Source organism: Coprococcus sp. BIOML-A2 (assembly GCF_009875795.1).
GTDB lineage: Bacteria > Bacillota > Clostridia > Lachnospirales > Lachnospiraceae > Coprococcus > Coprococcus aceti.
This window is the reverse complement of sequence record NZ_WWSI01000007.1, coordinates 57672-115260: the sequence shown is the minus strand read 5'-3', so window position 1 is coordinate 115260 and position 57589 is coordinate 57672. Positions and strand designations below refer to the sequence as shown.

Annotated in this window: 48 protein-coding genes, 1 pseudogene and 1 other annotated feature (1 of these 50 running past the window's edge); of the genes and pseudogenes, 2 read left to right on the top strand and 47 right to left on the bottom strand. The window is 45.3% G+C overall.

Going from position 1 to position 57589, the window contains the following annotated elements; genetic code table 11:
* Nucleotides 1-138: 138 nt before the first annotated feature.
* Nucleotides 139-1068: a cysteine synthase A gene (cysK, locus tag GT575_RS13500; protein ID WP_015534025.1), complete on the bottom strand. Its 930-nt coding sequence runs from the start codon at nt 1066-1068 to the stop codon at nt 139-141.
* Between the two features lie 79 nt (nt 1069-1147).
* Nucleotides 1148-2458: an O-acetylhomoserine aminocarboxypropyltransferase/cysteine synthase family protein gene (locus tag GT575_RS13495; RefSeq protein ID WP_022058096.1), complete on the bottom strand. Its 1311-nt coding sequence runs from the start codon at nt 2456-2458 to the stop codon at nt 1148-1150.
* A 504-nt stretch (nt 2459-2962) separates the two neighbouring features.
* On the opposite strand from GT575_RS13495, the gene GT575_RS13490 reads away from it, so the two are divergent.
* Complete coding sequence (locus tag GT575_RS13490; RefSeq protein WP_015534027.1) at nt 2963-3397, top strand: RrF2 family transcriptional regulator; 435 nt, start codon at nt 2963-2965, stop codon at nt 3395-3397.
* 338 nt (nt 3398-3735) lie between these two features.
* Here the strand turns inward: GT575_RS13490 and thrS are convergent, their stop codons facing one another.
* The 17 genes from thrS to GT575_RS13410 all read right to left on the bottom strand — a co-directional run bounded on the left by thrS (nt 3736) and on the right by GT575_RS13410 (nt 23346).
* Nucleotides 3736-5499 (bottom strand): threonine--tRNA ligase, encoded by a 1764-nt coding sequence (thrS, locus tag GT575_RS13485; protein WP_055147116.1) that lies wholly within the window; start codon nt 5497-5499, stop codon nt 3736-3738.
* Between the two features lie 494 nt (nt 5500-5993).
* A complete protein-coding gene (locus GT575_RS13480) occupies nt 5994-7013 on the bottom strand; it encodes a S66 family peptidase (RefSeq protein WP_055147114.1) in 1020 nt (339 codons plus the stop codon).
* Nucleotides 7014-7103: 90 nt separating this feature from the next.
* Nucleotides 7104-7412: an AzlD domain-containing protein gene (locus tag GT575_RS13475; RefSeq protein ID WP_161172219.1), complete on the bottom strand. Its 309-nt coding sequence runs from the start codon at nt 7410-7412 to the stop codon at nt 7104-7106.
* Nucleotides 7412-8119 (bottom strand): AzlC family ABC transporter permease, encoded by a 708-nt coding sequence (locus GT575_RS13470; protein WP_118649892.1) that lies wholly within the window; start codon nt 8117-8119, stop codon nt 7412-7414. Before GT575_RS13470 ends, GT575_RS13475 begins: the two co-directional genes overlap by 1 nt.
* Nucleotides 8120-8151: 32 nt before the next feature.
* The gene (locus GT575_RS15490; protein ID WP_161172218.1) at nt 8152-10272 is read right to left on the bottom strand and encodes a transglutaminase-like domain-containing protein; all 2121 of its coding nucleotides are present in this window, start codon (nt 10270-10272) and stop codon (nt 8152-8154) included.
* A 39-nt stretch (nt 10273-10311) separates the two neighbouring features.
* Complete coding sequence (locus GT575_RS13460; protein ID WP_055224555.1) at nt 10312-11403, bottom strand: DUF58 domain-containing protein; 1092 nt, start codon at nt 11401-11403, stop codon at nt 10312-10314.
* A 36-nt stretch (nt 11404-11439) separates the two neighbouring features.
* Entirely contained in the window at nt 11440-12399 is a 960-nt protein-coding gene (locus GT575_RS13455; RefSeq protein WP_015534031.1) for an AAA family ATPase, read from the bottom strand.
* A 74-nt stretch (nt 12400-12473) separates the two neighbouring features.
* Entirely contained in the window at nt 12474-13274 is an 801-nt protein-coding gene (locus GT575_RS13450; protein ID WP_015534032.1) for a tetratricopeptide repeat protein, read from the bottom strand.
* A 41-nt stretch (nt 13275-13315) separates the two neighbouring features.
* The gene (locus GT575_RS13445) at nt 13316-14305 is read right to left on the bottom strand and encodes a 2-hydroxyacid dehydrogenase (RefSeq protein ID WP_120123916.1); all 990 of its coding nucleotides are present in this window, start codon (nt 14303-14305) and stop codon (nt 13316-13318) included.
* Nucleotides 14306-14411: 106 nt separating this feature from the next.
* Nucleotides 14412-15947: a HAMP domain-containing sensor histidine kinase gene (locus GT575_RS13440; protein ID WP_161172217.1), complete on the bottom strand. Its 1536-nt coding sequence runs from the start codon at nt 15945-15947 to the stop codon at nt 14412-14414.
* Between the two features lies 1 nt (nt 15948).
* Nucleotides 15949-16659: a response regulator transcription factor gene (locus GT575_RS13435; RefSeq protein ID WP_015534035.1), complete on the bottom strand. Its 711-nt coding sequence runs from the start codon at nt 16657-16659 to the stop codon at nt 15949-15951.
* 255 nt (nt 16660-16914) lie between these two features.
* Nucleotides 16915-18414 carry a TrkH family potassium uptake protein gene (locus tag GT575_RS13430; RefSeq protein ID WP_161172216.1) on the bottom strand — a complete coding sequence of 500 codons (1500 nt, stop codon included), beginning with the start codon at nt 18412-18414 and terminating at the stop codon, nt 16915-16917.
* A gap of 23 nt (nt 18415-18437) precedes the next feature.
* Nucleotides 18438-19841, bottom strand: a complete 1404-nt coding sequence (trkA, locus tag GT575_RS13425; RefSeq protein ID WP_055147099.1) for a Trk system potassium transporter TrkA — start codon at nt 19839-19841, stop codon at nt 18438-18440.
* Between the two features lie 94 nt (nt 19842-19935).
* Nucleotides 19936-20070, bottom strand: a complete 135-nt coding sequence (locus GT575_RS15345) for a hypothetical protein (protein ID WP_015534037.1) — start codon at nt 20068-20070, stop codon at nt 19936-19938.
* A 39-nt stretch (nt 20071-20109) separates the two neighbouring features.
* Entirely contained in the window at nt 20110-20877 is a 768-nt protein-coding gene (locus GT575_RS13420) for a hypothetical protein (protein ID WP_015534038.1), read from the bottom strand.
* Entirely contained in the window at nt 20861-22366 is a 1506-nt protein-coding gene (locus tag GT575_RS13415; RefSeq protein ID WP_015534039.1) for an AAA family ATPase, read from the bottom strand. Before GT575_RS13415 ends, GT575_RS13420 begins: the two co-directional genes overlap by 17 nt.
* A gap of 101 nt (nt 22367-22467) precedes the next feature.
* Nucleotides 22468-23346 carry an AraC family transcriptional regulator gene (locus GT575_RS13410; RefSeq protein ID WP_161172215.1) on the bottom strand — a complete coding sequence of 293 codons (879 nt, stop codon included), beginning with the start codon at nt 23344-23346 and terminating at the stop codon, nt 22468-22470.
* A 195-nt stretch (nt 23347-23541) separates the two neighbouring features.
* Here GT575_RS13410 and GT575_RS13405 point away from each other — a divergent pair, with 195 nt between their 5' ends.
* Nucleotides 23542-24846, top strand: coding sequence for an MATE family efflux transporter (locus GT575_RS13405; RefSeq protein WP_022216937.1), 1305 nt, complete (start codon nt 23542-23544; stop codon nt 24844-24846).
* Nucleotides 24847-24904: 58 nt separating this feature from the next.
* Here GT575_RS13405 and feoB read toward each other — a convergent pair whose 3' ends face one another.
* The 28 genes and pseudogenes from feoB to bsh form a co-directional block, all read right to left on the bottom strand.
* Complete coding sequence (gene feoB, locus GT575_RS13400; RefSeq protein ID WP_117874846.1) at nt 24905-27241, bottom strand: ferrous iron transport protein B; 2337 nt, start codon at nt 27239-27241, stop codon at nt 24905-24907.
* 160 nt (nt 27242-27401) lie between these two features.
* Nucleotides 27402-28817, bottom strand: coding sequence for an MATE family efflux transporter (locus tag GT575_RS13395; RefSeq protein ID WP_118758152.1), 1416 nt, complete (start codon nt 28815-28817; stop codon nt 27402-27404).
* 33 nt (nt 28818-28850) lie between these two features.
* Entirely contained in the window at nt 28851-29477 is a 627-nt protein-coding gene (locus tag GT575_RS13390) for a methylated-DNA--[protein]-cysteine S-methyltransferase (RefSeq protein ID WP_161172214.1), read from the bottom strand.
* A 112-nt stretch (nt 29478-29589) separates the two neighbouring features.
* Nucleotides 29590-30264 carry a DNA alkylation repair protein gene (locus GT575_RS13385; protein ID WP_161172213.1) on the bottom strand — a complete coding sequence of 225 codons (675 nt, stop codon included), beginning with the start codon at nt 30262-30264 and terminating at the stop codon, nt 29590-29592.
* 99 nt (nt 30265-30363) lie between these two features.
* The gene (locus tag GT575_RS13380; protein ID WP_161172212.1) at nt 30364-31221 is read right to left on the bottom strand and encodes an arginase; all 858 of its coding nucleotides are present in this window, start codon (nt 31219-31221) and stop codon (nt 30364-30366) included.
* A gap of 127 nt (nt 31222-31348) precedes the next feature.
* Nucleotides 31349-31543, bottom strand: coding sequence for a hypothetical protein (locus tag GT575_RS13375; protein WP_004851427.1), 195 nt, complete (start codon nt 31541-31543; stop codon nt 31349-31351).
* A gap of 15 nt (nt 31544-31558) precedes the next feature.
* Nucleotides 31559-32746, bottom strand: a complete 1188-nt coding sequence (gene gltS, locus GT575_RS13370) for a sodium/glutamate symporter (RefSeq protein ID WP_161172211.1) — start codon at nt 32744-32746, stop codon at nt 31559-31561.
* A gap of 125 nt (nt 32747-32871) precedes the next feature.
* Complete coding sequence (locus tag GT575_RS13365) at nt 32872-33849, bottom strand: TAXI family TRAP transporter solute-binding subunit (protein ID WP_117874853.1); 978 nt, start codon at nt 33847-33849, stop codon at nt 32872-32874.
* A gap of 233 nt (nt 33850-34082) precedes the next feature.
* Nucleotides 34083-34520, bottom strand: coding sequence for a leucine-rich repeat domain-containing protein (locus tag GT575_RS15245; RefSeq protein WP_117874924.1), 438 nt, complete (start codon nt 34518-34520; stop codon nt 34083-34085).
* 179 nt (nt 34521-34699) lie between these two features.
* The gene (locus GT575_RS13355; RefSeq protein WP_161172210.1) at nt 34700-35401 is read right to left on the bottom strand and encodes a hypothetical protein; all 702 of its coding nucleotides are present in this window, start codon (nt 35399-35401) and stop codon (nt 34700-34702) included.
* Nucleotides 35402-35610: 209 nt separating this feature from the next.
* Nucleotides 35611-36486 (bottom strand): NAD(+) diphosphatase, encoded by an 876-nt coding sequence (gene nudC / locus GT575_RS13350; RefSeq protein WP_055223642.1) that lies wholly within the window; start codon nt 36484-36486, stop codon nt 35611-35613.
* 229 nt (nt 36487-36715) lie between these two features.
* Complete coding sequence (locus tag GT575_RS13345) at nt 36716-38437, bottom strand: carbon starvation CstA family protein (RefSeq protein WP_022216075.1); 1722 nt, start codon at nt 38435-38437, stop codon at nt 36716-36718.
* An 84-nt stretch (nt 38438-38521) separates the two neighbouring features.
* Nucleotides 38522-38810, bottom strand: a binding site (T-box leader).
* 166 nt (nt 38811-38976) lie between these two features.
* Complete coding sequence (locus GT575_RS13340) at nt 38977-39915, bottom strand: DMT family transporter (RefSeq protein ID WP_015534050.1); 939 nt, start codon at nt 39913-39915, stop codon at nt 38977-38979.
* A gap of 59 nt (nt 39916-39974) precedes the next feature.
* A pseudogene (locus GT575_RS13335) lies at nt 39975-40121 on the bottom strand (polar amino acid ABC transporter ATP-binding protein); the annotation flags it as partial.
* 153 nt (nt 40122-40274) lie between these two features.
* The gene (locus GT575_RS13330; RefSeq protein ID WP_161172209.1) at nt 40275-41966 is read right to left on the bottom strand and encodes a putative bifunctional diguanylate cyclase/phosphodiesterase; all 1692 of its coding nucleotides are present in this window, start codon (nt 41964-41966) and stop codon (nt 40275-40277) included.
* 140 nt (nt 41967-42106) lie between these two features.
* A complete protein-coding gene (locus GT575_RS13325; protein WP_161172208.1) occupies nt 42107-42994 on the bottom strand; it encodes a DegV family protein in 888 nt (295 codons plus the stop codon).
* 245 nt (nt 42995-43239) lie between these two features.
* A complete protein-coding gene (locus tag GT575_RS13320) occupies nt 43240-44283 on the bottom strand; it encodes an AAA family ATPase (RefSeq protein ID WP_161172207.1) in 1044 nt (347 codons plus the stop codon).
* A 16-nt stretch (nt 44284-44299) separates the two neighbouring features.
* Nucleotides 44300-45034, bottom strand: coding sequence for a nicotinamide riboside transporter PnuC (gene pnuC, locus GT575_RS13315; protein WP_117874862.1), 735 nt, complete (start codon nt 45032-45034; stop codon nt 44300-44302).
* 46 nt (nt 45035-45080) lie between these two features.
* The gene (locus tag GT575_RS13310; protein WP_117874864.1) at nt 45081-46004 is read right to left on the bottom strand and encodes an NUDIX hydrolase; all 924 of its coding nucleotides are present in this window, start codon (nt 46002-46004) and stop codon (nt 45081-45083) included.
* A gap of 116 nt (nt 46005-46120) precedes the next feature.
* Complete coding sequence (locus GT575_RS13305) at nt 46121-46636, bottom strand: cysteine hydrolase family protein (protein ID WP_161172206.1); 516 nt, start codon at nt 46634-46636, stop codon at nt 46121-46123.
* Between the two features lie 223 nt (nt 46637-46859).
* On the bottom strand, nt 46860-48038 hold the full coding sequence (locus GT575_RS13300; RefSeq protein WP_055272485.1) for a sugar transporter: 1179 nt from the start codon (nt 48036-48038) through the stop codon (nt 46860-46862).
* A gap of 200 nt (nt 48039-48238) precedes the next feature.
* Nucleotides 48239-49204, bottom strand: coding sequence for a carbohydrate kinase family protein (locus GT575_RS13295; protein ID WP_055223625.1), 966 nt, complete (start codon nt 49202-49204; stop codon nt 48239-48241).
* Nucleotides 49205-49225: 21 nt separating this feature from the next.
* On the bottom strand, nt 49226-50704 hold the full coding sequence (locus GT575_RS13290) for a glycoside hydrolase family 32 protein (protein WP_008402272.1): 1479 nt from the start codon (nt 50702-50704) through the stop codon (nt 49226-49228).
* Nucleotides 50705-50725: 21 nt separating this feature from the next.
* On the bottom strand, nt 50726-51745 hold the full coding sequence (locus GT575_RS13285; protein ID WP_022215843.1) for an ABC transporter permease: 1020 nt from the start codon (nt 51743-51745) through the stop codon (nt 50726-50728).
* A 1-nt stretch (nt 51746) separates the two neighbouring features.
* The gene (locus GT575_RS13280) at nt 51747-53246 is read right to left on the bottom strand and encodes a sugar ABC transporter ATP-binding protein (RefSeq protein WP_015534061.1); all 1500 of its coding nucleotides are present in this window, start codon (nt 53244-53246) and stop codon (nt 51747-51749) included.
* Between the two features lie 173 nt (nt 53247-53419).
* Nucleotides 53420-54427 carry a sugar ABC transporter substrate-binding protein gene (locus GT575_RS13275; RefSeq protein WP_416810465.1) on the bottom strand — a complete coding sequence of 336 codons (1008 nt, stop codon included), beginning with the start codon at nt 54425-54427 and terminating at the stop codon, nt 53420-53422.
* Between the two features lie 516 nt (nt 54428-54943).
* Nucleotides 54944-56941, bottom strand: coding sequence for a LacI family DNA-binding transcriptional regulator (locus tag GT575_RS13270; RefSeq protein WP_161172205.1), 1998 nt, complete (start codon nt 56939-56941; stop codon nt 54944-54946).
* Nucleotides 56942-56974: 33 nt separating this feature from the next.
* Nucleotides 56975-57589, bottom strand: partial view of a choloylglycine hydrolase gene (gene bsh, locus GT575_RS13265; protein WP_161172204.1) — the 3' portion only. 366 nt of this gene lie beyond the right edge of the window; only the last 615 of its 981 coding nucleotides appear in the window; its start codon lies beyond the right edge, outside the window — the gene reads right to left on this strand; the stop codon is at nt 56975-56977.

Genomic DNA, 57589 nt, shown 5'->3' with positions numbered 1-57589 from the left:
TATGATGATTTAGACATAAAAAACCTCCTAAGTAGATTTTGGTTATTTGCCTTGTCTACTTAAGAGGTATCATATCAAAACACGATGTGGTGGCTTTTTCATATAAATTCTATATCACAGCAATTACTATATATCCATTTAGCCGAATAACGGAGTTGAGTAATATCTGTCTCCACTGTCTGGAAGAAGTACTACGATATTCTTGCCTGCATACTCAGGGCGCTCTGCGATCTGCTTTGCTGCAAAGTAAGCTGCACCTGATGAGATTCCTACGAGGATTCCCTCTGCTGATGCGATCTCCTTTGCTGCTACAAATGCGTCATCATTCTCAACGGCGATGATCTCGTCATATACCTTTGTGTTAAGTGTGTCAGGAACAAATCCTGCACCGATTCCCTGTATCTTGTGTGCTCCTGAAACACCCTTTGAGAGGACTGGTGATGTGGCAGGCTCAACGGCGATGACCTTTACATCTGGATTCTTCTCCTTCAGATACTCGCCAACGCCTGTGATAGTTCCACCTGTTCCGATACCGGCTACAAATACATCTACCTTGCCGTCTGTATCCTCCCAGATTTCAGGACCAGTTGTGAGTCTGTGTGCCTTTGGATTGGATGGATTTACGAACTGTCCAGCTACAAAGCTGCCAGGGATCTCCTTTGAAAGCTCATCAGCCTTTGCGATGGCTCCCTTCATTCCCTTTGTTCCGTCTGTGAGAACTATCTCAGCACCGTATGCCTTGATGATGTTACGTCTCTCAACGCTCATGGTCTCAGGCATAACGATGATCGCCTTGTAACCCTTGGCTGTTGCTATGGATGCAAGACCGATACCTGTGTTACCTGATGTAGGCTCGATGATAGTTGCACCCGGCTTGAGTGTTCCATCCTTCTCCGCATCCTCGATCATCTGGAATGCGATCCTGTCCTTAACACTTCCTGCTGGGTTAAAGTACTCCAGCTTCGCAAGGATATTTGCCTTGAGATCGTTCTTCTTCTCTATGTTTGAAAGCTCCAGAAGTGGAGTCTTACCTATAAGTTCTGCTGCGCTCTTATATATATTACTCATATTATTTTACCATTGCCTTTCCTGATATTTATTATGTCCACTATTTGTAGTCTTCTCTTATATTCATTATTTATATCGATTACTCCTGGATTGCCTTGAATGCCTCGTCAAGATCCTCGATGATATCGTCTATGTTCTCAGTACCGATTGAAAGTCTGATCGTGTTCTGCTTGATTCCCTGATCGATAAGCTCCGCCTCGTTCAGTTCTGAGTGAGTTGTTGATGCCGGGTGGATAGCCAGTGACTTTACATCAGCGACATTTGCAAGAAGTGAGAATATCTCCAGATTGTCAATGAACTTCTTGGCTGTCTCTGCGTCACCCTTGATCTCAAATGTGAAGATTGAACCACCACCGTTAGGGAAGTACTTCTTGTACAGTCTCTGCTGCTCAGGATCTGTTGAAACCGAAGGATGGTTTACCTTCTCAACAAGTGGATGATTGTTCAGGTACTCAACTACCTTGAGTGCATTTGATACATGTCTCTCAACACGGAGTGACAGTGTCTCAAGTCCCTGAAGGAATATCCATGAGTGTATTGGTGAGATCGTAGCACCTGTGTCACGGAGGAGGATAGCTCTGATCCTTGTGACAAATGCTGCAGGACCTGCTGCGTCTACAAAGCTTACACCGTGGTAGCTCTCATTTGGCTCAGTGAGCTGTGGGAACTTGCCTGATGCCTTCCAGTCGAAGTTACCGCTGTCGATGATGACACCACCGATAGTTGTTCCGTGTCCACCAATGAACTTTGTCGCTGAGTGAACTACGATGTCCGCACCGTACTCGATAGGTCTTACAAGGTATGGTGTTGCAAATGTGCTGTCGATAACAAGCGGAATCTTGTGTGCGTGAGCGATCTTTGCTATTGTCTCGATATCTGAAACCTCTGAGTTAGGATTTCCAAGGACCTCAATGTAGAGGGCCTTTGTGTTCTCCTGGATAGCATCCTCAAATGCCTGTGGATCAAGTGGATCAACGAATGTTGTATCTACATTGTAATCCTTGAGTGTATGTGCAAGGAGATTGTATGTTCCGCCGTAGATATTCTTTGCTGCTACGATGTGGTCTCCTGCAAGTGCAAGGTTCTGAATTGTATATGTAACTGCTGCTGCGCCTGAGCCAACTGCCAGTGCTGCAACGCCACCCTCGAGGGCCGCGATTCTTCTCTCAAATACATCCTCTGTTGGATTTGTAAGTCTTCCGTAGATGTTGCCGGCATCCTTGAGTGCGAATCTGTCAGCTGCATGCTGTGAGTTGTGGAATACGAATGATGATGTCTGGTAGATTGGTACCGCTCTTGCATCCGTAACCGGGTCTGCTGTCTCCTGTCCTACGTGTAACTGTAATGTCTCAAACTTTAAATTTCTCTCTGCTCTTGTCTTCTTTGCCATGATCTTATTCTCCTTAAATTCAAATAGTTTATCTGTCATGCGCACCTGCCCATTCATCTTGTCATGTATATGAGCTCATGTGGCATTATACTCTTCTTTATTATCTTCTGTCTATTATGTATGATCTGTTATTTATATCTGTGTCATGATTATTTGTTCTGTGTTCGCTTTAACAGCAGCAACACATGACTTCTATGAAACACATTCGTCTGTCTTCGTTAAGGTACTGTGGTTTAAATGTACTTTCCAGCATATCAACACCTCTTTCTCGATTTTCGTCTTTGAAATTTGACTTGATCGCATCATTTCTGTGATTATTTTTACTTTTCACATAATTCCTACTCGGAAACTATGAATTAAGCATAGCTGTATATTACAGCCTAATTCCCACTTTGTCAATAGGTTTTTTATGAATTATCTTGATTGTTTTTTTTCAGATGTTATAATAGACGTGTAAATGATGTGAAATCATCAGTAAATACAGGCATTTGGGAGGTTTATATTATGAAAGTATCCACAAAAGGGCGTTACGCTCTGCGTTTTCTTATAAATATAGCATCGAGGACAGACGGCAAGCCAGTGAGCATCAAGGATGTTGCCGCACAGGAGGAAATATCCGAGAAATATCTTGAGCAGATCACTTCTGTGCTGAACTCCGGCGGGCTGGTGAAGAGCACCAGAGGTCCACAGGGAGGTTATCTTCTCCGAAAAGCCCCTGAAGACATAACAGTTGGAATGGTTTTAAGGCTCACTGAGGGCGGCATATCTCCTGTTGCGTGCCTTGATGCAGATGAATTCCAGTGCGAACGCGAGGCAAGATGCTCCACCATAGGTCTCTGGCGCAGACTGGACAAAGCGATCCGGGACGTGGTAGACACCACCACCATCGCTGACCTTGTGGCAGAAAGACCTGAGGCGGCAGATAACTATTGCATTTAAATCATATTTGCCCTATCAAAGCATAAAAGCATGTATATATGATTTCCAGCAGGGCAGCTGGGATTCATATATACATGCTTTTGTTATATTTTTATATTTTTGACTTCAAAATCCGTACAACTTTCTCAACATACGGCTTTACACCATTCCCAGGGAACACATCTTCCGGCATCTCAAATCCGTGTTCCTCACGGTACATATAATACCTGTTATCTATGTATTCACCATATTTTTCACAGAGATCATATACCTCCCTCAAATTATGCATTTATTTACAAAAAATAATACCCTGTCCTTGCGGACAGGGTAAGTGAACCTGTGGTGTAAAATTTTCGCTCTTACTTGTGAGCCATTGTCTTGATCTCTGTGTCGATCTTCTGTACGAACTCGTCAAGTGGAAGAACTGTTGTGTCAGCCTCACCGTGAAGTCTGTATGATACTGTTCCGTTCTCAGCCTCATTGAATCCGATTACGAGAAGGTATGGAACCTTCTGAACCTGACCCTCACGCATACGATAACCAAGCTTCTCTGCTCTGTCGTCGAGCTCTACACGAACGTCGATGGCATCAAGGGCATCAACAACCTTATGAGCATAAGCCATGAGATCCTCGTTGTCTGTCTTGACAGGCATAACTCTTACCTGTACAGGTGCAAGCCATGTTGGAAGATTGCCCTTTGTCTCCTCAAGGATGTAAGCCATGAATCTGTCGAGAGATCCAAGGATAGCTCTGTGGAGAACTACAGGTGTCTTCTTCTCGCCGTCCTTGTCGATATACTTCAGATCGAACTTGGCTGGCAGACAGAAGTCGAGCTGACATGTCGAGAGCGTATACTCATTTCCTACGGCCGGCTTAACATTTACATCAAGCTTTGGTCCGTAGAATGCAGCCTCACCGATCTCCTCTGTGTAATCGATTCCTATATCATCAAGAACTTTTCTGAGTGCATTCTCTGCTTTGTTCCACATCTCATCGTCATCGTGATACTTTACCTTGTCCTCTGGGTCACGGAGTGACAGTACGCATCTGTAATCTGTGATTCCGAAATCCTTGTATGTGTCAAATATGAGCTTAACAACTCCTGCAAACTCTTCCTCGATCTGGTCTGGTGTCACAAATATATGTGAATCGTTCTGACAGAAGTGTCTTCCTCTCTCAATACCCTTGAGTGTACCACTTGCCTCAAATCTGAAGTCGTGTGCGATCTCAGCGATCCTGATAGGAAGATCCTTATATGAGTGCATCTTGTTTGCATATATCATCATGTGGTGCGGGCAGTTCATTGGACGAAGTACAAATGACTCTCCCTCCATCTCCATTGCCGGGAACATGTTGTCCTTGTAGTGATCCCAGTGACCTGATGTCTTGTAGAGGTTTACTGTACCTACACAAGGTGTCATAACGTGGAGGTAGCCAAGCTTTCTCTCCTTGCGCTTGATGTAGTTCTCAAGCTCCTGCCACACTGTATATCCCTTTGGAAGGAACATTGGAAGTCCACGTCCTACAAGGTCATCGACCATGAAGAGCTGCATGTCCTTGCCGATCTTTCTATGGTCTCTCTCCTTTGCCTCCTCAAGTAACTGAAGATGCTCCTCAAGCTCCTCCTTTGTAGGGAAGCACACACCGTATATTCTCTGGAGAACCTTGTTCTTGCTGTCGCCCTTCCAGTAAGCTCCTGAATGTCTGATGAGCTTGAAGTTACGGCAAAGCTTTACATTGTCTACGTGAGGTCCACGGCAGAGGTCTGTGAAATCACCCTGCTCATAGCATGTGATCGTTCCATCCTCAAGTCCATTTATAAGATCGAGCTTGTACTCGTCATCCTTGAACATCTCAAGAGCTTCTTCCTTGGATATCTCCTTGCGGATGATCTTCTTGCCGCTCTTGGCAATCTTCTTCATCTCTTTCTCGATGGCTGCGAGATCTTCCTCGCCTCTGATAACGTCATCGCCGAGATCTACATCATAGTAGAATCCTTCTGCAACTACCGGTCCTACCCAGAACTTTGCCTGTGGGTACAAATGCTTGATAGCCTGTGCCATAAGATGTGCACAGGAATGATTCAGTGTCTTAAGCTGTTCGTCTTCTTTGAAATTAACCATGTCAGTTCTCCTTCTTACTTCTTATAAAGTGAAAATACGTTGCAGACGCAGCAGACATCAATATATTCTGCCCGGCGTCTGGTTATACATGAGCTTTCTGTAACAACTAAAAAAGCACCCTTAGATATAATCTATCTAAGGGTGCGTATGCACGTTTCCACCTTAACTTTTAACTCAATTATGCCTTTAACGCAGCTACGCGGTGACGCTTATATCGCGCACGGCTCGGGAGTGGTCTTCATGTGATATATCATAAGCTGCTCCCACCATATGTTCTGGCTCACGTCTGATTCATATCTGAGTCCGATTCACATATGCAGCTCTCTCTGGATGCATCCACCACACTACTCTTTCCGTCTATGCCTTTGTCTTATCTGCCACCTAGTGTAGCACGATATATTTTTTTTCACAATAGTATTTTTTATTTTTTTGTCTTTATTTTTTTCAACCATTTCAGCCTTTTTCAGCCAATCAAACAGCCAACAGACTTCTCTCTACCTCATCTCCATGGAAAGACTCATATCCTGGCCGTCCACCACAAGAGTTCCCATGCTGCCGCATACCACAGGCATCATCGGTGACAGATGTCCGAGATCCACATCCATCACGACAGGCACATTGTATTTTCCTATGATCCCCAGCACAGCCTGATACTGGTCAAGGCCCATCATCTCCTGTCCGAACTGCAGCGGTCTGCCGATCATAAAGCCCTTACAGTATCTGAACCATCCGCCGTTGTCCATCTGCCACATGGCTCGTCTTATGGACATGACGTTCAGATCACAGGACTCGAGGAACCAGATAAATCCATCATCCTTATATCTCTCAAGGAATTCGCCAACATGGTCAAACTTTGTTCCTATAAGGTTCACCAGACAGTCCATGCAGCCGCCTATCATTCGCCCGCTCACCTGGAACTTCTCAGGATAGCCCTTTATCACTCTTGGCTCTGTGATGTTGTATGGCAAGAATGGATGTTCCTCATCCCTGAGGGATTCCTTCTCCCATCCGTCATATCCGGCAAATGACAGTTTCTGTCCCTGAAGGACCGCCATAGCATCCGCAACTGATCGGTGCCACGGCTCTTGTCCAAATGCCGCCGCACACGGACCATATATGGACGCCGTATCGCACAATGTCGTGAGCAGGAATGTGAGATTTGTGTTGTCCGAATATCCCATAAACCACTTCGGATCTGCTGCCCTCAGTCTGTCAAAATCAACATAGTTAAGTATCTCGCACATGAGCTCTCCGCCGCCGCAGGATATGAGTGCATCGTTCTTCTCCGATGTGTAATAGTCATTTATCTCCTGACCGCACAGCTCCGGCTTGTTGCTGATTCCTATGCCCTCACCGGTATAACAATTTGGTCCGATCTGTATACCAAAACCCATATTCCTGAAGTTCTCCTGCGCTCTGCCAAATGCAGTCTTATACGGCTCTGTATCACAGCCAAATGATGGCGCAACGAAACCTATCGCATCGCCCTTTTTTATAAATTTCGGAAATCTCATATATCATACACAGGTATTTCCTGCTTACCTCCTTCTTATCGTTTTATCATATTCAGCCATCCGGTCCAAATCCCCAGACATCATAGATTTCTACATCAGTTTTAATATCCACTCAACCACGAACACCGTCACACACGCCGCAGCAGCCACAACTATAAGCCCCTTCTGCTTGATTCCCAGTATGAGTGCTGCCACAAATCCGCACACAGCGCTTACGATACTCTCCGTACTGTATAAAATGGACGGAAGTGTCAGCGCCGTGAGACATGAATACGGCACATAATATAGAAATGAATTGACAAATCTGTTCTCTATCTTCTTGCGGAACGCCACCAGCGGCACCATTCTTATGAGGTAGGTGACGACCGCCATGGTTATTATATATATGTATATATTCATCACTGCACCTCCTTTTTCTCAGCAGTTCCCACTGGGAAGAATATAGCCCCTATCACAGAGGCTGCCACCGTGCTTATGATTATGGCAATTCCAGTCGATATAAACTTGAATATCGGAACGTAATACAACACGCATGATATGGCAGCAGCCACAAGCGCAACTATGGCAACCGGTCTCGATTTCTTAGCGACCGGCATGACTATGGCAACGAACATTCCGTAGAGTGCCAAGCTTAATGCGCTGCTGATGGACTTCGGAAGGATCCCGGATGCCACCGCACCGAACAGCGTTCCGCCCGTCCAGCCGACTATCGGAAGGAGCTGAAGTCCTATCATATACCCAAATGTCAATTCCTTCACATGGCCCATCGCCACCGCAAATATCTCGTCAGTATTTGCAAATGCTATTACGAGTCTCTCCTTGATTCCAACTGCCTCCCCAAGCTTCTGTGAAAGTGACAGGCTCATGAGAGAATATCTCAGATTGATTATGAACTGGGTGAGTATCATCTCAACCAGCGTTCCCCCTGCAAGGATAATCTTGAGTCCTGCAAACTGTCCCGCACTGGTTACATTTGTCAGGCTTATGATGACCGCCTGAAAACTTGTGAGTCCGCCCTTTACCGCCAGCAGACCAAAACTAAAACTTACTGCGAAATACCCCAGTGCTATCGGTATTCCATCCTTTAACCCTTTTCTAAATTCCATCTTAAATACTACTTCTTTCGTGACAAATTATGTTATCTCTTCCTTCTGCGTCCTCCGCAGTCGTAACACTTTACATACTTCCACACAAACCTGTCCTTGAACCCAAGGCCAAGATATGTGTATGCCCTTACCTTTGTATACAGCTTTCTGGCAGCCGCGATCTGCCTGTCATCCGGCTCAACGCGTCCGTATACAGCAGCCTGAACCCATTTTATAAACTCTGTGAACTCATCGCCCTTTATAAAGCTGCACGACTCCGTGACAGTGTCGGCATACTCCGTGTCGTTCTCACTGACGTTCTCTATGGCACCAGAAAACACCATCATATCATACATCGCCGTGGACATCTCGTATATAGCTGATATCCTGTTTCTTCCCACAAGCCTGCGTCTCCTGCGCGCAACTATCGTCCTTCTTCTGAAGATGACTGCGCCCCACAATATCAGTATCACGGCAAGCACAACAACGACTGTTCTGAACACTCTGTTCTGTACAAGCTCCGACAGACCATCCCCGGCATCCCCTGGTGATCCCGACTGCGCATCTCCACTGCCATCATTCGGGACATCGACCTGATTGCCATTTTCTCCTGTGCCATTTGAAGAATCACCATCCGTCTCCGTAGTGACTTCTGTATTCTCTGACATCTGGGTTGTCGAATCAGTTGTCGCCTCCGTTGTTACATCCGGACTTGAAGTCTCCTCAGAAGTCTCCGGCTCCTCTGTATCATCCGATGAATTGTCCGCAGTATTATCACCGCTGTAATCCGGTTCCTTCGGTATCCCCAAAGTATCCGCCCTGTCTCCAAGCGGTGTGGCATCCACGATCACCCAGTCACCGTCATCCTCACTGTACGCTTCAATCCACGCATGACTGTATTTATCCAGAACCACCGCACGGTATGTTCCATCCGACTGCTTTATCCACGCAGACGACGGCACCACATAACCTGTATTATACACGGTGGAGATTCCCAGTATCCTGAAGCCCACCGCCGCCGCAGAAGCAAAGTGAACACAATATCCCTCATGAACGTCATACATCGCACTGTTGACTGGATCCTCACCCTCGGTAAATTTCTTTGGTGCTGTGGTATATGACATATGCTGTCTTATATATGTCACCAATTTGTCCATGACCGCATTGGAAAACTTCTTATCTGGCGCATATCCCTGTATCTCTGATTCGTATCTTGCAAATGTATCCTTATCATAATACACCATGACCTCATCATCAGGGCTGTGTCCATCCGCCCTTCCGTGCCACGACCCATTCTCATATGTAACATAGCTTCTCGACTTGACGTAGAGATTTCCCTGAGGCTTATCCTCCCTGATTATCTCATCCACAACTTCATCACCGGGATTGACCTCAGAATCATCCACCTTATAGTAACCTGAATATCCTTTGTTACTTTCCCCCGACAGAAAATATTCCATGTTGTCCACCATGTCGAGCAGTTTCCCTTGTTCCTTCACACCTCTGTCGTATACGCTGTCATATACAAGAAGGGTGACAACAAGGCACGCAGCAAATACCGTCACAGGAACTGCAATGTTCCACACCACCGACAGCGGCTGTCCCATTCTCATGAGAACATATCTCGCCACGATAAGTGACAATACAGTAAGCACTACTCCGGGTGCACTCACAGGTACACTGAGTGTTGCGCCAGCAAGCATAAACAAAAATGCAAGTCCGATAGCTATCATCAGACTGTTACACCTGTATATCATATAAGTGGCAAAGAACATTGACACCGCCACTATAAAAAGCACAAATTCCGTCACAGCACTCACGCTGACATAGTCAAGATCTATGAGTCCTGTCTTTATCCCATAAACCTTTTTCAGATCATATGCTATGCTGTATACCATGCCCTTTCCTCCGGCATAGAGCAGCTTTCTTCTGGCAAGCCCCCAACCCAGCAACACAGTAACCGGAACCACAATATCCAGTATCCTCTGTTCTTTTCTCAAAATGTACCACAGAGAATAAACCAGTGCTATCACCAGACTTCCTATGATATACGCACCCACAAGATTGGTGGAGTCCATATATTTATTTATATCCGAGCTGCATGCGATATCGCCCACAAGGTATGTCATACCAAGCGACAACGCCCATACAGCCAGTCCCAAAACAACTCTCACTTCCACACCTCTGTAATTCTATGATGATGCCTGGAGAATCTACACCGTGATATAGGATTTTGCAAGATCCTCCTTTATGGTTTCAAATCCCACCTGAAAACTTTCATCTCCACACTCTATATTGCCATTCATGTCTATGTCGATGAAGCTTGTGAAATCCTCACCTCTGTATCTCTCTCTGTACATTCCTATCACATCGTAGCTGTCATTTGTCCTGGCATCCACATACGACAACCTTGCAGCGGCATCGTACACATCCTCCTCACGGACTATGCGGTATCTCGTTATGGACATCTCCTCCGGATCATACCACGCTATAAAGTGAGGGACTTTAACATCTATCAGTGAAAAGCTCACCGATACCATGGATTCCAGCGCAACAGACATTGCCTGTCCATAGTGACGGCAGTTTCTTCCATCGAGATCCATACAGATGATGACCGGACACGACAATGCCTTTGATGTATCCCTGACCATTATCTCATCCTGTCTGGCCGACAACTTCCAGTGGATACGGGTCATCCTGTCTCCAGGTCTGTACTCTCTCACCTGATACACCTCGGTCGAGTCATCGCTTCTCACATCCGAATAATATACATCACTGTCCGTCACAAAATCTCTTGTGTTCTTCGTGACCTCCACCGGAACGAGATAGCACTGAGGCAATACGTAAATGTACGCCGTTCCACCAACCTTTTTCCTGATTGAGAAAATATGGAAAGCATCATATATCCTGACGCCCGATGCCTTTATCTCGTATCTTCCGCTGACATCCAGCTTCATCTTTCCCACGCACTTTCCATACCTGTCATCTATCTGTTCAAATGTACTCTTCTTCTTTTTCTTCATACCCGGAGCAAGAACACTGAACACCGCTGCCACATGGGGTACCTGACCACCGGTGACAGATACCGCAAGTTCCGGACAAAATGTACTGTTCTTCTCAACCACAGGTATATTCATCTGCATCTTAACACTGGTTCTTATGTATCGCACGATCAGCCCGGCTATAAGACTCAGCATGACAGCAGTCATGATCACCGCTGCGAAAAAGTATGATTTTTCTTTATTGATTATTCCTATATATACACATGCCCCTATCAGGACAATATACAATATTCCTCGTCTCATACGACATCCTACCACTACACGCTTCCAAATCTCATGCTACTTTTTCGCCGAACTTCTTCGTCTAACCGACGGTTTGTACACCCTCTCCATTATGTCCTTGAGCACAGCCTCCTGTGTTATGTGGTTCACCCTTGCCTTGGCACTTAAGACTATCCTGTGTCTTATGACGTCCGTCCACACCATCTGCACATCCTCAGGTATGACAAAATCTCTCCCACTTATATATGCCCAGCTCTTCGCCATCTTGGTGAGGGCTATCGTTCCTCTTGGACTCACTCCTAGCTCAAGGCTTGGATTCTCTCTGGTTCCAACAACAAGCTGGCCTATATAAGAATACACGTCATCGCTGACCTTGACATGCTTTACTTCCTCCCTGATAAGCCGCAGCTCAGACGCACCTATTACAGGCTGTACATCCTGAAAGCCATCAGCGGAGGTTCTTCCTTTAACTATATCCAGCTCGCTCTCTATGGATGGATATCCCAGCTTAAGGCACACCATAAATCTGTCGAGCTGGGAATCAGGAAGAAGCTGTGTTCCGGCACTGCCGATAGGGTTCTCCGTGGCAATTACTATAAATGGATCCGGAACCTGATATGTCACTCCATCCACAGTCACATGTCCCTCCTCCATAACCTCGAGAAGTGCCGACTGTGTCTTTGGAGATGTTCTGTTTATCTCATCTGCGAGGAACAGATTGCACATAACAGCACCCGGTCTGTACACAAACTGATTTGTCGCCTTATCGTACATCGTAAATCCCGTTATATCTCCCGGAAGGACATCCGGTGTAAACTGGACTCTCTTGTTCTGGAGCCCCATTGCATTTGCAAATGCAAGAGCCATCGTCGTCTTGCCGACTCCCGGTACATCGTCCATGAGAATGTTACCGCCTGCGATTATCGCCGCCATTATCTTGGCAATACACACGTCCTTGCCTATGACGACCTTCTTCACCTCATCTATAACGTCCATTACCTTGTCATTATAATTCATCTCGTTCTCCCATCCTTCAGATTATCTGTCTACATACGCAACAGGGAGGAAGCTCTTCCACTTCCTCCCTGTTATCATTGCTGCTGAAGCTTCGCCTTTACCGTCTCTATATTATTCATTATAACTCTGTATGTATCATTGTCCCCATAGACACTGTAGAGTTCTTCTGCCGCAAGCTGATAAAATTTGAGTGCCTGCTGGTAGTCCTCCTGTCTGTACCACACCTCTGCAACAGCAGACAGCGCAGCACTGTAGTGATATCCTCTGACACCCTTGAGCTGATATCTGCGCACCGCCTCCGTCAGCTTGTCCTGAGCTTCCTTGAGCCGACCTGCCCTGAGAAGGCTCTCGCCAAGATTGGCATATGTGGCAACAATCTCCGTACCGGCATTCTCATGTCTTTCTATGATGCTGAGCGCGTGCTCCAGTGCATCAACAGCCTTGTCGTAATCGCCAAGCTCCTGATAAATGAGCGCCACGTTGTTATAATAACCCGCCAGCAATATATCATATGGACCGAGCTGCTCCGAATATATGTCATACACCTTCCTGCAATAGGACAGGGCTTCCAACAGGTTACCTGCAGCCCTGTTCTCATTTGCAATATTCATGAGAGCGGTTCCATATGGAACTGTATCTTCAATCCCCATCTTATGAGCGAGCCTCATGACCTGCCTGCAAAAATACAGTGCCTTGTCGTGTTCTCCCGTGGTGCGGTGAAAACCGATAAGCTCATTGTATATCGCAAGCATGGAATCAGTATCCTTTTCATATTCAGCATCGCTGAGTGCCTGGGTAAGGTATCTCTCCACCTCCGGCAGTCTGTTCTCTGCGAACAGCTTATCAAGCCCGCTAAAAACCTCATTTATATTCATATAGTCAACCTCAATTTCTCTCACAATATCCTGTCATCACATCATAACACAATATTCGATTCATTTACAGACCCATTAAGGAAATCCATGGCATTGTCCAGAGTGGTCCTGCTTATCGCCTCCAGTGCCTCCTCTGTAAGGAATCCCTGATGAGACGTCACTATCACATTTGGAAATGACAACAGTCTCGCAGTGATCGAGGACTCCAGTATGTCATCCTCCCTGTTCTCAAATACATTTGGAGTCTCCTCCTCGTATACATCCAGCCCGATTCCGAAGAATTTTCTGCTTCTGATCCCAGCTATGAGATCGTCGGTCTTGATGAGTGCACCTCTGGAGGTATTCACCAGGATCACGTGATCCTTCATCATACCAATGGTCTCTTCATTTATCATATGGTAGGTCTCGTCGGTCAGCGGACAGTGAAGCGATATAAGATCAGATCCCGCCAGAAGCTCAGGGAGCTCCACATATCTGACAAAATCAAGGTCCGGATTCTTATACATATCGTAAGCGATCACATCCATTCCAAATCCATGACATATCCTCGCCATGGCAGCCCCGATCTTACCGGTTCCGACGATACCGGCTGTCTTGCCGTAGAAGTTCATGCCTGTAAGTCCGACCAGACTGAAGTTGTTCTCCCTCACCTTTATATAGCTCTTGTGCAGTCTCCTGTTCACCGCCATGGCAAGTGCCATCGCATGCTCCGCCACAGCCTCAGGCGAATAGCCCGGAACCCTCATCACAGTTATACCGCATTTTTTTGCCGCATCCATATCCACGTTGTTGAAGCCCGCGCATCTCATCAGTATAAGCTTCACGCCCGCATCACTCAGCGCATTCACAACGGGTGCACTCACATCCGAGCTGACAAATGCACATATGGCGTCATACCCCTTTGCAAGTCTTGCGGTCTTCACCGACAGATCTGTGTCTACATAATCTATGGTCAGCTTGTCGTACTGATCTTTCATCGCATCGAACGACTCCATGTCATAACGCTTTGTATCATAAAATAATATATTCATATCTGTTCCTCCTGTTTTTTCCTCTATCGGTATAATGTGTAGCATTGCTTTTTTCTATGTACAAAAACGGAGATTCTCTGAACTGTGTACAGAGGATCTCCGTTTATTATTTGCGTGACAGTATAGCTGTAAGTCCCTGAGTCGGAACATGTGAGTCATCGTTATCCAACATGTTAGGCAGTATGAGTGTCGCCTCATACACCTTGCCCTTTCTGCAGGTCGTAAATGATCCATTCATCTCCTCCGCCATCTTCTGACATGTCAAAGTACCTATATGTGTGCTCTCAGCCTTGCTGCTTTCCGGATTTATATAATTTCTGAAATAAATTCTTACCTTTCTCCGATCTATATATACCCTTATATCTATGCTTTTTGATTTGTCCGAATACTTTCTGATGTTGGTAAATACATTGTCGGTTATCCTCTTCATACCCTGAAGATCAACGTAAATTTCGGCTTCCTTGTCCGAGATATCAATGTCGAACTGATATCCATTCTCGCCCAGGAGCACAACATACTCTCCAAGCATCTGGTCAAGGAACGGCCCCGCCGGGAACATCTCCATGTTGAGATCATCACCGCCCTTTGAATATACATAGAAGTATCTGAACATCTTGTCCGACATCGTCCTGAGCTGCTCCGCCTTCTCAGCACTTATCCTTATGTATTCGTCAAGCTCCTCCTGGGATGAATACTCCTTGTTCTGCATGAGCTCCAGATATCCCGCCATGACTGTGAGCGGAGTTCTTATATCATGGGCCATGGCTGTGACCAGATCACTGTTCGCCTGCCATGCCTCACGCTCCCTGCTGAGCTGCTCAATAATGGTCTGCCTCATGGTGTCTACATTCTCCGCCAGCATACAGATCTCATCCTGACCGTGTATTGTTATCGGCCCATTGATATCCACATCCTTGATATCCATGACCTCATTTGTGAGGCGTCTCATTCTGCCTATCTCTCTTCCGAAATAGACTATTATCACACCGATGAACAGGATACAGCATATGACAAATATCGCTATCTCTCCGACATCCTTGATCGTATCATCCGAATAGTCAACTATGCAGACATTAAACACTCCATCCTTGAATAGCACAGGATAGAAATCGTAGTCAAATTCATTGAGGTCTCCTCGCAGCATGCTGGAATTGCCGTAGTAAGCTCCCTCATCCGCGGTCACCGCATCGGATTTCTTCTGGGATTCGCTGCTCGAGGATGCCTTCCTCTTGATCTTTCTGATATTTCCATAGTTGTCCTGTAACAGAATGATTATCTCACCAGTCTCCGAATTCGTTATGACATATTTGTATGCGCCCTTCTTCTCTATCATCCAGTCAGAGTCGAATACTATATCATTGTTGTTATAAATCAGTATGTACACATTGTCGTGCTGCTCCTGCCATGCCCTGAGTGCCTGCGTATCCGTAGCCTTTATGGAATGGCTGGTCACATATGAAGCAAAGCTCTGGATCTGTCTGGCGGATCTCTTCTGTGTATTCGTGTCACTCATGTATACATTTTTCATGTAGCTGTTCAGTGCAAATGTTCCTGCAAAAAAAGCCGATATGGACAATATTAGCCCAAGCAGTATGATCACAAACAGCTTTACCCTGAGTGTCCGCTTAAATGGCATCTTCATATCAGTCTACCTGATATCCCTTTCCATATATGGTCCTAATGATCTCAGGCTGCGCTGAGTTGTCCTCTATCTTCTGTCTGAGTCTGAGTATGTGTACCATGACCGTATTGGAAGATGAAGGAAGATACTTCTCCTGCCATATATTCTCGTAGAGTGCCTCGAGTGACCATGGCTTTCCTCTGTGCTCCACCAGGAAGAACAGAAGTGCATACTCCTTGTCGGTGAGCTTGATGACCTCACCGTTCTTGATCACAATCCTCTTAAATGAGTCAATATTTATATTGCCGACTGAGATATTCTTTGGATCGGTCTCTGATTTTCCGCGGTACACCTTGTATCTTCTGATAAGAGCATTCACCTTGCGGTTAAACTCGCTCTGGGTGAATGGCTTTGCCAGGAAATCATCGCCACCCACATCGTATGCCTCGTTCTGATCCGGCTCCTTCGTCTTCGCCGTCAAGAAGAGGACTGGGATAGATGAAAACTCTCTGATCTGCTGGCATGCCTCAGTACCTGAAAGCTTTGGCATCATTATGTCCATAACTATGAGATCGATGTCCTTGTCCGCACGCACGGTCTCGACAGCCTCAACTCCATCGGCAGCCTCCACAACATCGTATCCAAGTCTCTTGAGATATATATTGAGCAACGTTCTGATGTCCTGCTCGTCGTCCACTATAAGTACTTTTACAGATTCTTTTTCGTTCTCCATATCGCATTACTCCTTATCCACACCAAATGTATGTACATTATAACAAATACTCATATCTTTATTCCATTCTAAACTTCTTTGTAAGGAAATTTAAGTCATAAAAAAACGGGAACCCTCACTATGTGAGAAGTCCCCGCCTTTTCTTTATAAAATGATTGGAAGAGCTATAGTTAGATGTGTCTAACTGTTTCTGAGTATATCCAAATTGCCAGCATATGTCAATAACCTGCCCGCCATTTGTAATGATAACATTTATCAGTTCGCTCTTCTCTCCTGTCTTCTTCGCTTTATGCCTCTCCATGCCCCCATGATCATGTCCCTGTACACGCCAGGATTGAATATGAGCAGCAATGGGAAGAGCTCCAGTCGTCCCGCAAGCATGTCAAACATCAGAATATACTTGGTAAATCCCGTCAGCCCGCCAAAGTTTCTGGTAGGTCCTACCTCGGAAAGACCCGGTCCTATATTGTTGAGACACGATGCCACCGCAGTGAAGTTGGTCACCAGATCCCTGCCCTCAAGGGACACAAGAAATACAGACAGGGTAAATATTCCCATCAGCGTGATGAAGTATACATTTACCGCCCTGACTACCTCGTGCTCCACCGGTTTGCCATCCATGTTTATCTTCTTGATATTCTTCGGATGGAAATACGAACTCAGCTCCTTGACAACGGTCTTGAACATTATCACGAGTCTCGACACCTTCATACCGCCACCGGTGCTTCCCGCACAAGCTCCGACAAACATCAGGATGACCAGCACCGTCTTACAGGTCTGTGACCACTGGTCAAAATCCGCCGATGCGTAACCCGTCGTGGTGATGATCGATGCCACCTGGAAGGCCGCATGTCGCAGGGCATCCCACATATTTGACATGGTGTTCATCAGACTTACAAACAGTATCGCCACCGATGTCAGGATGATGAGGAAATATGTCCTGACCTCCTCCATGGAAAGTGCCTTTCGGATGTTCCTGAACAGCACAAAATAATAAAAGTTGAAATTCACACCAAACAATATCATGAACACAGTTACAACCCACTGTATATATGGTGAGAAGCTTCCAAAGCTGTCGTTCTTTATTCCAAAACCGCCTGTTCCGGCTGTTCCAAATGCCGTACACAGAGCATCGAACAATGACATATGTCCAAACATAAGGAAAATGACCTCCAGAACCGTCATTCCGAAGTAGATAACATACAATATCCTGGCAGTGTGCTTGAGTCTTGGAACAAGCTTTCCAACGGATGGCCCCGGGCTCTCCGCCTTCATCAGGTTCATATTTGAACCGGACGCACTGTTCATCGGAATGATGGCAAGCAGGAACACCAGAACTCCCATACCGCCTATCCAGTGGGTAAAGCATCTCCACAGCATCATGCCGTGTGACATACTCTCCACATCGCTCAGTATGCTGGCTCCCGTTGTGGTGAATCCCGATATGGTCTCAAACAGTGCATTTGTAAATGAAGGGATCTCCCCTGAAATGACAAATGGCATGCAGCCAAATATACTGAGCAGTATCCAACTGAATGCCGTGGCTACACATCCCTCTTTGAGATATATGGTCTGATTTGCCGGTTTTCTAAGTGTCATAAGCGTTCCTATCACAAGACATGATATTATGACTATAAGGAACGCAAATATTTCATGTTCCTGATATATGAGAGATGTCAGGCATGGAATGATCATGAGCAGACCCTCAAGTCTTATGATCTGGCCAAGTATAAATACTATCATGGAATTATTCATAATCTTCTCCTAATCAAACTGCCTTAAGCAAGTATATCTCTTATATCCGTAAATCCTGTCTCAGTGGTGACTATCATGGCCGTATCTCCAACCTGTATAGAATCCTGACCTGTTGGAAGCAGGATCGAACCGTTTCGATTTATAAATGCTATGAGGAGGTTCTTCTTGAGATTGAGATCCTTCAGCGGTATATCCGTCACCTCCGACTTCTCATCCACACGGAACTCTATCGCCTCAGCTCTTGAGTCAAACATGTGGTAGAGTGTCTCTATGCTGTTACTGTTGGAATTTTTCTTCGCACGGACATATGCGACTATGGACTCCGCAGTTATACTGCATGGATATACAACACTTCCCAGATCAAGGCTGTTTATGACCTCTCTGAAATTGCTCCTGTTTATCTTGGTTATCGTCTTGGCATTTGAATGTTTGCGGGCGTGGAGAGTCAAAAGTATATTCTCCTCGTCGATTCCTGTCAGGGACACAAATGATTCAGTCTCCGCAAGGCCCTCCTCGTTCAAAGTCTCCTGATCCGTTCCATCACCATTTATGATTATCGCCCTCGGCAGAAGGACTGAAAGCTCCTCACAGCGCTTCTTGTTCTCCTCTATGATCTTGACGGATATTCCCATGTTCACGAGCTGTCCAGCCAAATAATATGCGACATTTCCTCCACCGATTATCATGGTGTTTTTGACTCTCGCAGTCTTGAAGCCTATGTGCTCCATGAATTTTCTGGACATAGGCCGTGTTCCCACACATGACATAATGTCACCGGCCTTGAGGACAAAATCACCGGAAGGGATATAGAACTCCCCGGCTCTCTCAACTGCCGCTATAAGTATATTTATCGGCTTCTGTTTATTTGCAAGATCCTTGCCGAGATCAGCTATGCTCTTGTTGTCCAGCACGTTCTTCTCCGGGATCTTTATCCTGGTCATCTCCGCCTGTCCGTGTGCAAATGAATTTATCTCAAGAGCCGTTGGCAGATACAGTACCCTCGACACCTCGATTGCGGTCTCAAGCTCAGGGTTTATGATCATGGTAAGTCCAAGCTTCTCCCTGAGATAGCTTGCCTCCTTGCTGTAATCCGGGTCTCTGAGTCTCGCTATGGTCGCGCAGTCTCCGACCTGCTTGGCTATGGTACAGCACAGGATGTTGAGCTCATCCGACGACGTGACTGCAGCTATCAAATCTGCGTTCTGTATTCCCGCTTCAAGCTGCACGCTGTGATTTGCTCCGTTTCCAACTATTCCCATAACATCATACTGATTTGCGTATGTTGCGACCTTCTGGGGATCCTTGTCTATGATAGTTATATCATGCCCCTCATTTGCAAGCTGCTTGAGTATGGCCACGCCAACCTTTCCACAGCCCACTATTATGATCTTCAATCCCGTCTTCTTGCTTGATCTGCTACCAAACACGGATTTATCCTCCTTGATTACCTTCAATTAGCTAAGCCAAGTATAGCATGCTAAATATAAAAATCAACACCTGCCACTTTTCTTTACTGAAACCTTACACGAACAGTCTTATTATGCAACACACCAGCACAAATATGACAAATGCTATGCCGACTATCATATTTGTTCTCTTGCTGAAACCTTTGGTGGGTTTTCTGTAGATTCCGTCATCTTCTTTGTTCTTCTTCATAGCCTTTTCTGTCTCCTGTTTTATTGTTATGAGTTTATTTTATATGTGATTTTCCGCAATAGCCTTAAGCCTCTTTATGAGCAGATTCACATTTGTGTGCCTCTTCAAAGAATTTTCCCCACTCTTTATGAAATCCCATGACTCCCCATAAGTCATATCTGTAGTCACAGTCTCATTCTCCTCAAAAAAACGCTCCAGCGATCCCGACGTCTCATGCTTCATCGAGAACTCCGCCGCCCTCCGCACCTTGCCGTGCTCATCTGAATTTGCATCCCGATACAGGAAATGATCCAGGTTGCTCGAAAAATAGTATACGGAGTATTTTATCTTTTTACTTCCTATCTTTATTGATGACAGCGAAGTGAGCACATCCAGATTCGCACTCTTGCAGAGATTGCGCTCCTTCACGTGATCCGGATTTGCCGTCACAATGATATCCGGGTAGTATACCGGCTTGTCTTCATTTCCCCCATCAGTCACGACCAGATTGTCATCTATGTACGCCCCATCCATATCCACAAAATGAATTATCTCCACTATGTCCTTCGGATACAGGCCCGTCCTCTTTAGCAGAGGACTGACCATTATCTCATCTATAAACCGCTCTATGTTGTCAGGATGTATGCCATTCTTTGAGGTTATATCACCGCCAAAGCTTCCGTCATCCTGCATGAGCATGGCAAATTCCAGAACAATATCAGGATCTATATCCTCAAGAAGCTGTCCAAATGGCACCTCAAGAGCATTCCGGTCCGACACTCCCTCGACAAGGAACAGGAAGATCTTCTTCTTAGGTCGTTTCCCCATGATCCATACCTGCCTTTCTGAATGCCGATACAATCTTGAACCTCTTCGTATTCCTGTACAGCTCCTCGTCCTGTTCTCCAACCACGATCTCCCTGAAATAAGTATTTCTGAGATTGTTGCTGCTTCCGATTCCCTTCATACGGATATACCTATTTCTCGGATTTGTCGTGGTGAAATATATATAATCCTTGCTTATGACCTCCAGCGGTCTGAGGTTATGCGATGTAAATATAAACTGCCCCTTGCCAGACTCTTGGAACGTCTGCAGCACCTCTCCCAGAAGATACTCAAACACACCGGCATCCAGCTCGTCTATGGCTATCGTGCACGACTGCTCATTGTACGCATCTATTATCAGACTGAGCACCGACACGATCTTGCGGATACCGTCGGACTCGTACCTGAATGGCATGTGCACTCTTCCGTCAGGCGCAGCCTCCTGATTGTGGAACACACTCATGTCCGTCTCATTTCTGCTGGACACTATCTCCACCACATGTCCCATACTGCCATCCTTCATGAGGGCAGGCGACAGCTCGTGAAGATCAACATTAAGTCCCGGAACTATCTGGCTGAGGACTATGTTTATATTCTCAAACTGGCTCTTTATCTCGCTGAAGACTATCTCCGGCATGATGTTCGGCACATCCGTCTTCAGAAGGAATTTACCGCTCTGTGTGTATAGCGGAAGTCCGTAGTTGAGTCTTATATATCCTGTTGATTTCGTGTCTACCACATGAAGATAGAGCTGACTGTAGTACGCCAGCTCCAGTATAACCTGATAAAACTCAGAGTATAACCCGCACTCATCGCACACCTTTGCAGTTCCGAGCGAGAAGATAAACGACGCCGACTTTTCCTGCGCCAGTCTTCTCACCACATTCAGCTCATCCACGAACTTTCTGTCATTTGTTATGAAATATTTCTGCTTCGATACAGGCCCGAACGGCATGTCGTCAGTGCATGTGTCAATCACAGGCTGAAGTATCATCTTCCTGCCCTCAAAATCACCTGACATACTCAGTTTCTCACCCGATATGCGGACTCTGTAGCTCGGCTGGCCACTGTTCTGATCCTCTCCTCCGTACTGTCTGAATCCGTTATTTGTCTCATTCTCCACGGCGGACATGAGGAATTCGTACACAACCTTTCGGATGCGTCCGTCCTCGTACTGAAGGTCAAATGTAAACTCCAGTCTGGCCATCTCCTGACCCTTTGCCACACATTCTGCATACACCGCCGGAACCTCAGCTCCAATCATCAGAAGCTTCAGTATGGCAAGCGCCTCTATAAAACTCGTCTTACCCGAGCCGTTCTGTCCATAAAGTCCCAATATATCTGATTCTGTTCCATACGGAACAAACTTCTTTCCACAGGCAAATACTATCTCTCCATGCTCCACACTCTTGAAGTTGTCAAGCACCGCTTTCTGCAGTCTTATCGTGGGAAGCCTATCCCAGTGGTCTTCTCTAAATTGTCTGATTCTCATTCACGGTCTCCTCAGATGCTCTTAATATAACGTCATAAAACTGTATTACCATTATATTGTTATCTCCAATTTCCGTCAACAGCCATCAAGTTTTTCGAATTTTATATTCTGTTTTTTTGATCTTTCACAGCTTTACCATTTCTATATCTTAACGGTGGTTCTCCCACCGCCGCAGAAAATTTCCTGATAAAATAACTTACATTTGGGTAACCTGATTTCATGGCAATCTCGGTAACCGACAGATCTGTGGACTCGAGAAGATGCCTTGCATACTTAAGTCTAACATAGTTCACATACTGTGTGAGCGTCATGTGAAATCTCTCACTGAAGAATCTTGACATGTACTTTTCCGACAGATGAAAATGTTCAGAAAGCTCAGCAAGACTTATGTGCTCATGATAATTATCCTGTATATATATAAGTATCTCCTTTTCCAGTCCACCTGACGCTCTCCCTGTCTTCGCTTCAAGCTGATCGTATTCCACTAAAAGATCTACAACCTGCAACAGTCTGATTCTCACCTGTATCTGTCTGTGTGTTCCAAATTTCCCATTTTCCTCTGACAACTCATCAAGAATAGGTATAAGTTTTTCAAGCAGATTCCGATTCGTCACTTCAGGTCTGAATTCCCGTGTGTGATTCCTAAGAGGAAAAAATATCTCATCCTCCAATTCATCCTTGGTCTGAAATGATATGAATTCCATCGGAAACAGAAATGTAAAATAATCCACCGGTGTTTCCGGGGCGGCCATCATATGCAGCACTCCCGGACTTACTATATATACAGCTCCGTCATCCCCTATAAATTTCTGTCCATCAATCTCAACCATAAGTGGACCTTTCCTTACATATATTATCTCCACCTCATCATGCCAATGAACCGGGATCTGGAATGCATGTGACCAGTATCTCATATGATACTCACAAAATGGATATTCTCTTGTCCCGTGTGGATGATTTTCCTTTAATTCTGCGTACATTGTTATCCCCTGATATTGATTTATTATATATTGCGTTGCCTTTTATATCATGCAACTTCGTCATATTAACTCATATGTAGAATATGTGCAACTTTTAATTGAAATAGTACAAGATTCATGCGGTATCAATGCGATATTATACAATTTAGTTATAACTCATGATTTTATACCCATCACCAAAGGAGTACTGATTATATGAAGAAATTATCCGCACTTTTTATACCTATATGTTTTGAAACACTATTCTATATGCTGTCTGGCATGGTTGACACACTTATGCTCTCATCAGTGGGCGACTATGCCGTGGGTGCTGTCGGAACCGCCAACAGTTATATCGGAATGTTCATCATCATGTTCTCCATCATATCATCCGGCATGATGACGGTCATGACTCAGAATATCGGCGCAGGCAGACCTGGGATTGCTTATCAGGCACGCCAGCTTGGTCTTATATTCAACTCAGTCATAGGTATGGGAATGTCTATATTCCTGTTCATTTTCTCCGAAAATATTCTTGATCTGATAGGAATAGCCGGGAACCTCAGGGAACCTGCCATGAGCTATCTTGAGATCGTTGGCGGAGGGTGCTTCCTGAACGCGCTGATTCCAATATTTGCAAGCTACCTCAGGGCATTTGGACATACAAAGCAGCCTCTCATCGCTACCATAATCGGCAACCTTGTAAACTTCGCCTTAAATGCAGTATTTCTCTTTGCGCTGCATAAAGGGGTGCAGGGTGTCGCTACAGCGACAGTCATATCCAAGGTTATCAACCTTGCAATTGTTATCTTTTTCTCCTGCACCCTTGTAAAAGCAGGGAAAAATCCCGAAAGGCTTTCTAACAGAACTGTCCTTTCACAGATCATCAGAGTCGGACTGCCATCTGCATTCGAATCCGTTCTGTACAATGTCGCCATGATGCTGGTGGTCAAGTTTCTGAACCAGATGGATACTGACGGAATAAATGTCACGGCACGATCCTACGCAGTCCAGATAAGCAACTTCTCCTACTGCGTCGGCTCAGCGCTCGCCCAGGCAAATGCCATCATGACCGGATGGCATATCGGTTCCGGCGATATAGATGCATGTAAAAGAGATACCAAAAAGGCCGCCATCATCGGTGTGATCGTGGCGACCTGTCTTGAAACTTTATTTGCAGTCACAGCCCCATGGGCCATGAAACTGTTCACCGACAACCCGGACATGGTACATATTGTCACAAGGCTTCTTGCAATTGACATCATCCTCGAGGTTGGCAGAGTTACAAACCTTGTCTACGGCCAGGCCTTAAAGACCAGCGGAGATGCGGTATTCCCAGCTGTCATAGCAGCTGTCTTTATGTACGTGTGTGCTGTCGGCGGTACATGGATGTTCGGCCTGCACCTTGGGTTCCTTGCAACCGGCGCCTACATAGGCCTTACCTGTGACGAATGTGTGCGCGCAGTTGGTATGGTCCTGCGCTGGCGAAGCGGAAAGTGGACAGAGAAGAAACTGGTGTGATAATATACTAATACCAAACGTATTCCAGAATGTATCAGCCCCATACTTCAGGCTTTTATCACAGAATTCCACCTATCATATACACCACAAATGCCGCAAGCCACGCCACAACGCACTGCCAGATCACTACCATGACAGCCCAGCGATGTCCCATCTCTCTCTTGATGGAGGCGATGGCTGCTATACAAGGCGAGTAAAGCAGGCTGAATACGAGCAGCGATGCTGCAGCCCTGGTTGTGATAGCTGCGGTCACTGATCCGTTAAACAATATCTCAAGTGTGGATACCACACTCTCCTTCGCCATGATACCACTTATGAGCGACGTACATATTCTCCAGTCGCCAAGTCCAAGCGGCTTAAATATCGGCACCAAAAGTCCAGCTATCGCAGCAAGTATGCTGTCCTGCGAGTCTTTCACCATATTGAGGTGCATATCAAAGCTCTGAAGGAACCAGATACATATAGTTGCAAGAAATATAACTGTGAACGCCTTCTGAAGAAAGTCCTTTGCCTTCTCCCACAGGAGCTGGCCTACGTTCTTCGCACCCGGAAGTCTGTAATTTGGAAGCTCCATGACAAAAGGAACCGCATTGCCCTTAAACAATGTGCTCCGATAAACCATAGCCACAATTATTCCTATCGCAATTCCAAGGAAATAAAGCCCTGCCATAATAAGGCCGCCCTTTCCAGGGAAGAATGCGCTTACAAAGAACGCATATATAGGAAGCTTAGCTGAACAGCTCATGTATGGAGTGAGCAGAATAGTCATCTTTCGGTCTCTCTCACTCGGGAGTGTCCTGGTTGCCATGACGGCCGGAACCGTACAGCCAAAGCCTATCAGCATCGGAACTATGCTCTTGCCGGAAAGTCCGATCTTCCTTAGCAGCTTATCCATGACAAATGCAACTCTGGCGATGTATCCGCTGTCTTCCATGAGCGACAGGAAGAAGAACAGGGTAACAATTATTGGAAGGAAGCTGAGCACACTTCCCACTCCTGCAAATATTCCGTCCATAACAAGGCTCTTGACCACCACATTTACATTTGCTGCGGTGAGAAGCTTTCCCACCTGAACCGTGAGTGCATCTATCCCCATCTCTAAAAGTTTCTGAAGTCCAGCTCCGATCACGTTAAATGTCAGATAGAACACCGCCAGCATGATACCTATAAAGCATGGGATTGCGGTATACTTACCCGTAAGAATGCGATCTATCTTTTCGCTTCTGATCCTCTCCTTGCTCTCCTTTGGCTTGACTACACAGTTTTCACATACCTTTTCTATGAAATTAAATCTCATATCAGCTATGGCTGCACTCCGGTCAAGTCCTCGCTCTTTTTCCATCTGGATTATCAGATGTTCTATCGTCTCTTTCTCGTTCTCATCAAGTCCAAGCCTGTCAAGTATGAGATGATCTCCCTCTATGATCTTGGTAGCAGCGAATCTAAGCGGCAGATCTGCCGCCTTTACATGATCCTCTATAAGATGCGCCACCGCATGTATACATCTGTGAACAGCTCCGCCAAACTCATTCTCATCACAGAAGTCCTGTCTTCCAGGCTTTTCCTGATACTTGGCTATATGTATGGCGTGTCTTACAAGCTCATCCACACCCTCGTTTTTTGCCGCAGATATAGGCACAACCGGGGTTCCAAGCATTGCCTCCATCCCATTTACATCTATGGAGCCCGAATTGCCTGTGACTTCATCCATCATGTTGAGTGCGACGACAACCGGTATCTCCATCTCAAGAAGCTGCATTGTGAGATACATATTTCGCTCTATATTAGTAGCGTCTACTATATTGATGATAGCCTTTGGGTGATCATCAAGCACAAAGTTTCTGGACACGATCTCCTCGCTGCTATAAGGAGACATCGAATATATTCCGGGAAGATCTGTCACGGAAGTATTCTCCCTGCCCCTTATCGGACCATCCTTTCTGTCGACAGTTACTCCGGGGAAATTGCCTATATGCTGATTTGATCCGGTGAGCTGATTGAACAGTGTCGTCTTTCCACAGTTCTGGTTTCCAACCAGGGCAAATGTAAGTCTTGTTCCTTCCGGAAGCGGATCACCATCCCCTTTGACGTGATATTTTCCTTCCTCGCCAAGTCCTGGATGTTCCTTCTCCTCTATGATCTCAACTCTGGTGTGAGCTCTGGATCTTGTCTCTATCTGCTCTGCATCTATCTGCTCTGCATCAGCCAGTCTGAGTGTAAGTTCATATCCATGGATCTGAAACTCCATAGGATCGCCCATCGGAGCAAGCTTCACAAGGGTGAGCTCCGCACCGGGTATAACACCCATGTCAAGAAAATGCTGTCTTAGCTCTCCTTCACCGCCAACTGCCTTTATTCTGGCACTCTGTCCTACCTTCAAATCTCTCAGTGTCATAATTGATTATCCTTCTTTCATCATTCGTCCAGATTCATCCACGCAGTCTTTCAGTACCACAAAATCGTCTGTCGAATGCCGTCTATTTATGTCTATTGATATTTTTTCTCAATTATAGCACGATGCGTTGTATGCGCAATATATAGATCCTGATTATCGTCTATATTTTCACGGCTTTTTCATGTGCATCTCTGTCTATAGAAATCAGTTCCTTAAGTTCCCTCACCGTGAACACGCCGCAGACAACTGCGGTAATGCCGTCCGCTATCGGTCCCGCATACATGACACCATCGATCCCCATGAATATAGGGAATATGATGATGAGAGGAAGCAGAAATAGTATCTGTCTTGTGAGTGACATGAACACACCAAGTCTCGCCTTTCCTATAGAGTTGAAGAAGTTTGATGTCACCGGCTGGATTCCATTTACGATGGTTAGGAACATGTATATCCTGAAGTATCTCTCTGAAAACTGGAAGTACAGCTCGCTTCCCTCTCCAAATGCGCTGATGATCTGTCTGGGGAATATCTGGAATGCTGCAAATGCCACCACCGACAGAGCCGATGCTGCTGCCAGCGCCAGAAGATAAGTCTTTCTCACCCTCCTGTACTTTCCTGCACCATAGTTGAAGCCTATGATCGGCTGGGTTCCCTGTGATATTCCTATAACGATCGCCATGAATATCATGTTTACCTTGCTTATTATTCCTGAACACGCAAGTGGTATGTCGCCTCCATACACCGACTGTGCTCCGTATCTTGACAAAGTATTGTTCATGACAACCTGGACTATCGCCATGGCTATCTGATTGAAACACGCCGACGCACCGAATCTGAATATATTGCCGCAGGGCTCTCCTCGCATAACAAAACTTTCCCTGGTAAGATGTATTGTCTTGAAATGGAACATATATCTGAGGCTTATGGCAAATGATATGATCTGTCCTGTGATAGTTGCCAGCGCCGCACCGCGCATACCCATATCGAGCCCGAATATAAGTATCGGATCAAGTATAGTGTTGATGATGGCACCTGTCAGCATGGATATCATTGAATACCTCGGACTTCCATCAGCCATGATCAGCTTGCTCATTCCGGTATTCGCTATCAGGAATGGGAAACCTATCGCTGTTATCCTTGTGTACTCCTGTGCAAATGGCAGAACCTTGTCAGTTGCGCCGAATGCCTTTAGCATAGGTGTCAGGAATATTGTCGTCACAAGGAAAAGTGCCACGCCAAATATCGCCATGAGACAGATTCCATTTCCTGCTGCCTCAGCCGACTTCTTCTCATCTCCGGCACCAAGCTTCAATGAAAAGCTGGTTGCACTTCCTATGCCAAGAAGAAGCGATATCGCGGTACATGCCGTTGAAAGAGGAAATGCTATATTTGTCGCAGCATTTCCAAGCATTCCCACTCCGTGTCCTATAAATATCTGGTCAACTATATTATAAAGTGCTGTCACCAGCATGGATATGATACACGGTATGGCAAAGGTTGTGAGCAGATGTGCCTCATTCTCATATCCAAGGGGATTGTTCTGATTTTCATTTGTCTTTGTGTTATCAGATGTCATGATTCTGTATTGCCTTTCTGTCTGTATTGCGACTCAGTTTTTCATTCCATATTTCTTCAGGTCTACCCGGTCATTTTCAACCTCTATGCCGTCTGCCCTCAGGCGGTCCGCCTGGACATTTGCTCCACCGAACGCAAATGCTCCCGCAAGCTCACCCTTGGAATTCACCACTCGGTAACACGGTATATTCTCAGGATCAGGATTCTTATGAAGTGCATTGCCCACGGCTCTCGCCATCTTCCTGTCACCTGCCATCTCCGCAACCTGGCCGTATGTTGCAACACATCCCTTCGGAATCTTCTTCACCGCATCGTAGATCCTCTTTGTCGGACTGTAGGTTACTATGTCATAGCTATCCGCTATCATCTGCTTCACCGCATCCTCTGGCACACTTCCATCCAGTATGATAGTGTTCCAGTGTTCTTTGTTCTGATGCCAACCCGGTATGACAGACTCAAATGCCTGCCTCCAAAAATCCCGGCTTTCCGGATCAGCCTTCACATTCAGATTGATATATCCATCCCTCTCATAAGTCCAAAGGAATGCCTTCTTGCTTCCCTTTACCCTGACAAGCTGCCAATTCTGGTCGTGAAATGGCGCCTCCTGGTAAGTGTCCGGAAATGAGAGACCATATGCCAGAACTTCCTCCCTTGTTGTCATGTGTATTTTTCCTTTCTTGTGTTGCGATTATGTAATTAGCTGCCAGTTTTCACCTCAGCTACATAACTTGTTGTTTTTATCTTTTTTCATTTTTCAGCTAAAAAGCGATAAACTACCTGTATCCCTTGAGATATCTCTTCTGCCCATCCGTTATACGGTAACTCTCCACTGCCTTCTGTATCGTCTTTCGGTGAACCCAGTCGGACATGCGGTGCTCTTCTATGTACGGAATGACCGCATCCCACTGCTTTGCCAGTGCTGTCGCCATGTACCATGCTATCATCATGTTGACATAATACTCATCAGACTTAACTTCTGCCACAAGCTTCACATATTCAGGATCAAAATCAGCATCCAGATAAAGCCTCATGAGCATTCCTATTCCATACCGTATAGTATATGTCTCGCCTGAGGCAATCCAGCACTTGATGACCGGTAGCAGTTCTTCCTTGTGCTTTTCAAAACACTTCGGTGCCGGGAAATCACAGGTTGCCCAGTTGTCTATATACGGAAGAAATCTCTCTATCTCCGAGATACATCTGTCATAATCCTTTATCCTGGTTATGAACATCATGTGGAGATTATTTTCCTCGTAATAACGGTGTGGAAGTTCTTTTATAAACTTTTCTGACAGTTCTGTTCCAGCTATACTCTTTGCATATTTTCTGAGCACGGGAACTCTTATGCCTATAATCGTCTCCTTGTCGGTGTCAGGCATAAGCCTGCTGTGAAAATCTCTGTATGCCATATCCTGTAGTTCAAACAGATGCTTTTGAATCTCCTCCATATTTTCACCTTACGCTTTCTAATTTTCTCGTTGTTAGTTTTCCATTTTCTACATTTTTCTATTCTAACTCATAATTGTATACAACTATTATATCTAATACTATCTGAATTTCTTCACATGCTCCGATATAAACCGAAACAATTCGATATTGGCCTTCTCATTCTTCTCCTCCGCCTCAAGATATTCAGGCACTGAAATATCTGTCTGAACCTCTCCGCATACATCAACGCCCAATATTCTTGAATGTCTTATACCACCGTCATATCTTTCATCATTACGACAAGCGTCTGTATTTTTTTCTTCACCCTGACCGCCAAGAAAGACACTAAGCAGGCGTTCAAGTCCATCGATTGACATATCCCCCTGACTCCAGTTCGTCTCCGTGTACTCTGTTCCGAGGACATCTTTGTCTATAGATATATACAGAGGCAGATCTGTTCTAATAAGTTTCAGCTTATTCTCAAGCAGATCACCATGCAGGTCTTCGGCGGAAAATGTCAACAATCTTCCGCTCTGACTCCCACTATAACTTTCCAAAGTCTGCTCTATATCTGACTCCGGCGGACCTACAACTACCAGCTGTCTTAGATTTTTATTCTGTATAAGAGTCTGTCCCGCCCAGTCTCCGCAGCTCATCATTTCTGGAACCATAGGTATCTGCATGTCTGTATGATGATCATACATAACCAGCCCAAACGGTTCGGTTATATGATCTGTTATAATCTTCGTTATATAATGATAATTTCCCGAATCTATATAATGTATACCCTGGATTCCGTACGGCTCTATCCTGCCCCATATTTTTTCATATGCATTTTTTGAACAATACATATCTGTCTCTTGTATATCAGAGCAATCTATGTATCTGAATCTATCTATATCCTTTATATCCTCATCACGATATACGTGAGTAAAATCCAAAATCATATTCTCATTTTTCACCTTGCTGTCACCCATATACAACCCCCATATATCCAATAACAAGTCAATTTCGCAGCAATATCGATTAACCTGTCAATAATAAAATAATCTTAATACCAAAATCGCCCGACTGTATTCTAACACAACCGGACGATTTTAATCACTATTTGTCTTTCTTTTTCCTTATGTGGATCTCCGGGATTGCCACCGTGTCATATGTCACAGACGAGTCATCCTCACCCACATTATCCTCATTGTCATCATGGCTCTTTGTGTTCACCTCAGGAATAGCCAGATTGTCAAATGACATGTTGAATCTGTGATGCTTTTTATGCTGTTCTTTATTTTTTTCTCTCATAGTTGGTTATACCCCCTAAAGTATGTTTATGAAAAATGTAATTACCAGGCTGTTCAGGAAGTCAGCAAATAAACTTCCTATAAGCGGTATTATCAGATATGCCTTGACTGAAGGAACATAGCGGTCGCATATAGCCTGCATGTTCGCCATGGCATTTGGCGTTGCTCCCATACCGAAACCACAGGTACCCGCCGACAGAACCGCCGCATCGTAATCCCTGCCCATCACGTTGAACACAACAAAATATGTGAACAGCACCATGAGTATAAGCTGTGCCGAGAGCAGTATGATAAGCGGAAGTGCAAGCTCTGCAAGCTGCCACAGCTTCAGGGTTATCATCGCCATTCCAAGGAACAGCGACAGACAGATACCACCGAGGTTGTTGATCTCACCCATATAAATATCAAACTTGCCGGAATACTCTCCGATATTTCTGATGACCGCAGCCGCAATCATCGCACCTATATATATAGGAAATGTAAGTCCTGTCTTTGTGAGAAGTTCCGATATGATGGTTCCTATTCCTACGGCTATGATGAGCTGGAACACAGCTGCCGCATACATATTGGTATGGCGCTCATGTTTCTTCTCATCCTCAACCAGTATACTGTCGTCCTCGGCAACTGCAGTGTCCAGAAGCTTCTTCCTGTCTATGAGTCTCTTGCCAATAGGGCCACCTATAAGACTTCCTGCGATAAGTCCAAATGTTGCCGCAGCCGTGCATATAGTTGTTGCCCCCTTGACATCAAAATCCTCCAGCACCGGGCCAAACGCTCCTGCAGTTCCATGACCACCTACCATAGGTATAGATCCCGTGCAGAGTCCAACAAGCGGATCAAGATGCAGCAGCTTACTCACCCCGAGCGCCAGAAAATTCTGGGACACTATAAGCACTACAACCAGTCCAAGGAATATGAACAACGACTTTCCTCCGCTCTTTAAAACCTTGAGATTCGCCTGGAATCCAACGGATGTGAAGAAGAATACCATGCACACCTCTCTCAGCGTATCGTCAAATGTAAATTCTGCTATGCCAAGACTGTAACACACACAGGTCAGGACTGCGAAAAGCAGACCTCCTATGACCGGCGCCGGTATGCAGAATTTCTCCAGGAAATTAATTCTTTTCTTCAAAAACTGTCCCAATATAAGTACCAGAACTGACACCGCCAGTGTCTGATACATATCTATCTGTATCTCCATGTAAGACCTCTCTTATCTATATTATATACACATGCAGACATCCGTGATCAGATACCTTCTTAATCCAATATCATCTGCATATATTCTTTTCCGCATTCAGTATATTTATTATCAGCAGCTGACAACTACTGTTCAGCCGGGATCTCTATTCCTTTTTTCTGATAATAAGCTTTCGCGCCATCATGAAATGGAATGGTCACGTTCTTCACAGCCTCACTCTCATCTATCTGGAAGGTGAGTGCTATTGAATACTGGATATCCTGCGCATGTTCAAAGAGAAGTCCTGTGAGCTCCTCCACTATCTTCTCATCCATATCATCCCTGGCGAGGAGCACTGCTCTGACACCGAGTGTCACAACATCCTGAGTCTGTCCCTCGTAGGTTCCCGCTGGTATGGTGTAATCCGTATAGAAGCCGTACACGGATTTTAGTCTGTCCCTGCATTTGTCATCTATTCCGATGAGCTTTACGTCACATTCCTTAGACAGCTCCTCGATCACCGAGGTCTGTATACCTGCTGTACAAAAGAATGCATCTATCTGTCCTGATTTGAGTTCATTTGCCGCATCCACATAATCGAGATTAACCGTGTCCACAAGGGATTCCACAAGGCCGGTCATCTTAAGTATCTGCTCTGCATTTCTCTGGGTACCGGACTCCTCCTCACCCACAGAAATCTTCTTGCCCTGAAGATCATCCAAGCTGTCTATTCCCGAGTCAGATCTCACCACGATCTGACACGCCTCAGTGTACAGGCTGGCAACTGCCGAGTACCCTCTGTACCTCTTCTTGTCCGTGGCGCCTGTTCCGTTGTAGGCCGCATCCACCAGATCCGCCTGGGCTATCGCCATGTCCACATATCCGTCGGACAGAAGCCTGATATTCGCCGTGGAGCCTGCAGTAGCCTTTACCTCAAAATCAAGATCCTCATCCTCCGAGGATGCTATCTGCGCAAATGCGTTGGAGAACGCATAGTATCCGCCGCCAACTCCCGCGGCTCCCAGCTTCACGGAATCACTGCCGATGCCACACCCGGCAAGGGAAAGTGTCATCAGAATGGCTGTTCCCGCTACAACCATCCTCTTTATCTTTTTCAGTTTCATTTCATTTTCCTCCTTACGTGACTTGGCGAAAGATCTTTCTCTTCGCTATTACCACCACCATACAACAAGCCCGTATAACACGAAATAAAGGGCTTATCGCCCTTTATTATCGCCGTCCATATACCATGTACATCATTATTGTTATTTTACAACTATATTTAACAAAATGATATGGATAATTGTATTTTATATCTATAAAATCATCCTGAATCCGTCTATGAGAGCTATATTATTTACTTTTTTATAATTTTTACGCCCTTATCTGCATCAATAATGCCGCCCTTCGCTGTAAGCTTTTTATTCTTTCTGACATCCAGCTTAGTCAGTTTGTTAGGCTTGCAGAACAGTTTTTGAAGACTTCTGCTCTTGCTTACATTCAAGGTCTTTAAGCTATTATTACCACAATACAATGTTCTGAGTTTCGGTGTGTTTCCGGTCGACAGAGCTGTAAGCTTATTATAATCACAGTTGAGCTTTTCCAGTTTCTTGTTTCCCGAAAGATCTAGTGATGTGAGATTATTGTGTCCACAATCAAGATACTTAAGATTCGGGAAATACTTAATTCCCTTAAAACTGCTGATCTTCCAATATTTCGCACTTATTAATGTTGCATTATTCCGCTCTTTCTTTGATAAATAGCCATCGCTGTTGGTGTCAAAATAATACTTCACATATAACCTGCATTTCTATTGTATATAAGTAAACTTAAAAGTCAACTCCGTATTGCTGCTTATTATTTTTATCATATTTTATTTTCTTGCAAATGCCGGAGCACTCCGGAATATAAACAAAATAAACGGCGGAGTCATTGTCTCCGCCGTTTATTTAAAACACATATATCAAAGTGACTTTACCACTCGTGCACCTCTACTTCTAACCCCCACGTGCTGAACAGTGAATCCGCAGCCTCCTCCACAGTCTGACCATCAGGGAGTGCCATGTAACTTCCACTCACGCTCACTATTCCGTCACCACAGTTACTATAGGCTATCCACAGTGCACATTCCTCCCCAGCTGGGATCACCCACACCTGATCCAGCACCGGTTCACTTACTACATACGCCTGATCATACCTAAGTATTGATGAGGCCGCCAATGCACTCGCTCCCCCAGCGCTGGCGGTCACATAATTTCCAAATGCCAAGCACGCATTTTTTTCAACACGGTCTCTGGCCGTATCGGACAGGGACGTTTCACCATCAGTCTGCCCCATAATGAATTTTGCTGCTTTATCCGAGATTATCACAACTGCAATCTTGCCACTTGTGTCGGCTATATTATTCCCCCAGTCACTTGCGACTTCAGCAACCTCGTCACTTCCGCCCATTATCTTTATATAAGCTTCATCATTTGCAAGCTCGTTCACCGAAGCCGCCACATCTAGGGCAGTCTCCTTGAACCACTCCTCATCCGGCGTATTGACCTTGAACTTTCCTTGACTCTCTATACCCGATTTGGTTCTATCTGTTTTATCACTGCTTACCACTGATGAACATCCCGCAAGTCCCACCAGTGCCGCAAGCACACATATCACAATTCCTGTCTTTTTCATATTCCATTTACCCCTTTTTTCTCGATATAATCCCATTTTTAATGTCTTATTATATAAAGAAACATTCTCCCATATTTTTCTCAAGTATCCATATCCTTGATTTGTCTATAATACAATAACTCCATACATTTACACAACCGTTTAAAACTTAAATAATCTTATGCTGCCCGTCCGGATATTCAATGGATATTACATCTTAGCTCTATTTGTCACTTAAACACTCCCTGTCCGTGCTCTTTAAAGTATACCATCATCTCATGTGTGAGACTCAGGTGCTCCGGATAGTCTGGAATATCATCACGGTTCACCCACTCTCCGGTTGCAAGCTCTTGTCTGTCTATGGTCAGATGTCCGTCACCGCCCTCCGGTATGTCTGCCTGACAGAAATAACCCATGAGAAGATTGCTGTCATAGCCCCATGGCTGTGACTTGTAATAAGTGATATTCTTAACGCTGATGCCGACCTCCTCCATGACCTCCCGTCTGACGGTCTGCTCAGCACTCTCCCCTATCTCGGTAAATCCCGCTATCAGGGCATATCTCTTGTACTCCCTGCCCGCATATGTGGTAAGTATGATCCTGTCGCCGTCGATCACGCCCACTATGACAGCAGGAGCTATGACTGGAAATATCAGCCTGCCGCATGACGGACATCTGAGCATCCTCTCTTTCTCATCATGAACAGTTCTCTCTCCACAGGCACCACAGAACCTGTTGGTCCTGTACCAAAGCGACAGATGCCAGCCTGTCGCCGCCGCAAGAACCGCAGTCTTCGGATAGCAAGCCCTTGTCTTATACATGCTTCGGTATTCATAGCCCGGGGCAGCAAGTCTGTTATCTCCATTCCACATAAAATATGCGGTATCATCTATTGAAAAGAGATAAACCAGATCCCCTATTTTCCTATCGCATCCGGTTATTTTCTGCAGTTCTCCATACGTCATAAACCCAAGCAGGTTCTCATCATCCATAACTTTCGCAAATATCATTTTCTCAGAAAAAGAGAGAACCATATCATGATCCTCTGGTTCTCTCCTGTTACTATATTGATTATTAAACCTCTGTGGTTCTATATCCTGTATCATACCTATATTTCCTCCACTATTCCAGATGTCCAAAGATCTCAAAGAGAATGACATCCCTCATTTCCCCTATTATTTTCCTTCAAAGACTTCAGCCTGTCAATCCTTAATGTTGGTTACAGCCATGCCATGTAAACATAAAAAATCAGACAATCGGTATTTCACCAATTGCCTGATTTTTTGGTAGTTATTATATTTAAAATCTTTATCGGGGATTCCCCCCACTCATCATTTAAGCCTCTGCCTTCTCAGCATTCTCCTTCTTCATAAGAACGAGCTTCTTGATACATGTGATGGCCACGATGATACCAAGCACGATAAGGAATACTGCTACTATAAGCTGAAGTCCCTCTACAAGGAATGTTGCTGTTCCAGCCTGGAACTTCTGTACATTGCCTATTACATTGAGCACGATAGCTGTAAATGTAACAGCAAGCATTATCAGCATAGGTGGGTAGAGCATTGCGTGCTTTCTGTTTGTTGCCTTGAGGAATACTGCTACGCCTATAAGTACAAGGGCTGCAAGCATCTGGTTTGCTGATCCGAAGAGTGGCCATACATTTGAATATCCACCCTTGCAGAGAAGATAACCAAAGAACAGTGTTATAACTGTTGCAAAATACTTGTTTGTAAGTATCTTCTGCCATACAGGCATCTTGGATGTATCTGTTGTGTCTCCCATGAAGAGCTCCTGGAATGACATACGTCCGATACGTGCAACTGAGTCAAGTGATGTAAGAGCAAGTGCTGATACACACATTGTCATGAATACATTTGCAACTGAGTTTGGAAGTCCGAACTTCTCGAGGAATCCTGCGATACCCTGTGAGAAGATCTGGAAAGGTGTAAGACCCTCTGGAGCCTTGCCGCCAACTGCGACAGCACCAACTACTATAAGTGAGATAACTCCGAGGAGCGTCTCAAGGATCATTGCGCCATAACCTACGAAAAGCATATCTTTTTCATTTCTTACTGTCTTAGATGATGTTCCTGATGAAACAAGGCTGTGGAAACCGGAAACCGCACCACAGGCGATCGTTACAAACAATGTTGGGAACAGATAACTCTTAGCTCCTGTTGATGATACAACTGTGAAACCATTGAATGCATTCAGGTTCATATCAGGATGTCCTACCAGAACTCCGACAAATGCACCAACTAACATACCGATGAGCATGAATGTTGTCATGTAATCTCTTGGCTGCATGAGTAACCACATTGGAAGAACTGATGCGAGGAAGAGGTAAGCCATGATTACGTAATTCCACTGGTCACCATTTAAGTACCAAGGACATTTCATACCTACTGCAAACATTGCAACGATGAGGACGATGGCTACTATAGCTTTGAGCCACTCCTTCATATTCTTGCATGTCTTCATAACCACACCGAATACCATAGCTACTACTATGAACAGCATTGAAACTGTAGCAGCTGCAGCACCATTGAAGTTCTTTGTCACAGCTCCGTCAGCACCTGCTGTGAAACCGTTAAATGTCGATGAAACCATCGATGTAAATGCTGCTATAACAAGAAGTGTAAAGAGCCAGCAGAACAGTGAGAAGAATCTTCTTCCAGCCTTGCCTATGTACTTCTCGATGACAAGTCCTATCGACTTACCACCATTCTTAACTGATGCATAAAGTGAACCAAAATCCTGAACTGCACCAAAGAATACGCCTCCGACAAGCAGCCAGAGTAAAACTGGTACCCATCCGAACATGGCTGCGATGATAGGTCCCTGGACAGGGCCGGCACCTGCTATCGATGAAAACTGATGTGCAAATACTGTAAGCTTTGATGATGGTACATAATCCTTGCCATCCTCATTTGCAACTGCTGGTGTCTTTGCATTTGGATCTACACCCCATTTCTTTGCAAGCCATCTTCCATAGCCAAGATAGCCAGCACCTAAAACTACTACTGCGATAAGAACAATTACCAAACTATTCATATCTTTCTCCTTTCTCACGCCTTATGGCGATATCTCATTTTTGCAAAGAGTAAATTAAAAAAGGCTTTCGTCTTTATGCAATCTCATAAAGACGAAAGCCTGTATACTTCCGCGTTACCACTTTATTTGCCATCATAAAAGGATGACCTCTCTGACCTTATCTCGCCTGACCACTACTCACTGTCTATTGAAATAAGCTTCTATGTAACGGTAGAAAACCGGTGACACCTAATGTCTCTGGCATATCATGACCAAGGAATTCAGTGTACTGCTCGCAGAGGATAATCATCAAGGACATACACCGTCTCACACCAACCGGCGGCTCTCTGAAGTATGCGATCTTTGACGACCGTATTCTGTTCTTTGCATTTGCTCTTTGTTCGGTACCTAAACTAGCACTGAAGTATTTTAATGTCAACCCATTTTTGCAAGTAAATAAAAACTCGCATTTTTTTCAAGTGTTTCAGCGATATATGTACGCCCGCTGCATATTTTTTCTTGTGAAAACAAAGTATTTTTATCATCGGCTCTCAAGACGTTCATGCCATCTCTTTCTTTCCTCGTCCGACCGGGATCTGTGCCAGAAGTATTGCGGCAAATATCAGCCCGCATCCTGCAAGCTGTCTTACCCCCATACGTTCTCCAAGGATGATCCAACCGGCAATGACAGAGAATACCGACTCAAGGCTCATGATCATTGAAGCGACAGTGGGATTTAGTCCGTTCTGTCCAACTATCTGAAGTGTATATGCCACGCCACACGACAACACTCCTGCATAGAGTATCGGAATCCACGCACTCAATGTACCGAGAGGCTGCACCCATGCCGCAATTCCAGCCACACTGTGATGCATCTCCGAGAAAAACGCCGGGAATATGCTGAGAATCCCGCATACCCAAAACTGTATACATGACATTCTGACTCCATCCACAAGCGGTGAGAAATGGTCTATCACAAGTATATGTACTGCAAAAAGCAATGCACATACAAGCACCATAAGATCACTGCTCTGAAATGACAGTGAGCTGCTCATACAAAGCAGATAAAGCCCCACCACAGCTATAACTATTCCAAGCCATATATTCCAGCCACATTTCTTCTTCAAAAACAGACTCAGAATTGGAACCAGCAATATGTAACACGCTGTGAGAAATCCCGCTTTTCCCGCCGGTGTTCCCATATAAAGTCCAAGCTGCTGTGCAGAGCTTGCCAGGAACAGAACAGTTCCACAGCATATACCTCCAATCACAAGTCTCTTTCTATCTGATCTATTACTCGGTTTCCTATCAGATGGTTTTACCCTGTCAATTATAAATATGACCGGTATAAGAACAGCACCGCCAATCAGTGACCTTATTCCGTTGAAAGAGAACGGTCCAACCGCATCTCCTCCCTGTCTCTGCGCAACAAAGGCTACGCCCCATATAAAAGCTGTCAAAACTAGCAGCAGTGAATTCCTTACCTGTCTACTCTTCATCTGTGAAACCTCTCGTTCTTTTTAGTCAGTGCCACAGCATACAACATACAGGCACTCTATTATGTGTTGAGAATTGAACTGAGAAACGCCTTTGTCCTGTCATTCTGCGGGTTTCCGAACAGCTGCTCCGGGGTTCCATCCTCGACTATGATCCCGTTAGCCATAAATATAACACGGTCAGCCACTTCCCTGGCAACCCCCATCTCAAGCAGCAGTTTTTTCTGTGTTTCTTTATCAATCCTCTCAACAGTTTTATCATTTTCCCGGTGAAGAAACAAGTCCCCATGTATATATATTTTACCGTTTTACTACATACACAAAAAGCGGCAATGGAGTTCATATGGCTCCATTGCCGCTTTTTAATATCCCGATTCCAGCCTTTGCTCAAATTCATCCTTTGGCAGGGGCTTGTCAAACACATATCCCTGTACTATATCACAGCCAAGCTTTTCCAGATAGTCAAGCTGCTGAGTTGTTTCAACGCCCTCCGCAACTGACTTTTTCCCGAGTCTGCCTATGAGGTTTATTATGCTTGAAAACATTACTATATCCTGGTGCTTATTATTGTTTACATCGTCAAAAGGTATCAGCGATTTGTCTATCTTGATGGTATCAAGGTCAACCTTTTTGATCATGTTGAGTGAAGAAAATCCTGTGCCAAAATCATCTATGGATGTACTTATGCCTCGTTCCTTGAGTCTTTCTATCACGCTTGACATGATCTCATAATTCTGATAATCCTCACTTTCTGTGAGCTCTATCTCAATATAGCTTCTGTCTATCCCAAATCTGTCTATGGTACCGGTTATGCGTTCTACGAGATCACTTTCTTCCAGATGCCTTCTGGAAAAATTTACTGATACAGGCACGATCTTCTGACCTTTATCCAGTCTGCTTTTCAAAAAACCGCATACCTGCTCAAGCATATAGTAGTCAAGCCTGCACACACTGCCCTCTCTCTCAAACTGCGGTATAAATCTCGCAGGTGTAACCACCTGTCCATCTCTCACCCAGCGGACAAGTGCCTCCGCACCATATATACTTTTATCCGCAATCCTCACCTTTGGCTGATAATATACTACAAATTCGCCCGCAGCAAGTGCCTGGGGAAAAGCAGCCAGAATCTCCTGATCATCCATAAGTTGCTTCTGAATCTCTTTTGTATATACCACTATAGAGCCCGCTCCGGTTTTTCTTGCTGCCTGATACGCAATGCTGGTTCTGGCCATAACTTCCCTCGGTTTATCAACGCCTTCCAGGCAGGCTATACCCGCTGTAACTCCCAGCTGTAATTCTCTTTTGACAGATCTGAACTCATGACTCATATGAACATCTTTAATCTTGCTTATAAAATCAGACGCATTCTCATTACGACAGATTACAACAAAATTATCTCCTCCAAGCCTTGCTATCTCCTCATCGCTGTCAAGATATGACTTCACCATATGCGCATAATTTCTAAGTATCACATCTCCCTGTGAATAATCAAAAACCTTATTCACATACTTGAAATTGTGGATATTAAAAAATATGCCTGTATAATCACCAATTCGTCCGTTTTTTATCAGATTCACCGCATAATACATCAGGGAATTCTGATTGGCAACACCCGTGTTGATATCTGTATTCATGATCTTTTCAAGCATGCACTGAGCCAATGTCCGGTTGTACTGAATAAATATCTCCCTAAATATAAACCTGTGTGTCTGTATCTCCTCTTCTGAATAACCCGGACCATATGGATAATCCTTGATAAACACAGTACCACCGGTTCTGATCTTCATCTCTATATCAACGGGGGTACCCAATTCAGCCCCTTCTTCCTCGTATAATACCGCGCTGCTTCTTTCTCCAAGCGGCATAAACCTGTTTTTCGGAATATCAACAGTAATCTCCGCCTTTCCCAGCCTGAGCCTGTCAGCAATAGCAGCAAGACCATTCCTTATACACTGGATTCTCTGTTGCTGTGTATCCGCGTCCCCGCTTATGCACTCGAAGAATTCTTTCATCTGACTGTCCATTTGTATGCTTTTATCAATTGTATTATCCATTCTCTCTCCTCCAGCCTTCGCCACATAGCCCGTATCGTCCGGTCTTAAATATCAAAATCGGCCCAAGCGCATCAAAAATTAATAAATATAAACTCTTCCTATATTATAGCAGTGGAAAAAAGAATGCACAATGTATTATCCTACCCCTGACGTCTTTTGCCCCAGAAAAACAAGGCAACTGTGCCAGGTCCTGTATGACTTCCTATGGTAGTTCCTATATAATTGATCTCCACCTTGCCGTCAAGTTTTGGAAATCTCTCCTCAACAAGCCTTGCCACAGCCTCGGCATCATCCATACATGCAGACTGCGATATATAGCACTTACCGGAATAATCAAGCCCATCCTGTGCATTCTCCTCCATGCGCTTTACTATCTCCTGAATAACCTTCTTTTTACCTCTTATCTTTGATCTCGGTATCAGCCTGCCCTCGTCATCCATGTTGAGAAGTGGACATATTCCAAGTATTGTGCCAACCGTTCCAGCAGTCTTGGATATTCTTCCGCCTCTGATATAAAACGTGAGATCCGTTGAGAAGAACCAGTGGTTCAGATCCAGCTTATGCTGTTCTATCCAGTCATGCAGCTCGTCTATGGACTTGCCTTCATCTCTCATTCCTGCCAGCGTGTCCATGATCAGCCCATAGCCCGAGGACGCCCCCTGGGAATCAACCACATAGAGTTTCCTGTCAGGGAATTCTTCCTCCAGATCCTCCCTGGCAATATTTGCAGAGTTTATAGACCCGCTTATTCCCGATGACAATGTCAGGTGAAGTATGTCATACCCCTGTTCAAGATAAGGTTTCCAGAAATCATAATATTCATCTGAATTCACCTGCGAGGTCTTCGTAGCCGCACCCTCTGTCATCTTTCTGTAAAATTCCTCAAATGGCATGGTCTGTCCCAGGTCATCAGGATGCTCCACACCATCAAGCTCGTAGTGAAAGCATATATATTTTACGTCTATTTTGTCAAAATGCTCCTTTGAAAGATCTGCTGTTGAGCAGCAGCTCAAGATATACTTTGCCATGTTTGTCCACCTCTCCAATATATTTATGATTACTTTTTTACATTCGCGTTTTCTTTTGATCTAGTATTAGCATTTTCTTTCGATTTAACATCCACTTTTTCTTATCATCGTTTCTTGCTTACTATTGTATCATCATCTGTACTTTATTCATAGTCATAAATACGATAAAAAACAGGCAAAAATACCCACAACACGTTGTTTTAAAAACCATGTCATGGGCGTTAATATATATGATCATTTGTCATTTAAAATACAGTTGTTATCGCAAGTCGTTCCTCAATCAGTTTTTTCGCAGTGTTGAACCGATCAAGATAATCTCCCGATATCGTCTCACAGTGTACCCCATACTTGTCAAACCACGCCTTGAGCAAATCGCTGTAATGCCTTCTCTCCCGCATTATTTTCTCATTCCGGGTCCCATCCTGGACAAAATCCGTTTCATCAGGATCAAGGAACAACACAAGATCCCACTTATTTGTTGCATTTATCGCGCCCGCCATATCTGTAAGCCTGCGTTTTTGTTCATCATCATCCATGAGCATATCACAATAAAATCCCGTAGTCAGTGCATCGGTATCCACAAACAACAGTCTGTTGCTATGCCTGGCTGCCCTGCGTACCTCGTCCTTCTGTCTGATGAAGTTCTCCACCAGATCATCTTCAACCATGAAATTCTCGCCACCCGCGTACTCACAGGTGTCACGTCCTATCTCCCGTACAAAATTCGTGTTATATGCCAGCGCAAGATTCTCAACCAGTGTGGATTTTCCTGTGGATTCACCGCCGACAACCAGAATCTTTCTGACGTAGTGATCCCTGCACACCTCTGGAATATACTCCCAATGCGCCGTCGCCCACTCACGGATCTCTGTCGAGGATACCGGAACCTCCGCCCTGTCAAAATACACGACCTCACTCTCCGGACAGTACAGGCTCTCAAACCTGCCGGTTCCAAGATAATCCGAACCACAGAACACTGCATCTATAGGCTTTCCTATCGTGTCCTTGATATCCTGTGCTCCCTTTTCCCAATAATAATCCGTATTATATTCTTCTTTTGAGACCGCCTTATCCTCTATCATGATTATCTTCACATTTAGCAGATGTCTTGTACTGTTAAGTATCCAGCGATATCTCAGTTCCTTTGAGGCAGACTCTCTGCCCTCACACCAGCTTATCATCACATACAGTTCCTCACACATCGCCGCAGCACGTATGATGTCGTGGATGTGTCCTATGTGAAGCGGATCAAACGAACCCCCATACATTCCTACCTTATATCTATACATAACTTGTCAGCCTCCCTTACTCTGTTGCCGTGCCGTCTTCGAAAACGTGTACTTCGTCCAGGCGATTTCTTCTGACCTCACGTTCCCATCTGACACACATAATAACGGCATTTCCAAGGTACACTATCCACATGAGCAGCGTTGCTATGTTGTCATTGCCACTCACAAAGTTTTGTGCCCACATATATATTGTAAACACATCTACCGCAATCCATATCCACCACTGCTCCGCGAACATTCTTACAGATACAACCATCGCCACAACCGATGAAACCGTTGTAAACGCATCCACAAATGGCATGGCATCCCCGAGTCTCTTTAACAGCAGCCCATACAGAAATGTGCCAAGTGCCACCGCCAGCACCATGAATATCCTTCCCACCGCCTTCATGTGTTTCTTTCTGACCTCATGCGTCTCATCATTCATATGCCTTGACCACACATAGAATCCAACAAACTGCATAGGCACATAATATAGCGCATTGAGCATCGTCTCTCCGTACAGTGCAGCCTTATACGATATAACCGCGTAAAGCACAGTATTCACAAGACCGAATATGTACGCTGACAACTTTCCTTTTCCCGTGCACACTACACAGACCACGCCTGTGGTGGACGATATGATCCCCATAACCGTATCATCCCAATATATGGACAGCCCCACGATGACTGCACATGCGATAAACAGCCAAGTGACCTCCAGCTTCTTCCAGCCCTCTATCTCATTTTTTATAAATTTCTTAATTGTCATCTATTCATTCCTCCCTTTTAAACATCAATCCACTACACTATAGTCTCTACTTCCTTGCATCATTCCTTCGTGTGAACAGTTTGGCAGGTCTGTATCTCTCACCGGACTGATATGCATCAGTCTCCTCAACATATTCCACAATCTTTCTTCTGAAGTTAGGTGTGGTAAGTTCCATGTCCCATATCTGTTCATATACATTCTGAAGCTCAGTGAGTGTAAATCTATCCGGCAGCAGGTCAAATGCCAGCTTCATATCTCTCCTGACATCCTCCCGCAGTCCTAGCACCGCCTCAGTTATGATCCTCGCATGGTCAAATGCCAGTCCTTCACATTCCTCTATGTCGTAGCTGTCCGAGCTTCGTCCGCATGAGCTCATATCTGTTTTTCGCAGCACTGCCGTAAGTTTTATACCAGAGTCTGCATTCTTGAGAACCAGCCTGTATCTTTTCCCGTTTTGGACTTTATATGAAGCTTCAACTTCATTTTTCGCAATTTCTTCGCCTGTGCCTGACACCTCTGTCAGTTCAACCGTAAACCATCTTGCATCCTGTGCATCATCTCCTGCCTTAAGGCTACAGGCTCCGGCGTTCATAAGTGCCATATAAGTTGATGATATGACCCAGCCTCTCGGGTCTCTGCCCGGCTCGCCATACACTCCGACAAGCTTTACATATGCATCTCCTATACCGGTCTCTTCGCAAAGCTCTCTTCTGGCCGAATCTATGACATCCTCACCTTTTCTGCAGAACCCACCGGGCATAGCCCAGCTTCCTTTATATGGGAATCCACCTCTTCTTATCAGTAGTATCTTGAGCTTCTTCTCCTGAAGTCTTCTTACATCCTCACACTCGTCATCCTTCATAACTGAAAATACAACCACATCCGCGGCAACAGATGGCCTGTCATATTTTGTCAGGTCATATCCGGCAAGGAATTCCTTCTCTTCGTCACTCATCTCATATGTCTTCATACGTATGCTTCATCCTCCTTTATATTTCCGCCTCTATCTGTATTTGCCTGCATTTATCTGCATCTATCAGATTCTATCTGCCGAAAAACCAGCAGCCTCATGCCAGCCGCTGTACCTCATCTGACTATCTCCACCTGACACATCGCCATGGTCGTCAGCGCAGCCTCATGGCTCTCCGGAGACACTCCGGCACAGCACTTCGCATCCACCTTGACATTTATCTCCGGGTACAGAGCCTTGATGATCAGAGCATTCGACACGACACATATATCCGTACAAAGACCTACCATCTCAACATCCTGAAGATCGAAGTCTCCCCATCCTGTATATCCAAAGCTGGTCTTGTTGATGTATATGGCTCCCGGGACTTCAAGACCAGCTGCGATCTCCCAGCCCTCAGTTTCCTCTATACAATGCGGAACCGGGAGATGACGACCCTCGTTTGTCTCCATGTAGTCCTCATAATGCGTATCCCTTGTGAAGATGATCTCATCCCCGCGGTCAGCATACTCCTTTATCTTCTTTTTCACATTCTCCACGATGGCTGCAGCCTCCTTTGTTCCGAGAGCCCCATCAATGAAATCATTCTGCATGTCAACCACTATAAGCGTCTTTTTCCTGTTATCGTCCATAATTCTTCTCCTCCTGCATCTGCATGCGTTCCAACTTATTATCTTTTTGATAATATCTCCCGGTTATTTGTATGATATTATCATTTTGATAATATGTCAACCCATTATTTGAAACTTACTAAAAAACGGCAGTCCTGACATGCCATGTTCCAAGCCGAACCCGCATGCCAGCACTGCCGCGCTATTATATTTCAATTACATTTAATTATATGCAAATACTCTGTCAGTTCACACTCTGTCTCAATTTTCTTAGAAGTACAAATGCAAAGAACAGCACCGATATAACCGCGAACACCGCACCTACAAAACCGATATATGATATCGCGCCCTTGTCGCACACAATTCCGCCGATCCAGCTTCCACCTCCGATACCGAGGTTGAAAAGTCCTGAATATATGGCAGTCGCCACTGCGGAGCTCTTCTCATCAACACTTCTGATGACCTCCGACTGCGTGGTCACATTGAACGCCATGGCTGTTATTCCCCAGAATGCACATAGGAGTACCATGGTCGCCAACGTCTTTGACGCCGGAAGCAGAAGCAGCAGCCACACAAGAAGAGTTGCCATGACTGTACCGATGAATGCAAATCTGTGCTTGTCATAAAGCTTTGAGAACAGATAGCTTCCGAGAAGTCCCATCGCTCCAAATATCAGGAGCACTACAGTGATGACATTGTTCTGGAGCTTTGCAACCTGCTGCATGAACGGCTCTATATAACTGTACACCGTGTAGTATCCAAGCACGAACAGTATCGTCTGAATATACAGGCAGATGAGCACCGGATTCTTCAGAAGAGCAGGGAGATCCTTCACATGGAACTGCTCTCCGCTTGCGATCTTAGGGAATACAAATGCCATGTACACCAGAACCGCAAATGCTATGATTCCAACGATGAGGAATGTAACTCTCCATCCCATATACTGTCCAACAAGTCTTCCAAGCGGAAGTCCGGCTATAGTAGCTATGGATGTTCCAGTCACGACCATGCTCAGTGCAAATGATCTGTGTTCTTCATTTACAAGTCTTATGGCAACCGGTGAAGCTATCGACCAGAATATCGCATGGGTACACGCAACGCCTATACGCGATGCCATGAGCACTCCGTATGTCGGCGCGATCACGGACATGATCTGGCATATTCCAAACAGTGCGATCGTTCCCATGAACAGCTTCCTGAAATCTATCTTCGACACAAGAAGTATGAGCGGCAGGGACAACAGCATGACTATCCACGAATACACTGTGATAAGCATTCCCGCCTTCGACTCCGATATGCTGAACGACTTTGCAATGTCTGTCAGCAAGCCAATTGGCATAAATTCCGATGTGTTGAATATGAACGCCGAGACGGTCATTCCCACAAGCGGAAGCATTTCTTTTCTCGTCAATCTACTCTTCATATTTATTCCTCTTCCTAATAATATGTGGTATATATGATTATTTTTTTTCACCAGCCACATATTATAGGAAATGGAATTATGAGTCAATGCACTTTTGAATGGTTATACTGTCCAAATGTTAGATTGTACAAAAAAGAAGGCCGGAAACTCTCCGGCCTTCAGGGTTAAGGGAAAATTTTATGTGAAAAATTGTAGTACACTTACTTTACTGCGAGTCTCTCAAATGTCTCGCTCTCTTCAGGAATCGATCTGAGTCCTCCGCGCTTCTCGACACACAGGCTCGCAACCGCATTTCCGTATCTTGCACACTCTGCAAGCTCATCTATACTGAACTCCTCCAGTCTCTTATCCGCTCTGACAAGCTGTGATACAAATGCTCCCCAGAATGAATCTCCAGCCCCCGTCGTATCTACCACATGGCTGACGAATCCGGGAACCTTCCGGCTTCCATCCCTGCTGCATATCAGCACACCCTCACTTCCCAGGGTGACCGCAACAAGTCTTACGCCGCTTCCCAGAAGATACTCTGCTGCCTCTTCCGGATCGGAAAATGGTGTGAGTAGCGCTGTTTCCTCGTCCGAAAGCTTCATTATATCTACAAATGGAAGAATACTCTTCATCCTCTCCATCGCATTTTCTCTGCTGTCCCACAGCGGTGCTCTGTAGTTCGGATCATACGATATCACCGCGCCGTATTTCTTTGCCTCCTTCACCGCCTGAAACGTGGTGGTTCTGGCCGGTTCATCCGTAAGAGACAGCGAACCTATATGGAACACCTTTGTGTCTCTTAACAGGTCGGCATCCACTTCCTTGTAACAGAGCATTGTGTCCGCTCCCGGCTTTCTGGCAAATGAGAATTCACGCTCTCCGTTCTCATCCAGAGTGACAAATGCCAAAGTGGTAAATACCGTATTGTCAACCACTATACCTCTGGTATCTATCCCTGCCTGCTTTGCCGTCTCAACAAGGAAATTGCCGTGCATGTCATCTCCAACCTTACCAATGAAGGCAGTTTTAAGCCCGGCTTTACCGACTGCCGTGAGCATGTTTACTGGAGCCCCTCCGGGATTCTGCTCGAAGAGCTTCATCCCGGAATCAGTGCTTCCGGCAGGTGTAAAGTCTATCAGGAACTCACCAAGAGCCACAACATCATATTTCTTTTCCATGTTGGATCCTCCTTGTGAATTTTACTTTCCTGTGATCTCTATGTCATAGAATTCTACTCTTGCATCCTGTGCCAGAAGTCCCGTCTCAAACTCAGGCTTCGCATATATTCTGTATGTAAACGCCACCTGTTCTCCGACAAATACCTCCACCATATCATGGTCAACGATGATCTTCACATCTATCTCGCTGCCCTCTGTTATGTCAAATGTCTTCTCGCACACTCTGACTCCATCAGGGCCCGGCTCCGTTGCAGGAGGCACAGCCTGACAGGACTGAACCCAGAACGGGTCAACTCCCATAGGAAGATTTACCAGTGACACTCTCTGCATGGCCACATCGAACTCAAGGAGAAGGCATCCGCTTGCTTCCTTGTCTGACTTGAGCAGTATACCGAAATGGTCATACACCTCTCTAGGCATGATCTTGCACTTCAGCATGTAGCTCTCCTCGTTGTGTCCAAGGAATCCGTATGTACATGTGCTTACTGAATCCATCTCAACCAGTCTGTCTCCGTGAAGCTCTGCATTTCCAAGTACAGGGATGTAATCCCATGCCACAGGCTTCTCAAATACATGCTCATATTCCTTTGGAAGCTTTACGTCAAGTCCTCCATCCGCTGTGGCAACTACCTCATGCGGCACGCAGAAGGTTCCGCCCCAGTACCATTCACCTCTGTCGCTTCTGTCTGCTCTGTCGTGAGCCCAACCGAAGTAGAAGCGTCTGCCGTCATCATCCTGCATGGACTTGGCTGCGTAGAATCTTCTTCCGCCTATGCCATCCTTCTTTGGCTTTCTCCATGGGCCAAATGGTGACTTTGCAACTCTGTATATTGTATTTACATATTCTGAGAATCTTGAGTATGAGAGATACCAATTGTCTCCCATCTTGTACATCTCAGGGCACTCAGGACAGTTGGTGTGTCCCGGTGAATATATCGGTCCGTAATATTCCCAGTTGACCAGATCCTTTGATCTGTAGAGAACTATACATCCTCTTCTGGTTATCGGCATATCCAACCTTCTCGCTGATATGAGGATCCAGTAACATTTGTCCTCCTCATTGTAGAATACATATGGATCTCTCCAGTCAAGCTTCTCGTAAAGCTCTATCATAGGTGTGATGACCGGATTGGCTGCATCCTTCACCCACGTGATTCCATCGTCGCTTGTAGCGTGGCATATGGTCTGCTGATACTCTGCGGTGAGGCAGTAGCCTGTATAGAATGCATGGTATTTGCCCTCGCCGTATATGACTGATCCAGTCCATACTCCTGATGCATCCGGCTCGTCGCCCTCGCCCGGATAGAGCGCTGTAGGAAGCTCCTCCCAGTGCACCAGATCATCTGATACACTGTGGCTCCATGTTGTTCTGAGTCTTGCCGGGTACACTGTTGTTCCCGGAGGGGAAGTCAGTGAGAATATATGATATTTGCCCTCGTGGTAGAAAGGTATTGCATCTCCCGTGGAATCCGCGAAGGACATCTTTCTAAAAATCTCCATATTATCAATCCTCTCTTTCTACTAGTTTGCTGCCAGTTTCTTCTTCTTGAGAAGCTCAAGCTTGCCCTTCTGTCCATCAAGGAGTACCGCACATGCGATGATAAGACCCTTGATGATGAGCTGCCAGTATGATGACACTCCGATAAGGTTAAGACCATTTGAGATGATTCCGATGACCATGGCACCAAATACGGTTCCACTGATCCTTCCTTTACCTCCTGTCATGGATGTTCCGCCAAGTACGCAGGCTGCGATGGCATCAAGTTCGTATCCGCTTCCTACTGAAGGCTGGCCTGAGTACATTCTTGAACAAAGTACAAGTCCTGCAAATGCTGAGAGAAGTCCAGATATTGTAAATACTACGATCTCTATCTTCTTGATAGGTACACCTGAGAGTCTTGCAGCCTCACGGTTACCACCTATCGCATATACATATGTTCCAAACTTTGTCTTGCTGAGGATGAAGCTGAACAGTATGATGAGCACTACCATGTACACTACAGGGAGTGGGATCACATTGAACAGGTATCCTGTTCCGATCTCGATGAAGATCTTGTTGGTGATACGTGTTGACTGTCCACCTGTGTAGACATAAGCTATACCACTTGCTATGTTCATCATGGCCATTGTGATGATGAATGCAGGCACCTTGAAGTTAGCAACTATAAAACCACTTATAAAGCCCGCTGCTGTACCAACCAGAAGTCCTGCTACTATGGCAACGCCGAGAGGGAGTCCCTGGTTAACTATGAATCCTACGGTCAGGGTTCCCGACATGGCTACTATCGATCCAACTGACAAGTCGATGTGTCCAAGTATAATTATCAGTGTCATTCCAAGTGCTATGTATGTGTTGATCGATATCTGTCTAAGCACTGATATGATGTTGTTGGTCGTGAGGAACTTGTCCGTGGCAAGTGCTACCGCCACACACATGATTATCAGAACCACTATGATTCCTATGTTGCCCTTGACTATGGATGTCAGGGGATTGTTCTTTAATATAGAAGTTGCTTTTGAATTCTTCTTTGTCTCGCCCATATTATTCGATACCTCCTGCAGCGTATTTCATTATCTCTTCCTGTGAGAGCTCGTCCTTTGACAGCTTCTTCACGAGTCTTCCGGCTCTGACCACACATACGTTGTCGCACATGTTGATGATCTCAGGAAGCTCACTGGATACCATGATTATCGCTATGCCTTCCTTTGCCAGTTCATTGATTACTGTGTATATCTCAAATTTTGCATTTACATCCACGCCTCTGGTCGGCTCATCCAGAATAAGTACATCCGGCTTGGTCGCAAGCCATTTGCCCAGAACCACTTTCTGCTGGTTTCCACCTGACAGGCTGCCCGCCTCAATCTCTGGCGATGCCGCCTTTATCCTAAGTCTCTGTGAATAATGGTCTATTACCTCGCCGCGCTTCTTCTCGCTTATTGCGATTCCATTCATATAGAATCTGAGGGATGAGAGTGTGAGGTTGAATGCCACGCTGTTGCCGAGTACCAGTCCCTGTTTCTTTCTGTCCTCCGGAACCAGTGCTATGCCTGCCTTGATAGCCTGCATTGGATTCTTGAAGTGAACCGGCTTTCCTCCGAGTATCACCTCTCCCGATGTAGGCCGTGTCGCGCCAAATACCGCCTCCATGATCTCACTTCGTCCGGCACCGACCAGACCTGAGAAGCCCAGGATCTCGCCCTTGTGTACCGAAAAACTTATATCTTCAAAGACACCTGTCTGGGAAAGATTCTTTACCTCCAGAGCAACCTCTGCCTTGTCCATGTCGCAGTAATCTCTTGCATAGAAGCTCTCCAGATCTCTTCCTACCATCATCGCAACCAGCTCATTCGGGCTTGTCTCTGATGTCTTTTTTGTTCCTACGTATGCACCATCCCTGATGACGGTAACTCTGTCAGATATCCTGAAGAGCTCCTCCATTCTATGGGAGATGTAGATTATACTTACCTGTTTCTTTCTGAGATTCTCAATGATCTCAAATAACTGCTCCACCTCTTCATTTGAAAGTGATGAGGTTGGCTCATCCATAACTATGATCTTACCGTTGAATGAGACCGCCTTGACGATCTCCACCATCTGCTGCTGTGCGATGGTCAGATTTTCTACTATAGTGTCTGCTTTTATATTCACACCGAGGGATGATATCATCTCCTCTGCTCTTCTGTTCATCTCTGCAAAGTCCAATGTCCCAAGCTTTGTCCTTATCTCTCTGCCGAGAAACAGGTTCTGTGCCACCGAAAGATATGGAACAAGTACGATCTCCTGATGTATTATTCCTATACCATTTTCTCTGGCAGCCGGAACTCCGTTGATCTTTACCTCCTTGCCATTTACCTTGATGATTCCGCTGTCGGGCTGGTAAATTCCTCCGAGGACCTTGATCAGTGTGGACTTTCCTGCACCATTCTCACCGAGCAGTGCATGCACCTCTCCCAGTTCAAGGGAAAAGTCGATGCCGCTTAAAGCATATATTCCAGAGAAGCTTTTCTTTATCCCTATCATTTCCAGAACTGTCTGTCCCATATTAAACCTCCAAGTTTCTATATCAGATCTTTTATTGTCTTGTTGTCATTTTCAGGATCACGGCCGGAGATCTCAGATCCCCGGTCTATCCCGTGTTATATGCATCTACATTGTGTCATATCTGCCAAGTCCGGGTTCAGCTCCTCACTATTATTTTCGGAGCCGGTCCGGCTTTACTGCCAGTCGTTAACTGTCTTCTCTGCCTCATCCTTGAGTACAAGGTGTGAATCAAGATATACCTTCTTCTCGTCAATGGTCGTATCTCCGCCTACATACTTCTGTGCTGCGTTGAATGCATACTCTGCAATCTGTACAGGAACCTGACATGCAACTGCTGTGAACTCACCGTCAATGAGTGCCTGCTTGCCATCTGGTGAAGCATCGATACTGTACACGCCGATCTTGCCAGTCTTATTTGCTGCCTTAACTGCTGCTGCAGCACCGAGTGCTGATGGATCATTGATGCAGAAGAATGCCTGAAGATCTGTGTTTGCTGTGATGATATCCTCTGCAAGACTCATTGATGCATCAAGTGCAGCCTCGCCATCCTGCTGTGCCACAATATTGAACTTGTCCTTGTTGTCACCGAGACCATCGAGGAAACCATTTACACGGTCTACACAGCTCTCATTTGATGGGAAGTCAAGGATCGCAATGTCTGCTCCATCCGGATAATCCTTAACCATCTGCTCACCTACAAGCTGTCCTGCCATGTATGCATTTGTTCCAACGAACTGTGTTACAAAGTTCTCTATGTCATCCTCGATAACTGCTGTATCTACATTGAAGATTGGGATTCCTGCATCTTTGATCTCTGCAAGACCAGATGTGATACCTGCTGAATCAACTGGGATGATGAACACTGCGTCGTATCCACTGTTTGCCACGTCTGATAACTGGCTGAGCTGTGTGTTCAGATCGTAGTCAGGATCAAGACATGTATATGATATTCCGTTCGCATCACAGAGTTCCTTGAGCTTTGCATCTATTGAACTCTGGAATGTGTTGTTAAGTGTGTTTGTACAGAATGCAAATGACAGGTCGGATGACTTCGTGCTCTCCTGCTTTGTACCTGATTCAGATGAACCGCCGTCCGATGCGCCTCCTGCTCCTGATCCACAACCTGCCAGTAAACTGAGTGACATGCACAGGCATGCTCCAACTGCTAATAACTTCTTAATCTTTCTCATAATTTTTACCTCCAATATCATGTATTTCGTTTTTGCTAACTCGTTGTCGAAAAACTGTTTACAACCGGTTTGATTTACGTAAATTTTAAACTGTTTTTCGTCCCTTGCATGTTTTGATGATATAACCTTTGTCGGTTATTGTCAATATCAAGTGTTTTATTTATTGTTTATTCGTCATTATGTACAAATAACACTCGATTGCATTATAGGGTTCGCAGGTCTTTTATTATTTTTTACGTAAATATTTTACGATATGTCATACTTGTGGGATTTGTAGTGTATGATTGACACCCGTTACTTGTCACCTTGTATCTTGTAATCTTGTCCTTTGTCTCCGGTACCACTTCCCCGGGAATTTTCTCTTTTGGGTGTGGTTACAGCAACTTGGACACAAAATTGTATCCTTGGGAACTTCTCAGGCGAAAAAGATACAATCTTCCAAGGTCTTGTGTATAAACGCAAAAAATCCGCCAGAAAGATACAATTTTCTCTCTGACGGATGTCATATCACCCAAGTCTGTCCGGCATGGACTCATGGAAGATTTCCTTCCATGCAAGCCTGAGCTGTTTTGGCTCGACCTGATACGGCTGAACTCCCACATACTTTGGAAGCTGTTCTTCACTTACCAGGGACTTGGCAACAACCGCCGCAGCCGCTCTTCCCTGCTCGTATGGTCTCTGCGTGCTGAGTCCCTTGACTATTCCTTCTTCCATGCACCGGGCTATACCATGGTCAAGATCAGTTGTGAACACCGCCACATCCTCCCTGCCAAGCTCCTTGAGCGCCTTTATAGCCAGAAGCGCCGGGCGATCCCAGCTCACATACATTGCATCAATTTCAGGATTGGCAGTTATCACATCCTTGGCTACCTGATATGCATTGGATATTTCTCCAAAGCTCCTGATCGTCACTATGTCAATATCCGGGTAACTGTCCTTGATTATTCTCTCAGCAGCATTATCCCTGACTCTTGTTCCATAGAATGCCGCGCCATGAATAATAAAACCTGCCTTTTTTTTCTTATTTTCCTTACAATATTCTCCCAACATTCTTCCCGTGTTCGTTCCATTCTCCGACTCATTTACTGATACACAGGACACATAGCTGTTCTTGGACATACCCTCCGGAACATTGCTTATGAACACCAGCTTTGACACCTTTGAAAGCTCCTGAAACTTTTCTCTGGTACGGCTATCATCCGCTGGAATAGCTATAACTGCATCCGGTTTCTGAAGTCTTATGCCATCAAGCTGTGCATTCTGCAGTTCCGAGTCAAAGTGCGCATCCATAACCGACACCACATCTATTCCAAACTGCTCAAGTTCCTCCCGAATTCCCTTCTCATGCAATTCTGCCCAAGACGTTCCGGTATAGTGGAAAGAGATCGCAACCCTGAAATGTCCTGCCTTTAGTCTGTGTTTCTCTTCTTTTGTCAGTACAACCGAATCCGGTGCTGCCGCTTTATCTCCAAATGGTCCATTGTCAAGCATTTTTGTGGATTTTCTAACTACAAGCTCTACATCTGCATAACAGTCATGCGATATGGCAACTCCCGTATTGATCTTCTCAAACAACATCCCAACAGCCTTGGCACTTAGTCCCTTCACATCTCTTCTCAGTATTGTAAGAGGTGGATAAGTAAGTTCAGACCAGCTCTCATCACCAAATCCAACCACAGATATCTCTCCCGGACAGTCGATTCCCATATCTCTCAGTGTCTTCATAAGATAAAGAGTTATTCTGTTGCCCCCCGCAAGTACAGCGGTCGGCCTGTATCTGCGCAGGGCTTTCTGAATAGCCAGCATGCAGTCATCCTCTCCTTTTTCCAACGTCACATCAACAATGTTTGCATCATTTGTATTTATATTGTATTTCTCCAGAGCATTCAGGAAACCTTTTGTTCTCTCATCCCTGGTGGTACTGTCCGTACTCTCTCTGAAAAACAAAACATTTTTGTGTCCACTCGCAAGCAGATAATCTGCGCCCTTAAATATAGCCTCACGGTCGCGAAACTCAACCGAGTCTATCCCTGATCCAAGTATATTTCTCTCCACGCAGACAAATGGAACACCCGACTGTATGAGTTTTGTGTAGTTAGATGCCACATCGCTCACCGGCGCATGTATGATACCGGCAACCTTCTTGTTGACCAGAAGTCCGGCAAGCACCTGCGCCTCCTCCTTGAGATCATTGTCTGTTATCGCCACAAGGAACTGATATCCCTGCACACTGACAAGCTGCTTCACATAAGCTACCATATCTCTGTATATAGTACTTTCAATGTTTGGAATGACTGCAACTATCGTGGACTCCCGTCCAACCAGCAGTTTTCTTTCCTTATCAGCTATCTTATTCTGGTATCCTGTCTCTACTATGATCTTCTCTATCTTATCCACAAGCTCAGGTCTTACATACCTCGTCCTATTTATAACATGTGATACCGTGGCTATTGACACCCCAGCCATCTCCGCTATTTCTTTTATTGTAACCTTGCTTTTACTCATACAGCATCCTTTCTCCCTTGTAAGCCACATACATCAGTTCTGCCAATTGATATTCTCCCCCTGGATAAGAGGGTATCTGGCAAGCTCTGTGCCGTCCAGATTCTCCTTGTTCATATCCACTGCATTTATCTGATGACCCTCATAGGTATTGTAGTAATATATACCCTTGTCTGTATTGCAGCATGAGGTGTATATCGTGATCTCGTATTTGTCAGGTGCGACCTCACAGCAGCCCCTCTGCTGATCCACAGAGCCAAGTATGTGAAAGAACTGGCTTACACTCTCAGCCTCAGAATCCGCAGGCAGACTGTTCTGCTTCACAAATGCCACCCTGGCAAATCTTGACGTGGACGACAGATCCCCAGGAAGTCCTATGGCCCCCATGCCACGGCTGTAAGTGACAAGTCCTACCTCCGGTGCAAATGTGTTCACCGGCTGCTTTGGTGACAGTCCCATATACTGATTGAGCAGGAACATCTGCTGCAGAAATGGCGGGTTGTTCGTGAGAACCCCAACAGGATTCTCATACACATGAAGTCCGTCAGCCATGCACTCCACTGTTATGGCGCCATTTCTGTCCGCGATGATCCAGTGGAGCTGCGCTGTAGGAAGCTGCTCGGAAAACGGTGTTCCTGTCAGGTTCATCCT

Coding starts and splice junctions, on each gene's coding strand:
- cysK (WP_015534025.1), bottom strand. CDS start 1,068: ATGAGTAATATATATAAGAGCGCAGCAGAACTTATAGGTAAGACTCCA.
- GT575_RS13495 (WP_022058096.1), bottom strand. CDS start 2,458: ATGGCAAAGAAGACAAGAGCAGAGAGAAATTTAAAGTTTGAGACATTA.
- GT575_RS13490 (WP_015534027.1), top strand. CDS start 2,963: ATGAAAGTATCCACAAAAGGGCGTTACGCTCTGCGTTTTCTTATAAAT.
- thrS (WP_055147116.1), bottom strand. CDS start 5,499: ATGGTTAATTTCAAAGAAGACGAACAGCTTAAGACACTGAATCATTCC.
- GT575_RS13480 (WP_055147114.1), bottom strand. CDS start 7,013: ATGAGATTTCCGAAATTTATAAAAAAGGGCGATGCGATAGGTTTCGTT.
- GT575_RS13475 (WP_161172219.1), bottom strand. CDS start 7,412: ATGAATATATACATATATATAATAACCATGGCGGTCGTCACCTACCTC.
- GT575_RS13470 (WP_118649892.1), bottom strand. CDS start 8,119: ATGGAATTTAGAAAAGGGTTAAAGGATGGAATACCGATAGCACTGGGG.
- GT575_RS13460 (WP_055224555.1), bottom strand. CDS start 11,403: ATGAGACGAGGAATATTGTATATTGTCCTGATAGGGGCATGTGTATAT.
- GT575_RS13455 (WP_015534031.1), bottom strand. CDS start 12,399: ATGAATTATAATGACAAGGTAATGGACGTTATAGATGAGGTGAAGAAG.
- GT575_RS13450 (WP_015534032.1), bottom strand. CDS start 13,274: ATGAATATAAATGAGGTTTTTAGCGGGCTTGATAAGCTGTTCGCAGAG.
- GT575_RS13445 (WP_120123916.1), bottom strand. CDS start 14,305: ATGAATATATTATTTTATGATACAAAGCGTTATGACATGGAGTCGTTC.
- GT575_RS13440 (WP_161172217.1), bottom strand. CDS start 15,947: ATGAAGATGCCATTTAAGCGGACACTCAGGGTAAAGCTGTTTGTGATC.
- GT575_RS13435 (WP_015534035.1), bottom strand. CDS start 16,659: ATGGAGAACGAAAAAGAATCTGTAAAAGTACTTATAGTGGACGACGAG.
- GT575_RS13430 (WP_161172216.1), bottom strand. CDS start 18,414: ATGAATAATTCCATGATAGTATTTATACTTGGCCAGATCATAAGACTT.
- GT575_RS15345 (WP_015534037.1), bottom strand. CDS start 20,070: ATGAAGAAGAACAAAGAAGATGACGGAATCTACAGAAAACCCACCAAA.
- GT575_RS13420 (WP_015534038.1), bottom strand. CDS start 20,877: ATGGGGAAACGACCTAAGAAGAAGATCTTCCTGTTCCTTGTCGAGGGA.
- GT575_RS13415 (WP_015534039.1), bottom strand. CDS start 22,366: ATGAGAATCAGACAATTTAGAGAAGACCACTGGGATAGGCTTCCCACG.
- GT575_RS13410 (WP_161172215.1), bottom strand. CDS start 23,346: ATGTACGCAGAATTAAAGGAAAATCATCCACACGGGACAAGAGAATAT.
- GT575_RS13405 (WP_022216937.1), top strand. CDS start 23,542: ATGAAGAAATTATCCGCACTTTTTATACCTATATGTTTTGAAACACTA.
- feoB (WP_117874846.1), bottom strand. CDS start 27,241: ATGACACTGAGAGATTTGAAGGTAGGACAGAGTGCCAGAATAAAGGCA.
- GT575_RS13395 (WP_118758152.1), bottom strand. CDS start 28,817: ATGACATCTGATAACACAAAGACAAATGAAAATCAGAACAATCCCCTT.
- GT575_RS13390 (WP_161172214.1), bottom strand. CDS start 29,477: ATGACAACAAGGGAGGAAGTTCTGGCATATGGTCTCTCATTTCCGGAC.
- GT575_RS13385 (WP_161172213.1), bottom strand. CDS start 30,264: ATGGAGGAGATTCAAAAGCATCTGTTTGAACTACAGGATATGGCATAC.
- GT575_RS13380 (WP_161172212.1), bottom strand. CDS start 31,221: ATGGGTGACAGCAAGGTGAAAAATGAGAATATGATTTTGGATTTTACT.
- GT575_RS13375 (WP_004851427.1), bottom strand. CDS start 31,543: ATGAGAGAAAAAAATAAAGAACAGCATAAAAAGCATCACAGATTCAAC.
- gltS (WP_161172211.1), bottom strand. CDS start 32,746: ATGGAGATACAGATAGATATGTATCAGACACTGGCGGTGTCAGTTCTG.
- GT575_RS13365 (WP_117874853.1), bottom strand. CDS start 33,849: ATGAAACTGAAAAAGATAAAGAGGATGGTTGTAGCGGGAACAGCCATT.
- GT575_RS13355 (WP_161172210.1), bottom strand. CDS start 35,401: ATGAAAAAGACAGGAATTGTGATATGTGTGCTTGCGGCACTGGTGGGA.
- nudC (WP_055223642.1), bottom strand. CDS start 36,486: ATGATACAGGATATAGAACCACAGAGGTTTAATAATCAATATAGTAAC.
- GT575_RS13345 (WP_022216075.1), bottom strand. CDS start 38,437: ATGAATAGTTTGGTAATTGTTCTTATCGCAGTAGTAGTTTTAGGTGCT.
- GT575_RS13340 (WP_015534050.1), bottom strand. CDS start 39,915: ATGAAGAGTAGACAGGTAAGGAATTCACTGCTGCTAGTTTTGACAGCT.
- GT575_RS13330 (WP_161172209.1), bottom strand. CDS start 41,966: ATGGATAATACAATTGATAAAAGCATACAAATGGACAGTCAGATGAAA.
- GT575_RS13325 (WP_161172208.1), bottom strand. CDS start 42,994: ATGGCAAAGTATATCTTGAGCTGCTGCTCAACAGCAGATCTTTCAAAG.
- GT575_RS13320 (WP_161172207.1), bottom strand. CDS start 44,283: ATGTATAGATATAAGGTAGGAATGTATGGGGGTTCGTTTGATCCGCTT.
- pnuC (WP_117874862.1), bottom strand. CDS start 45,034: ATGACAATTAAGAAATTTATAAAAAATGAGATAGAGGGCTGGAAGAAG.
- GT575_RS13310 (WP_117874864.1), bottom strand. CDS start 46,004: ATGAAGACATATGAGATGAGTGACGAAGAGAAGGAATTCCTTGCCGGA.
- GT575_RS13305 (WP_161172206.1), bottom strand. CDS start 46,636: ATGGACGATAACAGGAAAAAGACGCTTATAGTGGTTGACATGCAGAAT.
- GT575_RS13300 (WP_055272485.1), bottom strand. CDS start 48,038: ATGAAGAGTAGATTGACGAGAAAAGAAATGCTTCCGCTTGTGGGAATG.
- GT575_RS13295 (WP_055223625.1), bottom strand. CDS start 49,204: ATGGAAAAGAAATATGATGTTGTGGCTCTTGGTGAGTTCCTGATAGAC.
- GT575_RS13290 (WP_008402272.1), bottom strand. CDS start 50,704: ATGGAGATTTTTAGAAAGATGTCCTTCGCGGATTCCACGGGAGATGCA.
- GT575_RS13285 (WP_022215843.1), bottom strand. CDS start 51,745: ATGGGCGAGACAAAGAAGAATTCAAAAGCAACTTCTATATTAAAGAAC.
- GT575_RS13280 (WP_015534061.1), bottom strand. CDS start 53,246: ATGGGACAGACAGTTCTGGAAATGATAGGGATAAAGAAAAGCTTCTCT.
- GT575_RS13270 (WP_161172205.1), bottom strand. CDS start 56,941: ATGAGTAAAAGCAAGGTTACAATAAAAGAAATAGCGGAGATGGCTGGG.